This is a genomic window from Acidobacteriota bacterium (assembly GCA_038040445.1).
Taxonomy (GTDB): Bacteria; Acidobacteriota; Blastocatellia; order UBA7656; family UBA7656; genus Onstottus_A; species Onstottus_A frigus.
In genome coordinates this window covers 1-56,368 of record JBBPIG010000017.1, presented here as the reverse complement: position 1 = coordinate 56,368, position 56,368 = coordinate 1, and the positions used below count along the sequence as shown (strand labels likewise).

The following is a 56,368-nucleotide window of genomic DNA, read 5'->3' as shown; positions in this document are numbered from 1 at the left end:
TTCTTTTCGTACAGCCGCGCGAGTTGGAGATGAACGGCTGTTAGCTTCTTGCCGCTCAACTCGAGGGCTTTTGCGAGGTCCTTTTCCGCCAGCTCGAATGCAGTTTTTCGCTCCGCGGCCGCCTCCTTTGACGTTGTAGGGTTGATGGCAGCCGCGTGTTCAATAAGCGCAGTAGCGCGCATCAGCGGAATTCCAGGATCGGTGGGATTCAATCGCGCTGCCTCGCCGAGAACCTGAGACGCCAGCGCGTACTTTTTCTGCATCATCAGCACCTGCCCAAAGCCGCGATAGACGCGATCGTCTTTGGGGTTGATTCTGCGCGACTGCTCAAACTCAGCAATCGCATCATTGAAACGCTCCATCTTCAGATATTCGCCCCCTAAGAGCATGTGCGCTTCGAAGTAGTCTGGATAAGCTTTGATGGCTTCGTTCAAGGCCGCGACCACTTCGGATGATTTGTTCTCTTTCGCGAGCTTCATAGCGCGATCGAGCGCTTCGCGTGCCCCTTTGGGCAAGGTCTGGTAGGACACTACTCTATTCGATGGAATGGCGACGCTCGCGCCTTTTGGGACCAGCGTGATTTGCACCGCACGTCGCTCTCCGGGGTCTTCCGCACCGACCGTCCTTACAAAATCCACGTGCTCGCTGACCGGTTCATAGTCTATCTGTCGGATAACAATGATGTAGCTTGTTGACGTCAAGCCGGAGAAGTAGAAATCTCCTTCGTTGTTTGTGATGGTAGTGTTGGCCGGTTGGCCGTTGCCGGTCTCAAGCTCTACCATTATCTGGGATAAGTTCTTACCGGCCGAATTACTAACCTTGCCGGTTATGGAGTTACCCTGTCGCCGCGTGCTCGCCGATACTGCGAGGCACAGGACCAAAGTTAACGTTGAGAGCTCTAAGATCCGATTTGCCTTCACAGAAATTCCTTTCGAGATATTGATCTAGTCTGTTCTGAGTTTCTTAATTGCTTCGCGAATCGCCGGGCCGTTATCGACGCCAGGCTTCTGGCGCAAGTAAGACTCAAGCTCATCAGCAGCCCGTGCGCGGTCTCCGCGCTTCTCGAACACGCGGGCCAGGTGCAGATGCACGATCGCAAGCTTGTGCGAGCTGATCTGATCCGCGCGCGCGATTTCGTCTTCAGCCTCCTTGAGCCGCCCGGTCTCGATGAGCGCCGCGCCATGCATCAAGCGCGCTTCTGCGTTGGCTGGGTTTAGTTTCACCGCCGCTTCAAATACCGTGGCGGCCAGCCCGTATTTCTTCTGTTCATACAGCACGAGGCCAAACGTGTGATACAGCCGGCCGTCTTTAGGATTGATCGCTCGCGCCCGCTCCAGCTCCTCCGTAGCCTCAGTCGGTCGGCGAAGGCGGACAAACTCGAGCGCGAGGGCGAAGTGAGCGTCGAAGTATTTCGGCAGGATCTTAATCGCTTCTCGTAGCGCCGCCGTGCCTTCATCGCTCTTGCGTTCGGCCAGCAGTCTCAAGCCGTGGCGGTAGGCTTTCAGCGCAGCCTCGGGAACTTCCTGCTGAAACACCGTGCCGGCGCGCGGCGTCATCTCTTTGTCCTTTGGCTTAAGCACGAGATCAACCCGCACCCTTTCACCGGGGCGCGTCGTCGCCGTGCGAGTCAGTTCCACCCTCTCAGAAAACGCCTCGTGACCTGGCTCGTTGACTATAAGAATGAAAGATGCCCCCGCCAATCCTGAGAATGCGTAGTCGCCTTCATTTGTGGTGACGGTTTGAGCGAACAACACACCATTTCCCGTCTGAAGCTCGACGAAGACGTTCGACAGGGGCCGGCCCGATTCTGTGCGCACTTTGCCTATCAGTATGTTTCCATCAGAGGTTTGCGGGCGTACCTCGGGCGCCAAAAACAGAAAGCAAAGCGTCGCGGCCAGCAAAACGTTTTTGGATCGCACCGTCATGGCATAGACCCTCCAGCGTGTTTGAAGCGGTCCACAAACCAGCACAAAGAAAAAGTGGTGGAGCCGGACCAGGGCTCCACCACATTCAAAGAAAGCAGCTTTATCCGAGCCCGCTTAGAAGGTGAACTTCAATGCGAACTGGAAGGATCGAGAGCCGCCCGTGCCGAAGATGTTCGTCGTGCGCTGGGTCGGTTTGTACGTGACGAAGTCCCCAGGGCCCGATATGTCATCTTTAGCCGGAATGGTGGTGGATGCTATGTTGGTCAAGTTTGCAACATTGAAAAGATTGAAGACCTCGCCAATGAGGTCCAAATGTTTGGACTCGGACATTCGGAATGTCTTGGTCAAACGAACATCCTGCGAGAGGACCGAGTCGCCGCCCATCCGCGTTCCCTCGGGAAGCAGCGCAAGCTCGCGTAGCTCGGTGCCCTGAGGATCAACCGGCACACCGCCTTCAATGCGAGCCGCAAACGAATTCCTGTTCGCATTGTAGTTGCTGATGATCTCATTTAGCTTGCTCAGAGAATTGATATCGCGCCCTATGTCTCCAGGTTTGGTCCCGGGCAGGTAGGAGAAGAACGAGCCGCTCCCGAACAGATCTACTCCGTCTGGTAGGAACGCGCTGAATGGCAGCCCGCTCATGGCCGTCGAGATGACCGATGCAGTCCATCCCCCCAGAACCTGCTTCTTGAACGCTGAGGAACTGTCCTTGAAGTAGGGCATCTCCCACACGGCGCTGACTACCAGGCGATGCGTTCGATCGAGTCCGCCCGGGCCATACTCTGCGGCGAAATCATTTCGGTTGGAAATAGTCTGGCCAAGACCCAGGGCATCACCCCCAAAGTTCCTAAGACGCGACATCGTGTAGCTGGCGGTCATTTGGAAGCCCTGGTCGAACCGGCGGTCCAGCCGGACCAACAGCGCTTTGTAGACTGAGAAAGCTGACGAGTCCGCATAAGGCACAGCGAAATCAATGCTTGAGACGGTCGGCGACGGATTACCAGCCTTGTTTACCGCGGAGAAGAAGTTGGCGTCGTACACAAGTACCTCGTGCACGCCCTTCCGATAGTTGAAGTCTGCCTGCAACACCATCTTGCCGGGCAACTGTTTCTGAATGCCGATAGCGTACTGCAATGAGTACGGTATCTGGAATTCGGTCGAGAAGAGCGGCCCTGATACGGCGTGGAAGCATTCGATCGACGTCGGGAGCGTGCAGTTAAACGCGCGTGACTCGACGTCTTTGCGAATCGCGGCGAGTTTCGGCAACAAGTTGCCCAGCGTTATGTAGCTGGTCGAGGTCGGGCTGAGGGCAAAACGACCGTCGCCACCCGGCAGCAGGTTGCTGGTGATCGCAGCGCCGACGAGGAACAGTTCCGCCCCTGCAGGGCCGAGGTCTGCGCGCTCAAACAACCGAAGGTTGTCAATCGCAGTGTCGTAGTATATCCCGACGCCGCCACGTATGACTGTGTGGCCATTGCCGCCGATGTCCCACGCAAAACCCGAGCGCGGAGCGATGTTGTTCTTATCGGGCGGGCTTGCGCTGGTTCCCTTGCCAAACAGCGGGGCCACTATCGCAGGATGACCCTGATCGTGATTCCACAGGTTTGTGTCATAGCGATATGCCAGACCGAAGTTGAATGTGACGTTGCGAGAGATCTTCCAAGCGTCGGTTCCGTAGAACTGGAAGCGGTTGTTGGCGGTCACACCCGCAGACGTGTTGAAGGGCAACAGGTCGTCGCCGACGCCGAGGGTGATGTCGTACGCAGGAGAATTGAGGAAGTCTGCCTCTGTCGCGAGCACCGGTATCGGGCTGCCAAAGCCAGGCCCATAGATTCGGACGCGAGACGGTTTGGCAAATGCAAACTGACCATCGATTGTTGTGCGCTCCCAGTCGATGCCGAAACGAATTGAGTGCTTGCCCTTCGACCAGGTCAAGTCATCCCGAATCTGGTTGCGGCGCTGATCGGTCACCTGGGGCGTGATGTAGTTCGCGCCCGACTTCCAGTTCTGATCGGGGTTGATTACCCGCAGCTCGGGGACGCCCGGCGACGCCGGATCAATCCGGTTGTGGAAGTCGTTGATGGAGTAACGGAAGTCATTGATCATAGTCGCCGAGAGGCTTCGCGTCATGCCAAAAACGCCGCCATCCGAGCGATTGAGATCAATTTGATCGTTTGTTTGGAAGATCCCGCTGGCACTATCCCTCGGCAGGATGCCGGTGCCAGGCGCGAAAGGCGCCTGTTGATCATTGTTGTCATGCGAGTAGCGGAAGAACAGTGACGTCTTGTCGTTCCATTTGTAATCGACCCGGCCTGTTGCCAGTAGCCCGTTGAACGGTTTGCCGGTGAAGCCGTTAAAGCCGACCAGGCCAGGGGTCTGATTGTGTATGGAGATGTCGTCCTGGTTGTTGTATTCGACGTTGGCAAAGAAGAAGGCTTTGTCTTTCTTGAGCGGGCCGCCGAAGGTCCCGCCGAACTGCTCGCGGTCAAACGGTATTCGAGCCCTCTGCAAGTCAGGCGGTAAGCCGTGTGCCGCGTCCAGGCGATCGAGCGCCGGGAACGATGCAAATCTCGCATCTCTCCAGTAAAAGTAGCCATTGCCATGATACTGGTTCGTGCCGCCCTTGGTGACGATGTTAACCGAGCCAGCCGCCGATGCTCCGGTTGAAAGATCAACGTTCGATAGGCCGACCTGAAACTCCTGCACGATCTCCTGCGAGAAGTTCTGAACGGTCGTGCCGACGACGTTGTCAACTACCGAGCCGCCGTCTACCGTGATCTGGGTCGACCGGCCGGCCTGGCCTCCGATTGAAACACCGGTGTAGTTTGCCTTGGTCGGATCGAAGCTTCCCCCGTCAACGGTTTCGGCCCCAGGCTGCAGTCGCGCAAGGTCCAGGAAGTTGCGGCCGTTGAGCGGCAGGTTCTGGATCTGCACAGTGCCGACGACGCCGGATACGGTGTTATCGGTTCGGTCGATCTGCGCTTCGCCGCCGCCAGTGACGGTGATCGTTTCGGAACTGCCACCGATTTCAAGCTTCACATCGAGAGGCGTGGTTCTGCCGACTTCAACGGTCACCCCGGTGGCCACTTGCGATTTGAAACCCTGCCCGGTCACTTTTACTTCATAGACGCCGGGGGGCAGGGACGAAGCCTTATAATGACCGTCATCACCGGCGGTGGCGGTGCGGGTAGCATTCGTGCCGGTATTGCGGATACTAATCGTCGCGTTCGGAATAACCGCGCCCTGCGGGTCGGTCACGGTTCCTTCGATACCTCCGGTAGGCTCTTGGGCCGCTAACGTAAGCGGCGCAAGACTCATCACTATCAATGCCAGCGAGACCATACTCACCAGCAGTCGCTTGTACTGATTTCTCATTTGAACCTCCTGATTCGGATTGGATCATCTAGACATCGTTGTTTACACCGAAGCCCGCACGATCGAGAGCTTGGCCAAGTATGCGCTAGAGAGTGCTTCACGCGCCTAAGTGCTCCTTATGTGCATGGGTTTGCCGCGCTACCTCTCTTGAAAAGACTGGTTGAGGACGTAATACAGGGGCAAGTCATATACCAGCACGAAGCCTACCGCCCAAGACCGGCGAAAGCTCTTATATTCCCCACTTAGGTTCAGAGTTGAAGCCGCATTATAACCCATTCGGCACCGGGAGATATGAAAATTTGGATTTTATTTCATATTTTTGAATCCCCTGAGTGGGGAAAACGCTGGGGTCGACCGGCGCCTGTGCCATTCCCGGCGCGATCGCGGGGTCATTGCGGGCCTACTTTGTCAGCGTGAAGCGCGCTTCCTTGGCTTCTTTTTGCTTCGTAGCTTCGTCCACCAACTCGACTCTTACCGTGTACTCGCCGGGTTCGAGGTGGGCCAGCTTGAATGGCGTGGCTAATGGAAAACCCGCGCCGGGTGAGATAGGCGATTGAGTGATACGAACGGTGGGAGTCCGTTGCGCGAGCTTGCCGTCCTTGTAGAACCCCGCTGCGACAATCAACACACGTGAGCTGCTGTGGCCACCGGCGCGTAGACTCGAAAGAAAAGCAAAAGAGTCTGCCCGGAGGTGAATCGATTGTCGATACCTGACCAAAGAGGCGGGCCGCCTTGGCCCGCCTCTCGGTTTGATTGAGACAACCGCCTGTGTTGTCTCGGGTTGGTTACCACCTGAATCGCATGGACACCTGAACCGTCCGCGATATGTCGGTCGCAGCCGGATCCCCGAGACCCTGGAGGGATGGGCCGAAGTTTGGGGTCAGCAAATCGCGACTTACACGACCGTTCTGCAAGTCCTGAATCTTCAGCTCACGGCCATCGCGGCCGATGTACCGGCCGGTGTGCGCGTTGAGGCACACGCGGCAGTTCGGATCAGCGGAAGGCGCCATCAGGCTAAGCACGTCGTTAGTGTTGAACAGGAGGAAGAGCGGATGGTTGAAGATGTTGAAGACGTCGGCCTTCACCTCCAGACGCATCCTCTCCCGGATCGGAAACGCCTTGATAAACGACATATCGAAGCGAATGTAGGGACTGCCCTTGCCGGCGTTCCTGACCAGGTTGCCGTTGACGAATTGGAAGTCAACGAGGTCGCCGCTGAACGTGTCGACGGAGCCACGCGGGTCTGCATCCGCCGGAGCCAGGAATGTTGTCTGCGGGCAGTTGCATATGGCGCGGCCCGCCTCGCTCACATTCAAGTTAGTCTGGAAAGCTGAGGCAATGTTGGTCGAAATAAGAGTCCCGTCCGGCAGCACGTTCGGGCGCTGCTGACTCTCGTTGCCGGCGCCGAAGAAGGCCGATGTAGCGAACGGCACGTCTCCTGTCGATACTGGGTAAGGCCGTCCTGACTGGAGTTGCCCGATGGCGCCAATCGTCCAGTTATTGACTATGTGTTTGACGACCGATCTGCCGGAGAGCCGCTCGGTATCAAACACAAAGCCAAAGTTCCCCTGATGCCGTGTGTCGCTCTGCGCCAACGCGCGCTCTGCGCGAATATTGGCCACATCGCCAGGCTCAGAAAGACCGAAGAAGTCCTCGGATGAGGAAAGCTGCTTCGAGAGCACGTAGCCTCCCTGAAATTGGAAGTGATGGGACAGCCGCTTCGTGGCGCTCACCACCAGTCCGTGATAGGCAGAGGTGCGCGAGTTCTCGTTTGTGCGCACCGCGTCGAGCCGCTCATCCGGTCTCTGGCCGAAATAGAAGAAGCCCGGATGTCGCGGGTCGGCCTTGATAATCGGGAAGTTTGTGTCGCGCTCGCCGAACAGCCCGAATCCGAGCACGCCAATGTAGCCAACATCCAACACGAGGCGCCGGCCGATCTGCCGAGTGATCGACGCATTGAAATGGCGGACTTCCGGATTGCGCAGATCATTTGAAATCGGACGCAGCCGGCCAAAGAAGCCGGGTGCCCTTAGCGTCGAGAGAAGGCTGTCCGGTGGCCGGTTCGGGAAGAAGGCAAGAACCGACGGCTGGGTGAACGTAGTCGTGAACAGATTCACACCGTCGAAGTTCAACGAATCGAGAGACACGTTGAGATAGGCAAGCTGAGTGACTTCGGCGAATGAACCTCGTATTACGGTTTGCTCCGGGTTGCCGAACAGCGTGTGCATGAAACCGTTCTCATAATGTGGGCTCCACGCCAGGCCTACCCGCGGCTGGAAGTTATTGTGATCCGACGAGCAAGCTGGAACGATCCCGTTTCCTTGCAGACAACCGCCTTTCACATCGGCCTTTATTGTGCCGCCCTTGAACGCACCGTCTTCGAGGTCGTACCGCACGCCATAGTTGAGCGTCAGGTTCGACTTCAGCTTCCAGGTATCCTGTACGTAGAAGCCGTAGATGTTATCGCTCGCGTTGACTCGCGCCGGGCCAATTCCGACCTGGAACTGAGTCGGCAGTCCGGGATTAGGTGCAGGCCGCGGGAAGCCTCTGTACAGGCCAAAGGCGAACTGTGTGAACAGTGAGGCATACGGGAAGTGGCTTATGTTGACGCCGGTTTTCACCGTATGCGCACCACGCGTCCACGACAGGTTATCTATGAACTGATAGCGATCCTGATCCGCGCCCTGCGGGCAGCAGAACGCCGCTCCAACATAAAAGTTCGCGCCCAACTGGCCGGGCTGTTCGCTCTTTGTTGGGGTCGCGCTCAAGAGGTGGTGCCAGAAGAATCGCGCTTCGTTGACTATGTGTGTCGTCGGCGTGGAGGTCAACGAGACGTTGAGCGTGTGATCGTGGATTACCGCGGAAACCAGCGACTCTGGCGCGGCAAAGTTGGCAATCTGCACCAGTATGTTGTCGGTCAAGTCTCGCTGCAAATTGAAGCGCGCCGAGATGCTATTGTTGGTCGAAAGCTTATGGTCAACTTTCGCGGACCACAACAATTCCTTTGTCGGCACTGTGAGATTGATGGAGCCGCCCGGCGGGGTCAACTGAAGCGGCGTTGCCTGGCGGGTCTGCTCATAGCTGGTGAACCAGAAGGTCCGGTCCTTGATGAATGGCCCGCCCGCGGTGAATCCGCCTTCGTACTTGTGGAACGGCGCGCGGCGGAAATTAGCGGCGTCGCTTGTGTTGTAGAAGAAGTTGGAAGCCGTCAAGTTCCGGCCGCGGGTGTAGTAATGCCCGTCGCCGTGAAAGCCGTTCGTTCCCGACTTGGTAATCACGTTGAGCACGACGCCGCCCGACTGGCCATATTCGGCGTTGTAGCTGTTGGTCAGCACCTGGAACTCTTTCACTTCTTCAACCGACGCCCCAAGCGAGTCGCGCCCTGAGACAACCTGGTCGGATATGGTTCCGCCGTCAACGTTTACCTGGATACCGCGGTTGTTCACGGCTCCCGGACCTATCAGGTCGCTTGAGATGGTGGTCAAGTCGTACTTGACCCCCGGTGCGATCGCTGCGAGGCCGGCGTAGTCGTTGGCGACGCCGCCAATGCCGTTGAAGCTTGTGGTAGTGGGAAGGGTCGCAACCTGTTTGCTGTCAATGACACTTGAAACATCGGTCTTCCCTGTCTCTACCAGAGCGTCGCTCGCGGTTATGTCCACAGTCGCTGTTGCGCCGGAGACAAGCAGGGCGAAATTCACATCTCGCTGTTCCCCCACCTGAAGTTTGACCGCTTTGACTTCTGCTTTGGAAAAGCCCTGCGCATCAACTCGCACGTCATAAACACCAGGCGGCAAGTTGCCGAACCTGTACAATCCTTCGGAGGTCGATTTGGTTGTTCGTTCGATCCCCGTGTCAACGTTCCTTGCTACAACGGTGGCATTGGCTACTACGCCACCCTGTGGATCGAGAACCGTGCCTACGATCGTAGCAGTGGCCGTTTGGGCGTGGCTGACGGCGAGTGACGATGTCAACAACGCAGCCAGCATCAGTAGACTTGTGATACGTCTTGTCATACTGGTCTCTCCTTTTCCTAACCCTTCGGTTTCAGTGATTGTTTACGGACTGGCACACTCCTCAACGTCTGACCCTACGCTAGCAAGCGGGGTTCCTTCGTTAAGCGCAGATTTCGTACAACTCCTAAACTTTTCTCGTCCGGTTACTTAAACCCGGCACGAGCAATTAGGCAGGATTTTCCTCAAAATATTGGAGATGAAATTCTGGATTTCTTCCGAAAACTCGGAACTACTGAATCGTGTCCGAAGCGTTGTCGGGAACGACGATGGGGATCGGGGACGCATGATGGTGGACCATCAGCCAGCGACCCTCGCTTCGAATAAAAAGGTTGGTTGCCGCAGCCAGCGCGGAGTCAAAGCTTGATTCATTGAAGACCGTGATGTTTTCAGTGCAGGTCACCCAGGCGAAGTCCCCATCGGTGTGGACCCATACGTCTGACGGCGTCGCCCGCAGTTTCTGTCCACTCTCAAATATCATTTCCCAGCTTTCTCGCACGCGATTCCAGCCAGTCAACAAGTCCCATCCGGGGTGCACGCACCTCACCCAGTCTTCGTGAGCCCACACGTCGTCCATCCGCCCAAGCACTCCGGATTCGAGCGCGCGATAGAAGGCCGTGTTAGCCTCTTCGACAGAGATTTTGCTTTCAGTACTCATAAGCCGGGCAAGACTATACCGCAGTCCTCTACGAATTCAAGTCAGTTGAGAGGGCGCTGTCCATGTCGCGCATATGGACTGCGGCGGCACCCGGCGACACTTCGCTTGGGCGACAACTACGCCGCCGCTTTCGCTTCGCAGTCGAGACGGTCCACTTTCAAAGGGCGATCCAGCCTCCGCCAAAGCCAAAGGGGCGCTGCTGCCAGTGCCGTCCATTTCTCACTCAAAGGCGGCGCAGTCCATATGTACTGCGCCATCGACAAACTGAAGTTTGTCGGACATTTGCGCCGAGACTCATCCTCTACCCCCAGATTGACAATACTTTCGGCGCTATGCTAAAAGCATCTCTCGATAATAAGCTTTGGTTTGACCGGCAGCACTTCTTTTTCAAAGCAGTCATAGCCGTCCTGTTACCAGTTAAACGCACGGAAACGTCTGTGCGCTGTTGTTGGGTAAAACATGGGAGACGAGACTAAGGACACATCCAATCAAAGCGCTGACAAAGGGTCTTCCACGGATAAGTCAGACGCGGGCCAACCAGACATCTCGGGAAGCAAGGAGCAGGCGACCGGAGCCGGTGAAGGCGCTGAATCACAGCGCACTTCCCAGCCTGACGCCGCCAGCGGACAAGAGAAAGAACCCACCTCCGAGGAGGCTGGAACCGCGAAACCGTCTCCTCCGCCTGCTGCTGCCGCGAAGCCCGCTCCCCCGAAAGCCGCTCCTGCAGCGGGTCACAAGCCGGCTCCTCCACCGAAGAAGGGTCCGGTAGTCACAGTCGACATCGCCAGTGATCCGTTAATCGACCGGATCCGCGAGCGGTTCGCCGGCGCGGTCACCGAGGCCGTGGCAACGCTCGGCCAGCAGATTATTCGCGTCAAAAAGGAAACGCTCGTCGAGCTTTGCCGCTTCCTGCACGATGACCAGGAGGCGCTCTTCGATATGTGCACCGATCTGACCGCCATTCACTGGCCGGAGCGCGCGGGCCAGGAGTTCGATGTCGTTATACTCCTATATTCGGTGCCAAAGAATCGCCGGCTTCGAGTGAAGGTCTCGCTGGCCGACGGCGAAATTTGCCCGAGCTTGACCCCGATATGGGCGGGCGCGAACTGGATGGAGCGCGAGGTCTTCGATATGTTCGGCATAATCTTCGAAGGCCATCCGGATCTCAGGCGCATACTGCTTCCATCGGACTGGCCGGGCCATCCGCTTCGCAAAGAGTACCCGATTGAATATCGAGACAACGCATGGACCGATGAGCATCTTGACTATCGCGAGATCGACTACGATACGAGCCTGATTGATGTGAAGTACGCTGAAAGAAGATAGAAGATGGAAGATGGAGGATAGTAAGGTCGCGGGTGAGTTTCCCCAACCGCTCTTCCAGACGATATGCAGGAACAGCAAGTACCAAAAGGACAAGAAACGCTCTTCGACGCCGAAGAGATGGTGCTCAACATGGGCCCGCAGCACCCGTCTACTCACGGAGTGCTGCGAGTGATCTTGAAGCTCGACGGCGAGACAGTAGTTGGTCTCGACTGTGATATCGGCTTCCTCCATCGAGGCGTCGAGAAGATCGGCGAGCACGACACCTACGCTATGATCACGCCTTACTGGGACCGGCTCGATTACGTAGCCGCGGTATCCAACGATCTTTGCTACGTCGAAGGCGTCGAGAAAATGCTCCAGGTGGAAGTGCCCAAGCGAGCCGAATACCTGCGGGTCATCCTCACCGAGCTTCAGCGCATCGCGTCGCACCTTCTTTGGTTGGGAACGCACGCGATGGACATCGGCGCGGTCACCGTGCTGCTTTACTGCTTTCGCGAGCGCGAAGAGATACTCAAGATATTCGAAGACTTCATCGGCGCGCGGCTCACCGCGCATGCGTTCCGCATAGGCGGCTTGTGGTGGGACGCGTACCCGGAGTTCGAAGCGCGAGTGCGTGCGTTTCTCAAAATACTGCCCGGACGCATAGACGAGTATGAGACGCTGTTGAACGCAAATCGAATCTGGCTGCAGCGAACCGTCGGCATCGGCATTCTTCCGGCCGAAGAAGCCATCAACCTCAGCTTGACCGGCCCGGCGTTGCGCGGATCGGGAGTCAAGTATGATGTGCGAAAAGCGCAGCCCTACTCAGCGTACGCCGATTTCAATTTTGAAATACCCATCGGCGAGAACGGCGATACATACGATCGCTACCTTGTTCGCATGGAAGAGCTGAAGCAGTCGGCGCTGATCATCGAGCAGGCGCTCGACGGATTGCCCGATGGTCCGGTGATGGCCAAGGTGCCAAAGATAATAAAGCCGCCGGTCGGCGAGATATATCACTCGATCGAAGGGCCCAAGGGCGAGCTCGGCGTGTACATGGTGAGCGATGGAACGGGCAAGCCTTACCGGATGCGCATTCGTCCGCCGTCTTACATCAATCTGCAATCGCTAAAGCGAATGTCCATCGGCCACCTGGTAGCCGATGTCGTAGCCCTCATCGGGACGCTCGATATAGTGCTTGGGGAAGTGGATAGGTGACGCGTGAAGAGTGAAGCGTGATGCGTGAAGAGTGATGCGTGACGAGTGATGGGTGACGCTCCGAGGAAGCTATCACGAATCACGCATCACGGATCACGGATCACGCATCACGGATCACGGATCACGCATCACTTGGGGTTCAATATGCAAGCCATCCTAGCAACTCTGCTTTTCGTCGCGCCCGATTGGGTCGTGAGCTTGACCGGCGAGCGGCGGCCAAATGCGTTCTTGGCCGAGTACATAGTGTGGCCAGCCATTCAGATCGTAGTCGTACTGTTCATCGTCCTGACTCTGGTTGCATACCTTGTCTATCTCGAGCGCAAGGTGTCGGCGTTCATGCAGGCGCGGCTCGGGCCGATGCGCGTGGGGCCGTGGGGATTGCTTCAGCCGCTTGCGGACGGAATCAAGCTTCTGCTCAAAGAGGACATCATCCCGATCAAAGCGGACCGCGCCGTATTCATCATCGCCCCGATCGTTTCGGTTGTCGCGGCGCTGGTGGTGCTGGCGGTTATCCCGTGGGGCGCCGCCTGGGCTACAATCGCCAACGTCAACATCGGACTCCTGTTCATACTCGCGGTGTCATCGGTCGGCGTGTTAGGTCTGGTGCTCGCGGGTTGGGGGTCGAACTCGAAGTACTCGTTGCTTGGCGCGCTTCGCTCATCGGCTCAGATGGTAAGCTACGAAATCGGGATGGGCCTTTCGCTCATCGGAGCATTGATGTTTGCAAGGACGCTTTCGATGTCGGGCATCATCGACGCTCAGAAGGCTGACGGCGTCTGGTACATCCTCTTTCAGCCGCTCGGTTTTCTTGTTTATGCCATCAGCGCGCTGGGCGAAACCAACCGGGCGCCGTTTGATTTACCGGAAGCCGAATCGGAACTGGTCGCCGGTTATCACACCGAGTATTCGGGTTTCCGGTGGGCGCTCTTTTTCATGGCCGAATACTCGGCGATGATCGTCACGTCAGCGGTCGCGGTGACGGTCTTTCTCGGCGGATGGCAGTTTCCAGGGCTAAGCCTGATAACGAACCCGACTCTGTTTGTGTTCCTGAGCATCCTGGTATTCGCGGCGAAGATATTCGCTTTGATCTATGTGTATATGTGGTTCCGCTGGACGTGGCCGCGCTACCGCTATGACCAGTTGATGGAGCTCGGGTGGAAGTGGATGATACCCGCCGGCCTCGCTAACATAGTATTGACCGGAATCTGGTTCGTGCTCGCGATGCCGAAGTCGCAAGGCGGCCTGCTCGGGTTGATGCACGAGGAAAAAGGCCGGTTGATCCCGACCAGGTATGCGGGCATTATTTATTTCATCGTCACCGGCTTCGTCATTACCGTTCCAATTGTTTGGGGACTGCTGGCGACGATCAACCGCCGGTCGCGTGACTTCAACTTGCACGACCAGCGCCAGCTTCAGATGCAGCTTCGGCGCGAGCGGCTGGAGAAGATGCTGCAACAAGGCGGCGAGGCCCAACCGGCAGAAACCGGCGGCCAATAGCACTATTTCTTAGCAGGTAATTTTATGCAAGCAGTAAAGACACAAGCAGCGAAGCGCACCCTCGGCCAGTTGATCAGAAGGCTATTGTTGCTCGATCTGTTCAAGGGCTTGATGGTCACGTTCAAGTACAACGCCAGAGCGCTGTATGAGCCGCGCGACGGCGGCAACCCTAACCAGGCGATCTACACCGAGCAGTATCCGCTCGAGCCTGCGCGGGTGTCCGAGAGATTTCGCGGCGCGCCTCGGTTGAATCTCGATCCTGAAAACGGCACGACTCTGTGCATCGCGTGCGATCTTTGCGCGCTCGTATGCCCGGTCGATTGCATCGAGGTCGGTTCGTTGCGCCGCGAGGTTCGCGACGGCGAGAAAGTGAACAAGAAGAAGGTGCTGACCACCTTTATCTTCGACACGTCGCGATGCATGTTTTGCAACCTGTGCGTCGAAGCCTGTCCGACGGATTGCCTCGAGCTTACGCAGAGCTTTGAGCTTGCGGTCTATCATCGCGCAGGCTTCCGGTGGGACCGCGAGATGCTCGAGAAGGGCATCAACTATGTGCGCTATGCGAAATAGTCATTGGTTATTGGCCATATTGGTCCTATAGGTCCTATATGCAATTACACGGTTGGGAAGCGGCGCTATTCTACGTGCTAGCCATCATGACTTTGTTCATGGCCGTCTTCGTGGTGACGGCTCGCGTAGCCGTGCACTCGGCCCTGTTTCTTATCTCGACCCTGGTCAACGTAGCGCTGCTGTTCATACTTCTGCGCGCGGAGTTCGTAGCCGGTGTGCAGATACTGGTATACGTAGGCGGCGTGATGGTGTTGTTCCTGTTTGTGATCATGCTCGTGCAGACACGCGCTGAAGAAGAGTCCCGAGTCAGGCTCTACACCGGGCAGACCTGGCCGGCGGTGATGATCGCTTTGCTGCTTGCGGTATCGTTCTACTTCGCGATGAACCCGGCTCAGGCGGCTTTCAGACCGCCCGATGCCGCAACCACCGCGGCTCTAGTTGACAGCAGCGAGCGAACGTCCGCGGGCGCCGGCTCAACCATGTCCAAGGATACCCAGGAAGTAGGCGAACAGCTCTACCGGCAAGCGGCTTTACCGTTCGAGATAGCATCGCTGCTGTTGCTGGTTGCGATGGTAGGCGCGGTGCTCCTCGCGCGCGGAACAAAACAAGAGAAGTACTATGAATAATAGATTACCGATTGCCGATTGCCGATTGCCGATTGAAAGAGAATCGTACTTCTCAGAAATCGGCGATCGGCAATCGGCAATCGGCAATTCAATGGGGGGGACGCTGTGATCAGTATCATCATAGGCGCAATTGCCTATGTTGCCCCGGTGCTCTTACAGGCCCAGCAACCATTTCTCAAGCGGTTCGAACCCACGCTCATCAATTTCCTGATGCTCAGCTTTCTGCTGTTCGTCGTTGGGGTCGCCGGGGTGCTGTCGCGCCGCAACATTATCATCATCTTCATGTCTATCGAGCTGATTCTGAACGCGGTCAACCTCAACCTTATTGCGTTCTCGCGCTATCTCGAGTTGAACAAGGAAGTGCTCATGGCGAAGGGTCTGGCGGTGAATCCGCTTTCCGGCCCGGTGTTCACCATATTCATCATCGTCGTGGCGGCGGCAGAAGCGGCGGTGGGGCTGGGCATAGTCATCGCGATGTTCCGCAACCGCGAGACGGTCGCGATCGACGAGATCGATCTTTTGAAGTGGTGAGAAAACCCGGTTCCGGGTTCGTGGTTCGTGGTTCCGGGTTTGAAACCCTGAACCCTGAACCCTGAACCCTGAACCCCGAACGTTCTTATGCTGAAACTTGTCTGGCTCATTCCAGTTCTTCCGCTCGTGGGATTTTTGATCAACTTCCTCTTGGGCCGTAAGCTCCGGCTCAGCGAGAAGACCGTCTCGGTTATCGCGTGCGGCGTGATCCTCGCTTCGTTGTTGCTCACGCTTGGAGCCTTCTACGAATACCACTGGAGCTACAATCCGGCGAACGAAGACAAGCCCTACATCACCAGCAAAGAAGACGGCGGCTTCCCGCATTCGTTCACGTGGCTGCCGGGCGGCCTGGCGCGCAACTCCCAGGGCCAGCAGGCCGGCTCGCTTTCCAACTTCGACATCGAGTGGAGCTACCAAATAGATCAGCTCTCGCTGGTGATGATGTTCATCGTTACCTTTGTCGGCTTCTGGATTCACGTATTCGCCACCGGTTACATGCGCGGCGACAAAGGCTACTATCGGTTCTTTTCCTACCTGAACCTGTTCATGTTCATGATGCTGCTGCTGGTGATGGGCTCGAACTTCATGATCATGTTCATAGGGTGGGAAGGCGTCGGGCTTTGCTCATACCTCTTGATCGGGTACTACTTCGACAGACAGGAAGCCGCGGAGGCATCGAAGAAAGCATTTGTCGTCAACCGCATCGGCGACTTCGGAATGGTGTTAGCCATTGCCGGCGTGTTTGCGACGTTCGGCACGCTTCAGTTTCACGACGTCGCCAATCTTTCGGCCGCTTATCCACAAGAACATCTCTGGCAATTCGGATTGATGTCGTGGCTTGCGCTTGGTCTGTTCATCGGCGCGACCGGCAAGAGCGCGCAGATACCGCTCTACATCTGGCTCCCGGATGCGATGGCCGGACCTACGCCGGTCTCGGCGCTGATACACGCCGCGACGATGGTGACCGCCGGCGTGTTCATGGTGACCCGCACAAACTTCATCTTTCAGCGATCGGTCACGATGATGATGATAGTAGCGCTGGTGGGCTGCCTGACCGCTTTCATCGCCGCGACGATTGGCATAACCCAAACCGACATCAAGAAAGTTCTGGCTTATTCGACTGTCTCGCAGCTCGGCTACATGTTTTTGGGCGCTGGAGTAGGCGCGTTCATCGGGGCGATTTTTCACGTGTTCACCCACGCGTTCTTCAAAGCGCTGCTCTTCCTCGGATCGGGCTCGGTGATTCACGCAATGCACCACGAACAAGAGATGCCGCGAATGGGAGGTTTGAAGAAGTATCTCCCGGTTACCTACAAGACTATGCTGATGGGATGGCTGGCGATATGCGGCATCATTCCGTTCGCCGGGTTCTTCTCCAAAGACGAAATTCTTTGGAAGACTTTTTCCACAAGCGTCTTCGGGGGCGGCTGGATCCTATGGCTGGTTGGATTCATCACCGCCGGAATGACCGCGTTTTACATGACTCGCTTGATGGGGCTGACGTTCTGGGGCGAAGAGCGATTCCGCAAGGTTCACGGCGAGGGCCACGACTCTCACGGTGACCATCACGGCCCTGTTGAGCCGCGCGAATCGCCTCGCAGCATGACGCTCCCGCTTATCGTTTTGGCGGTGGGCTCGCTGGTCGTAGGATGGGTCGGCATCCCGCACGCGCTGACTGGCGGAGCGAACCTCAACCTGTTCGAGCGCTGGCTTGAACCGGTCATCGTGAAAGTACACGCAGCACCGGCCACCGCGTCTCACGGCACAACAGCGGCTCCTGGAACGAACCCTGCGGCCGCGTCTGCCGCTGAATCGAGTGCCGCTCACGCCGAATCAGCTCACGAACCCGTTGACTCGAAAGAATACTTGCTGATGTTGCTATCGCTTGCGATTGCTGCTGGCGGCATCTACCTGGGCCGCGTTTTCTACGTTAAGCGGCCGGACCTTCCAGGGATTTGGGCCGCCAAACTCCGTCCGCTTTACACGCTCAGTTTCAACAAATGGTATTGGGACTACCTGCTCGACGTGAAGGGAGTCGAAGCGGTCAAGACGATCGACGACGCGCTCTGGGCAGTTGACGCGAAGGTAGTCGATGGCGGCGTGAACGGCGCGGGCTGGATGACCAGGTTTTGGGCGAAGGTCACCGGCTTGTGGGACAAGTGGGTGATCGACCTGGCGGTGAATGCAACGGGCTGGATCGCGAGGGCCGGCTCGTACGTGCTGCGCGCGGCGCAGACCGGCCTTTGGCAGAACTACGCTTTGCTGTTCGCTGCGGGGTTGTTTGTCATCTTGCTCTACTACGTTTACCCGGCGATAACGACGACGATAAGGGGCTTTACTGGGAAATAGGTCCTTTAGGTCTTATAGGTCCCATAAATAGGTGACGAGGAGACTCTGGCTATGCCTGGTCGCATGCAAATTTTCGGCATCGGCATCCTCTCGTGGGTGACGTGGCTCCCGGCGGTTGGCGCTATCTTGCTTCTGTTTTTCAACCGCGCCAAGAACAACAGCATCCGCGGGTTCGCGAACATGTGGATCGGGCTGTGCTTCTTGATTTCGATTCCGCTTGTTACCGGCTTTTTCGGGTGGGGCAACGGATACGACCGCGCCTACGGCGGATTGCAATTCATCGAGGACCACGACTGGATCCCGCTGATCGGCGCGCGTTATCAACTCGGCGTCGATGGGCTAGCGCTCGTGCTGGTAATGCTGACGACTCTGCTCGGAGTAGTCTCGGTCATCTGTTCGTGGGCTTACATCCGCGAAAAAGGCCGCGAAAAAGAGTACTACATAATGATGCTGCTTCTTCAAAGCGGCATGCTCGGAGCGTTCGTCTCAGCCGACCTGTTTTTGTTCTTCATCTTTTGGGAAGTGATGCTCGTGCCGATGTACTTCCTGATCGGCATTTGGGGCGGCAAGAACCGGCTATACTCGGCAATCAAGTTCTTCCTGTATACGCTAGCCGGTTCGGTGGTGATGCTGTTGGCGGTGCTGAAGCTTTTCTTCATCTTCCCCGATGTAGTCAAAGCCCAGCGCCCCGCTGTTGAAGCGACCGCGCGCCAGCTTGCCGCGTGCAGCGTCGCCGATCCCGAACGCCGGGGGCAGGTGAACGAGGCAATGCTCAACATGGCGCTCGATGCGATGAAGCGCGCTGACGGCATCGATCCGCAAACGAATCGGCCGCTTGCGTCCGGATACGTTCACAGCTCATTCAACATCACCGCGATGACCGCGATCGGGCCGCACATCAAGGCGGTGTTCGGACTCGGCCTTGTGATCTGGCTGTTCATAGGCTTCGGGCTTTCATTTGCGATCAAGGTGCCGATGTTCCCGTTCCACACGTGGTTGCCGGATGCGCACTATGACGCGCCCACCGCGGGTTCGGTGATACTGGCGGGCGTCTTGCTGAAGATGGGCACGTATGGCTTCATGCGATTCTCGCTGCCGATCTTCCCCGACGCCGCCAAAGATCCGACCGTGCGCCAAGTGATGGTTGTGCTCTCGATCATCGGGATAATCTACGGGGCGCTGGTGGCGATGGCGCAGAAGGACGTCAAGAAACTGGTCGCCTACTCATCGGTCTCGCATCTCGGTTTCGTGATGTTGGGACTCTTCGCGTTCAATCCACACGGCATCAACGGCGCGGTGCTGCAGATGATCAACCACGGGATCTCGACCGGCGCGCTGTTCATGCTGGCGGGCATTCTGTACGAACGGCGGCACACGTATGAGATCGCCCAATTCGGCGGGCTGGCTCACGTGATGCCGACTTTCTCGACGATATTCCTGGTCGTCACCCTTTCGTCGTTAGGTTTGCCGCTGATGAACAACTTCATTGGCGAGTTCCTGACTATTCGAGGCGCATTCGAAGCAAAGCCCGCGTGGGCAGTGTTCGCGGCCGTTGGAATTATCCTCGGCGCGGCCTATATGCTCTGGCTCTACCAACGAGTGTTCTTCGGTCAGGTAAGCAAAGCCAACGAGGGCTTGAAGGACCTGGACGCGCGCGAGGCGTGGCAGTTCGCGCCGCTGATCCTTTTGATTTTCTGGATTGGCATCTATCCGAAGCCGCTGCTCTCGTACATCGAGCCGCAAACCAACGTGGTCGTGGCTCAGGTTGAACCGGATTATTTCAAGAATGCTGCACAGCGGCCACAGATCGCCGAAGAACAACAAAAGTAAGGTTCCGGGTTCCGGGTTTAGGGTTCCGGGTTGAGCCTGCGAATCCTTGACCCGAAACCCTGAACTCGGAACCCGGAACTCGGAACCATTCTTATGCAGGCTACTGACTTTCAAACCATCGCGCTGCAGGCTGCGCAGTTCATCATGCCTGAAGGCATCCTCACGCTGTTCGCCTGCGCCGCGCTCGTGCTCGACGTGATGCTCCCGCGCAACCGTAAGCGAGTGGTGGCGTGGGTCTCGCTGGCGGGAGTAGGCTTCGCGTTTGTCTCACTCTGGATCCTGTACACCGAAATAGTAACCAAGGGCGCGCCGCGCACTGCGTTCTACGACATGATCGTGCTCGACAACTACGCAGTCGTGTTCAAGTCGATGTTTCTGATCGGCGCGGCGCTGTCGATACTGCTCTCGATAAAGTATCTCGATTTGGAAGGCGAACAGCGAGGCGAGTACTATTCGCTGATACTTTTCTCTGTTATCGGGATGATGTTCATGGCCTCGGGCGTGGACTTGCTGACGTTGTTCATCGCCCTCGAGTTGATGGCCGTATCGGTCTACATACTGGTCGGCTACTTCCGCCGCGATCAGAAGTCGAACGAAGCCTCGATGAAGTACTTCCTGCTGGGAGCTTTTTCGTCCGGCGTGTTGTTGTACGGCATCTCGATGTTGTACGGGCTGACCGGCTCGACAAATCTCGCCAAGATCGCCACCGCGATTCCGATCGTTGCTTCTCCAGCCTTCAATCCATTCGGCGCGCAGGCAGCACCCGACATGCGCTACCTGTTAATGCTGGCGGTGGTGTTGATGGCCGCCGGAATGTTCTTCAAAGTCGCCGCCGTTCCGTTTCACATGTGGGCGCCCGACGCGTACGAGGGCGCGCCTACATCGATCACTGCTTTCATGTCTGTCGGCGTGAAAGCCGCAAGCTTCGCGATGTTCGGCCGATTGTTTCTTTATGGTCTTCCCGATCTGCGCGGCTCACTCGCGGGCGATGCGGCCAACAACATTCCCGGGCTTCCCGGTTGGGCCGTGTTGTTGGGAGTGGTGGCCGCTATCACGATCGTGTGGGGCAACCTCGCGGCGCTGACCCAGAACAACACCAAACGGCTGCTGGCTTATTCATCGGTCTCGCACGCGGGCTACACGCTGTTGGGAATCGTCGCCGGCAATGAAACCGGCTATACCGGCTTCATCATCTATCTTTTCATTTACACGATCATGAACCTGGGTGTTTTCGGTTGTATCATCGCGCTTCGGCGTCGGGGCATCGTCGGCGATCGAATCGACGACCTGAAGGGCTTGATGAAGAAAGCCCCGTGGCTGACTGTGATGATGACGATCTTCTTGCTGTCGCTTGGAGGCATACCTCCGACGGCGGGATTCATCGGCAAGTTCTATTTGTTCGCCGGTCTGATCGAGACGGGCAACCCGTGGCTCGTGCGGTTGGCAATACTGGCGGTGTTGATGAGCGTGGTGTCGTTGTATTATTACATCCGTTTCATCAAAGCAATGTACATCGAGGATGAGACCGATCCCCAACCGGTCAAGCTGGCGCCTTCGCTTCGCCTGGCCCTCGGTGTGGCCGCTGTGTTGGTGCTGTACATCGGCGTATTCCCTCAGCGGCTCATCAGCCTGACGCAAAGCGCGGGCATCAGCCCGGGACTGAAGACCTACTCTTACCAGCAAGGCGCCGGCAAATCTGGAAGCGATCAACGGCGCGGCCTTCCGAACGCGCCGGACAACGAGCCGGGCAACGAGCCGGGCAACGAGCCGATTAGGCCGCCTCGTTGAGGACCGCAAAGACAAAGAGGCAGAGACGCAAACCGAGCAGCCCAAAGACTCAGACGATAGCCAAACGCAAAGCGGCGGCATAAGCTGGCGTCAAGCGGTCGGAACCGTCGGGTTGGCGCTGGCGATCCCGTGGATGATAGGTATCCCCGCACTGATCGGCTGGTGGATCGATAAGCAGTTTGTGACTTCGCCTCTGTGGTTCATCGTTGGGCTGGTGCTGGGATTGGTGGGCACGGCGCTCGACATCTACCAGCTTCTAAAACGATTCGGCCAATTCAAATAAAGTCTTTTATCTTTGCGCGACTCCTCTATTCCAGTCCTCAATTCCAAAGACCAATCGCTTTCAGGAAACCATCGAGCTTGGCTTTCTTGAGTATCTCTGTGACTGCTGCCCGGTCGATGCGGGGCGCAATGGGCTCGGGTCTTTCCGCGATCGCGTACGCGGTGACTGCTATGACCGCCGCGCCGGCCGCCAGGCTGTGAGCGTCTACCTTGTCGATCGTGTCGCTGCTCTTATGATGAATCTCTCCGTAGTGCGACATATCAACCCACAGGTCGAGCGCCGGAATGCCTTCGAGCATGAAGTGCCCGTGATCTGTGTCAAACGTCGTCTCCTGCGACCTTCCACTTGCGCCGAGACCTTCGAGCAGAGAATTGCTGATCGTCGTCATTGCCTCTGCCAGATCCTTTCGGCCTTCGAGCTTCCAACCCTTGGGATGCCCGGCGCCGTTGTCGGTGTTGAGGGCCGCTACGCACAGGCCAAGCTCGGCCTTGTGAGCTTTCACATAAGCGGCCGAGCCCAGCAACCCTTCTTCTTCGCCGCCCCACAACGCAAATCTGATGGATCGTCGCGGAGGACTCATCGCCGCAAGCGCGCGAGCAGCTTCCAACACCATCGCGCACCCGGACCCGTTGTCCTGCGCGCCTGTGCCGTAGTCCCACGAATCCAGATGCGCGCCGATGATGATCCATTCATCGGGTTTCTCGCGGCCCGGAATCTCGGCGATGACGTTGTTGACCTGCATCGGCCCGCTGGTCTTGTTCTCGTAAGCGAACTCGATCGTCACCGGACCTTTTGCCAGCAGCCGCTCGATCAGCTTCCCGTCTTCCATTCCAACTTGGGCGATCGGCAACGGGCTCATCTGACCTCCCCACGTGAACCCGAACGCGTTCAGGACGTTGTTGCGCTCGCCATCAGACACGATGATCGCCGCGGTACCGATTTCTTTAAAGAGCGGAAGCGCGTCGATGAGTTTCGCGAAAGCACTGAAGCCATCCGCAAAGATAGTTGCGAGATCGAGCATGACCGCGCGGCCTTTGAGCTTGTCGGCCTGTGCTTTGATCTTTTTGGGATCGAGGTCGCTGAAGATGATCACTTCGGCGGTTACGCCACCGGGCGGCGTCGAAGGCGCCCAGCCAAGCGATTGGATATGGAGGGGCCGATCCAGCGGTTTAGTCATGCGCCCGCGCGCCCAGCCTCGCTCCCATCCGCTAGGCATGGCCCACGGCTCAAGCTTGACGTTTTTGATGCCCGCCGCTCGAAACTGTTCGGCCGCCCATTCGGCCGCGCGCTGATAAGCCGCCGATCCGGTGAGTCGTCCCCCGAACTGATCGGTCAGGCCCCGGAGATAGTCCATCGAGTAACCATTCACAAGTATCGAACCCACCAGTCGAGCAGATGCCTGCTCGATCGGATCAGTGGCAAGCGCGGGCTGACGCGCTACGGCTCCGTTGACGAAAAGCGCGCACAATAGGAATGCAGTAAGAGCGAAGCGTTTGTGGCTGTGCATCTTTGTCCTCCTGAGTGATCGAACAAGTCAAAGGCAACCGCAGGCGCGCTTTTTGAGCGCGCGCCGATCTCCGTTTTGGCCGAGTCTATCGGTGTGTGATCCTGGCGAGCCATTGACTAGCCAACAATTTTGGGACTGAAACGAGATTCCTGGGATTGGCGGCGCGCCGGGACATCTCCGATCGAGCAGTCTCCGCTATCCTGGTATCCGCCTTACTCATGTGCCCTGAATCGAACGGGGGACGCGGGTCGTATTCGATCAACAGTTGGATAATCCGCGCACGTTCCTCTCCGCAAACCTGTGCGACCAGATGAAGCGCCATATCGATGCCGGCCGACACCCCCGCGGCGGTGATGATCTTTCCAGACTGAACGACTCGTTCGTTCGGCATTGGTTCCGCCCCGAACTTGCGAAGCGCGGACATTGCTGCCCAATGGGTTGTCGCAGGCAAGCCTTTCAAGAGCCCAGCCGCCGCTAGAATGAGCGCTCCCGAACACACGGATGTCGTGAAGCGAGTCGTCAAATGAATTTCTTTGAGCCACATCAGAACCTGCGAATCAGCCATCATCGTCACTGTGTCAGCAGACGAGCCGGGCACAACCACAATGTCGGCCCGCTTAATTTCATCAAAAGTATGCGTGGCGCCGATGGCTAATACTCCACTATCGGTCATGACGGGTCCGATTGTTTTCCACACGAACTGAAGCTCGACATCCGGAATCCCATTTAGCACTTCGTAGGGACCTATTGCATCGAGTGCCGTCATACCAGGATAAACGAGGATCGCAATATTCATTAACGGAGTCTCCCGAACCGCATTGCGGCCGCCTGGCGACCGCGGGTCAGCGCGTGCTAGTCGCCGTGTTGTTGCTCTGCCGTTGCCGGGCTCATCGCCGGCTGCTGCGGCAGGCGGAAGTAGCCGAAGACTGTAATCAACAAGAGCATAGCCGCGCTGAGGTAAAACAGATTCCTGATGCCAAGCGTCTGCGCCAGCGAACCAGAGAAGACCAAGCCTATCAGTTGCGCAATCGATAACACCGCCATGAAACTGCCGCTGACGCGTCCGATCAACTCTATCGGCGTATGTCCCTGCATCAGCGTTTGCGCCGAGACGAACACGAACACCACGCCGACGCCAACCCCGAACATACTGATTGAAGCAGCGGCGATGCTTTTGAAGGCCGCCAACACGACCACAAACGCTCCCATCGTCAACAGACCCCACAGCGCCAGATGAGTCTTCGAAACCTTTTGAGCGAAACGGCTCATCAGCAACGTCCCGGCGATCATTCCCACGCCGATCAGCGCGTTGATGATGCCGAAGGCTAACGAACCCGCATGCAATTCATCGCGGACATAGACTGCGATAAGCGGCCCAAAGCATGAGATTGCAAACATGCCGGCGGCCATCGCCATGATCACGAACGAAATTGTCGCGTCCGTGAAGATGAACGTCACTCCCGCCATCAAATCGTTCAGCACCGATTTGAGCGGGTGGCTGTCTTTCGTTGGCGCCACCGGCGCGCGCGCGATCACCAACGTCGCGATCAGGGATGCCGAAACGATAAAGCTGAGGCTATCGATGTAGTAACACGAACTTGCCCCAAACCACCCGACCATAGCTCCCGCGAGGGCTGGACTCACTATGCGCATGATTTGGAAAGCCTGCTGAGTTAGCGAGTTTGCCGCCAACAAACCTTCAGGCGGGACAACCGTCCGCAAGGTGACCGTCTGCGCCGGGAAGAAGAATGCCGAAACCACGCTCAGAAGGAAAAGAATTGCGTAAACCTGGCCAAGGGTCGCGGTGAAGACCAACCCGACTGCGAGCGCGGCGCGAATCAGATCGCTCGCGATCATCGTGCGTTTGACGTTCCATCGATCGACGAAGACGCCGGCCACTGGTCCGATCACAGCGAAGGGGATCATGAATGCCACACTGATCCCGGTGACTTCGGCCGCCGTAGCGTGCAGGTTGAATGAGACGTAGCTGAGCACTGCGAATATCGCCAGAAAATCGCCGAACACGCTGACCATCTGCGCCAACCAGAGCCGCCGAACAGGCTTCAGTTGCAGAACTTCGCGAATAGTCATTTGCCGCGCGGCTGCTGTCATATAGTGATGCTCCGATGCGGTTTTCAGAACAGCCCCTTTCGGTTGATCTATCCTCCGTCGAAGTTCGGCCGGTTGTTCTTCAATCAGTATGGTGTCTGCTTACTATACGGAGTGAGCAGCAGAGGTCAAGCGACTCTGCCTGGAATTGCCAGGGCTCGTGGTGGGTTCAAGGGATTCTTCGACCCTGCAGGACGGGGTTTATCAGCGGGGTAGGTGGAACTTCGTGCTCGAAGAATTCAATCAGCAACTTTGCGGTCTTTGCGACTTGGCGTCTTTGCGCGAAACAAGCTAGGGATGCTCAATGATCGAGCAGACGGCTAACTAATCCCCAAGACTCATTTGGGTAGCGAGGGTTTGAAGATAGCTTCTAACTGGCGTTCAATACGGTCTAAGCGTTGGTCCATAGAGTCCAGGCGCTGGTCAAAACGTTTTTCCAATGAATCTATTCGCTGATCAAGACGCTGACCTAAATGCTCAACGAGCTTTTCGGTATTCCGTTGATTGAGCCACGAGGCGCCAAAAATGGAGAGCACCAGCGCAAACACTGTGACTGCGGCCGAAAGAATTGCAATGCTCGGACTCATAGCTTACGCAATATAGCACGCTCGGCGGCTCAAAGTCATCGGTTTGTAGTCGGTTCATACTCGACAATATCGCCACCCTGCCATAGCTCGCGTTCGCGGCGAGCCGATTCTTCCTCGTAGTGTTCGACCATTTGCTCGGCTTGCTGTGCGAGGATTCGACGCCGCTCTTCGATTGGGAGTTTCATGAATTCGCGAATCTCAATTAGGGATGTCGGTGTTTCGGTTTCAATGGTGTCTTCCTGTGCGATCATGGTTTGGGCTCCTTTGTCGTGAGTGTACGTCAAGAGACCGTTCGAGCCAAGCGTTTAAGAATCAAGAGGGACAAGGGTCGGTAAGTGTTGAGCGAAGGAGTTTTGGACGATCATGGAGGGCACGCGAGCCGAAACGCTTCCCCCAGTATGCGAAAATTAAGAATAAGGGGAGGTAAGAAGCTATGTCAAAGATGGCTGACGTTTACGCTCAGGAGATCATGGATGAGGTGATGGAAGCCCAACCAGCAAACAAGCAGGAACGCGACGAAGTCAAACATCACGTGAGAGGTAAGATCGTAGAATCATGGCAACAGGTAAGGCGAGCCGAAAGGCGGCGCACTTGTGAGACGATCAAGCAAGCCCTAAATGCGTTGCGGCGCACCGATCAAAATGGTACTGAAATGATCGAGCTCAACGAGGCGCTACGTTTAGTCGAGGACTTACTTGCTAAGGGAGGTCAGATGTCATGAGTTCGTTGTCAGACAAATCGATCAATTGACTGGAACTTTCTCAGCCGACCGGCTGTTTTGTGATCGCCTCTTCGCCTCCGCCAACGCCCACAAGGGGGCAGAGATTCTGGTTTACTATCATTGGGCGAATGAGTACTTGCCGCATTGTCAGCAGGCGCTCTTTGAGCAGATTCCAATCAGGTTTGGCCGGGCGCGCCAGGAAATGGCTGAGTTATGGACGGGTATTTTGATGGTCGCACTTTGGAAAGATATCAACTTGATTCCTTACCTAGCATTGCGCGGCGTGCTTTCTGAAGCCGGGACAGTACTGCGACGGGGCCTGGAAAGCACCGGAGTACTTGCGCATATCTGGCGCGATCCAGCAAAGGTGGAGGCGCTAGCCAAGGGGCCGAAGAGCAAAGAGTACAGGAGGGCCTTCGGATTTGGGAACAGATTCGAGGCGTTCGAAACAAATAAGGCTGCCTCGCTGCTATATGACATCTTGAGCAGTTTTGATGTGCACGGTGGCACTGGGTCGCAGCTTACTAGCAGCTCGCTCACCCCAACTGAGTTCTCATGCTTGTTCATTAATCGGCGTGATCCCGAAGCACAGGAGGTGAGCGGCCAGCTTGAGGTCCTTAGCAAAGGATACGAGATGATCTGCCTCGAGGTGGCTCTCATCTCTAAGGATTTTGGAACACATTCACCAGAAATGACTAACGCGGCTCAGGACTTGAAGTTGCTCTTAGAAGATTCCGTCGAGGTACAGTCTGAAATGGAGGAACGCGTGAGGACGCTGCTCGCTGAGCTTGGGTGCAATCGCTCCGAGTGAACGAGGCTGTTTTGCGTCTGCACGCGAGTTGGTCCCAGCGAGATTGGAAAAGGGATGAGAGGCACGCTAGAGAACGGGCTGGTTATGCGAGGGGCTAGGAAAGAAAGCAATGACCTCGCAAATGCGCACAACTGGAAACTTCTCGCTCGGTGGAATGGCGAGGGTTACTACGAACTGCGCACTGAGGACACTCGCGATGTGCCGGTGAGAATGTTTCTTACGCCGCGACTTCTGGCAGACGCCGAAGACATTCTCTATCGCCAGATCATCAACGCGACTCGGTTCCCTGGCGTGAAGCTCGTGGTCATCACGCCCGACGTTCACTACGGTTACGGCGTGCCCGTGGGCTGTGTGATCTTGACGGACTCGCGGGACGGGGCGATCGCGATGGGGCCCGTAGGCTACGACATCGGCTGCGGGATGGTCAGCGCAAAGAGTGACGTTCCGGTCGATGCCGCCACGCCTGAGCGAAGACTCGAGTTCAATCGCGAGGTGATGAAGCGTGTTGACCTCGGCGCCGGCGGAAAGAGCTTCAAGCTTGGCACTGTTGATCGACATGAGTTCGATAATCTTGTTCACGGAGGCGCCGAGTGCTACGTCGAAAAGTACGGCGCAACGTTCGATCGCTCACGTGCTGAACGTCACCGTCTGCCGGTTGATGATGACTGGCAGCCGCCGATTGGTGCCCGAGGCAGGCCCGAGCGTGGGTTCTCGCAGCTTGGCTCGCTCGGTGGTGGCAACCACTTCATCGAGCTGCAGCGTTGCGAAGAGACGGGCACGCTGTTCGTGCAAGCGCACACCGGCTCGCGAGGCTGGGGACACGGACTGGCGACTAACTACTTCGACTTGGCGCGCGCGGAGAAGCCTGAGGTCATCACGGATCTTGATCTTGGCTACTTCACACCGGAGTCGGAGCACTATCGCAGCTACTTGAACGCGGTGGCGGCGGGCGGCAACTTTGCGATCATCAACCGCTTGATCATCTTCGAACAGGTAGCCGAAGCGTTCGAGAAGGTGTTTGGCGGCGAGATGGAGTTGATCTATGAAATTTCTCACAATCTCGTCCAGAAGGAATGGCACCCGGAGTTCGGCGAGGTGTGGGTGCATCGCAAGGGCGCGACTCGAGCTTTTCCCGCGGGGCATCCGGCGCTTGAAGGAACGATGTGGGAGCACACGGGTCATCCGGTGTTGATTCCCGGCTCGAACAAAGACTGGAGCTACGTGCTGCGGCCCGAGGCGGGCGCGGTGCGAAGCGCTTACTCAGTGAACCACGGCGCAGGCCGGCGAATGTCGAGAGGCGAAGCTGGGAGAACTTTGAATCAGCGCAAGATTGATGATGAGTACGCGGCTGCGGGAATCCTTGTGAACGTCGATGGCCACGTGCCGATTGATGAATCAGCGCTGTGCTACAAGCCGTCGGCAGAAGTAGTCGGCGCGGTTGTCGGCGCTGGGCTCGCGAGGATTGAGTACAGCTTGTGGCCGCTTGCTTCGTTGAAGGGAACTGAGGGCGCAGGCGGAAGACGGGGCAAGCGCTCGAACCGACAGTCGAGCAAGCACCATTAAAGGAGATAAACGGAACGCCCCTACAGGTTCGTTGCGGATGGAACTTATCGCGAGGAGCAACGTAAAAGATACTTCGGAAAAAATAGTTCTTGTAAATTCCGCAAGACTCGTTTATGGTTTCATTCGTGCTGAGGAGAATTAGTTCGATGATGTTCAAGGGACAAAACACAAGATCGATGACGCGCATTGCGGCGTGGCGGTCACGTGCGTCCTTTGGGCTCGCCTGCCCGAGCGCGCCATCATTAGGCGTCAATACGCTGAGTTACGTGAATATCATAGGTATCACGAAATCGGCAGAACACAGGTTCTCCGATTGTTCACGACGGCAGCGTTGATCCAGCGGGAGCGGATTCCCGCTCCCAAAATCTCAAAGACCAGTTCGATAAAGAGACAAAAGGAGCGGGCCGTTTCTGCGCTTTGTGTGCGGAAGGACTCGCTCCTTTTGTTTTTTGACAATTGAATAGAAGCAAGATCTTCGAAACGCTGAGCTGGCAGAGTGGCATTGCACCTGACTGTAGATCAGGCGACCCGAGCGGTCATTGGAGGTTCGATTCCTTCGCTCAGCATACGTGGCGCAGACTTCAGTCTGTGGAATCTCGTTAGCGGGCGGACTGTCCACAGACTGAAGTCCTGCGCCACTACAGACTGAAGTCTGTGCTACTCGGGAGCATGGTGTAACTGGCAACACGGCGGTCCTCGAATGTACCGGCGTGGCCCAACCTGGCAGAGGCACTGGTCTTAGAAACCAGTTGATGAGGGTTCGAATCCCTCCGCCGGTACCAACATTGATGCGTGAAACGTGATGCGTGATTGTGTGCTGGCGTGACCCAATCGGTAGAGGTGACTGGCTCAAACCCAGTTTGGTGAAGGTTCGAATCCTTCCGCCAGCACCACATCAATTGCAGGTTTCGGATTCCAGATTTCAGATTTGAGATTCGGAAGCCGCTTCGTTGGTCTAGTGGAATGACGTCGCCTTGCCATGGCGAAAGCGCGGGTTCGATTCCCGCACGAAGCTCCAAACGTTGTCGCACGCGTAGCCAAGTTGGTTAAGGCGCCGGTCTGCAAAACCGGTCATCGTGAGTTCGAATCTCACCGCGTGCTCTTGATGCGGAGATGGAGCAGGAACCAGGCTCGGCTGGCTCATAACCAGCAAATCATCCGGTGAGACTCCGGACTCCGCTACCAGCGTTTAGAGTTCAACCTTCAGGTTACTGGCGCAGAAGGCAAGCTGAAGCTTGAACTCAGAACTTTCGCGGGAGTGATGCAACAGGCAGACATCGCTCGCTTAAACCGAGCGTCTTAGGAGTTCGATTCTCCTCTCCCGCATCGATGTTTGAAACGGGGATGAATGCAAAGCGGTCGAGCGACAGGTTTTTCAAGCCTGGCTTAGAGAGTTCAAGTCTCTCCATCCCTGCTTAGTGGTGGCTGAACCCAAACGGCTCGGGGGCGGTCTGTGGAACCGCTTTTAGAGAGTTCGACTCTCTCCAGTCACCCTTGGTTTCGCGGGACATAGGATGAAATAGGAACCGATAGGACGAATGATGCAAGGCTATTAGTTCCGGGATGGTGTAAGTGGCAACACGCCGGTCTCTGAAATCGGAGAGTGAAGGTTCGAGGCCTTCTCCCGGAGCCAGTTCTTTGAAGCACAGACGTAGCGCACGCCGCCGGCTTGCGTCCGGAGGGCCGCGATCAAAACCAAGAAACGCAAGCCAGGCGGCGTGCGCTACGTCCGAGAGAAGCACGCCGCCTTGGTGTAACTGGCAACACGTCCGCCCGATTAGCGGAAGAGTCCAGGTTCAACTCCTGGAGGCGGTATACACGGCGATGAATGCAAAGCGGTCGAGCGCCTGGGTTCTCAACTCAGTCCTAGCGAGTTCGAGTCTCGCCATCGCCGCCATCGGGGTCGTGGCCGAGAGGCACAGGCACTTGATTGTCGATCAAGACTACGCGAGTTCGAATCTCGTCGATCCCGCTGATTTATGAATGCTGGCGTGGCCGAGCGGAACGAAGGCGCTGCTCTTCTAAAGCAGTCAACGCGGGTTCGAATCCTGCCGCCAGCGCTGTGCGCTCGAAGCTTTGATGGCGAAGCACAGGTTTCTTAAACCTGGGAGGAGGGTTCGAGTCCCTACGGGCGCATCAGTTGTTCTAGAACAGTCCCGTAGCTCAACGGTAGAGCGGCAGCCTTATACCCTGCAAGCGGCAGATTACCGCGTGATCCGAGTTCGAATCTCGGCGGGACTACTTGGGCCGGAAGCTCATCAGGATGAGTTCTCGACTTTTAATCGAGAGGTAGTGGGTTCGACTCCCACGCGGCCCATGAGGAGATTGGTAATTGCGAATTTCGAATTGCGAATTGGTTTGGCCAATCCAGAGATTCGAAATCCGAAATTCGCAATTCGAAATCAGTTTTGCCCGCGAAGCTCAGATGGCGGAGCACTCGATCGGTAATCGAGAGGTGGCGAGTTCAATTCCCGCCGCGGGCTCTGAAGGGACGACGGGAGACCGGAGACGGGGGACCGCTACTGTCGCTGGTCATCGGTCATCGGTCGTGTTCTGCGGCTCGATAGCTCAGACGGCAGAGCGCCGATCTCATAAGTCGGTCGCCGGCGGTTCGATTCCGCCTCGAGCCATTTGAGGTGAGCGATGAAACAAGGGGCGCGATTCAGAATAGTGGACTTGCTGACTGACCGGCGGTGGGATGTCGAGGCGATCCATCCGCGACACGAACGCCGAACCGAGTTCGGGGATTCGTTGGACGAGTCGTGCGATGGAGCGATTGCCGAAAGCGAGTCGCGGATCAGCGAGGAGACGCACGGAACAGTGCGATATGTCGCCAATCCGTCGGACGTAGACGTTTGAGTTCATTCGGGCGTAGCTCAGAGGCAGAGCATCCGGCTGTTAACCGGACTTGCGGAGGTTCGAGTCCTCCCGCCCGAGCTTTTCGGGGTCAAGGCTTGATGGAAAGCCGCCTGCCTTGGGAGCAGGAGAGTCCGAGTTCGACTCTCGGGACCCCGACTTGAAAATGGGGCGCCATGTACCAAGGTGGCGACTTTGCCTTGCAAGCAAGGTGAGTAGGGTTCGATTCCCTAGCGCTCCACCAGAAGTCAGAAGTCAGAAGGCAGAAGGCAGAAGGCGGAAGGCAGAGCCGAGAAGGCAGCGCGGAACGGGGATAGAAGTCATGGAAAAGAGCACACACAAAGTTGAAGTGGTTCGAGTCATTCTCGAGCCGCACCCTAACGCGGATAGCCTCTCTGTCGTGCGGGTCTTCGGTGGCTACACCGTCTGCGTTCGCACGGAGGATTGGCGCGGCATAGAGCTGGGCGCTTACATACCGCCGGACTCGGTTGTAGACAGCGCGCGGCCTGAGTTCGCCTTTCTGGCCGGCCATGAACGCATCCGAGTCAAGCGGCTGCGTGGGGTTGTGTCGATGGGTCTGTTGATGCCGGCGCCCGACGGCACACAACTCGGCGAAGATGTCGCGGAATTGCTCGGCGTGTCGCACTACGAGCCGCCGCTGCCTTTGATGGCTCGCGGCGACGAAGAGGGCGCGCCCGCCGGATTCCATCCGAGCTACGATGTGGACTCGCTACGGCGATTCGCTCACGTGTTCGTCGAGGGCGAGCCGGTGTGGGTCACCGAGAAGATTCACGGGGCGAACGCACGGTTCTGCTACGCCGGCGGCCGCATGCGCGCCGGCAGCCGGGGCACGTGGAAGAAGTACGACGAGAACAACCTCTGGTGGAAGGCTCTCGGCCAGTGTCCGGAGATCGCCGGCTTCTGTGAACGGAATCCGGAGATGACGGTTTACGGCGAGGTCTACGGCAGCGTGCAGCGTTTGAAGTACGGCACGAGACCCGGCGAGATAAGAGTGGCCTTATTCGACATTCTCGATCGCGCCGAGTGGGTCGATGCTGAAGCGGCTTGCGATCTGGCGCCCGAGTTGCCCTGGGTGCCGCGGGTCGCGACTCACATCCCGTTCGAAGCGGAGCGGGTGTTTGCGCTTGCGGAAGGGCCGAGCTTGATTCCGGGAGCTCAACACTTTCGCGAAGGGATTGTGGTCAAACCTTTGCGCGAGAGGACCGACCTTGAGATTGGCCGTGTCTGCTTGAAGGTCGTATCAAACGGGTACCTGGAGAAGGCTCGAGGATAGAGGATCGAGGATTAGGATGGAGGATCGAGGATTGAGGATAGACGATAGAAAGATTGAAAATAGAATGATTGCCCGAGGTCGGTGCTCGATCTTCAATCCTCGATCCTCGATCCTCGATCCTCGATCCTCGATCCTCGATCCTCGATCCTTAATCCTCGATTCTCGATCACGGTTGGGAAGCTCATTAGGGGGAGGGAGACGCAGCGATGAACTTAGAAAACAGAAAGCCGCTTGGCGGTAAGAGCTACGGTCACATCGCGCATCTGCCCGGCTCGCGAATGGGCCCCGGCGATCACAAGTGCCACGAGGGTCAGAAGCGCATCGCGACTGAGAAGCCTCGTGACCGCCACGACGTGGTCATCGTTCAAGAGAAGCTGGATGGATCGAACGTCGCGGTTGCGAGGCTTGATGGAATGCTTTTTCCGCTGTCGCGGGCGGGCTACCTGGCCGGCAGTTCGCCTTACGAACAGCACTGGAGATTCGCAGAGTGGGTTTACGCGAATCAAGACCGCTTCATGCTCGTGCTGCAAGACGGCGAGCGTCTGTGCGGTGAATGGCTGATGCAAGCACATGGCACTCGCTACTCGTTGAGGCACGAGCCATTCGTCGCGTTTGACTTGATGACTGGGAGCCGCCGCGCGATCTACGACGAACTGGTGTCGCGGGTCAATTCCGCCGGGTTCATCACGCCGGCGGTGATCCACCGGGGAGGGCCGCTGAGCATCGAGAGAGCCCTGCTGCGGCTCGGTGAGTTCGGGTTTCACGGCGCGCTGGATAAGGTGGAAGGCGCTGTGTGGCGCGTCGAGCGAAATCGGTTGGCGAACGAAGGCCGCGGAAGCGAGCGTCGCAATGAGGTCGACTTCCTGGCGAAGTTCGTCCGGCGCGACAAGGTGGATGGAGTTTACTTGCCGGAGATGTCCGGCAATGAAGCAGTGTGGAACTGGCGGCCGTGATCCGCGCTGCCGTTCCATGCCGAAAACTGAGGATGGAGGATAGAGGATTGAGGATCGAGGATAGAAGATGGAGGATGGAAGATTGCCCGAGACCCATGCTCGATCGTCCATCCTCGATCTTCAATCCTCGAATCAGGGTTGGGAAGCTCATTAGGAAGAGCGCTGGTGTGAAGCTCCAGAGGAAGCCGGTTCGAATCCGGCCCCAACCACCAATATTTGCGAAGTGGTGCGAAGTGGTGTAACTGGCAACACGCTCGGCTTTGACCCGAGAGACTCCAGGTTCGACCCCTGGCTTCGCAGCTTGCGGACGTGGCCGAATGGATCAGGCGCTTGTCTTCGGAACAAGTCTATGCGGGTTCGAGTCCTGCCGTCCGCGCTTTTGAATACGGCTCCGTAGCTCAGATGGATCAAGAGCGTCGCTCTCCGAAAGCGAAGGGCGCGAGTTCGAGTCTCGCCGGAGTCACTGCGCTTCGTTGGTCTAGTTGGTTATGACTCCGGTCCTGTAAACCGGCAGCGCTGGTTCGAATCCAGCACGAAGCTCTCGAGAAGTTCAGAGTTCAGGCTGCGGGCACGGGCAAGCTGAAGCTTGAACTCTAAACCATATGCAAGTTCAGAGTTCCGCCTTCAGGCTGCACAGTGCGTGGGCAAGCTGAAGCTTGAACTATGAACCTCAAGCCTCGTTGGTCTAGCGGCTATGACCTCGGTCTTCCAAACCGATAGCGTGAGTTCGACTCTCACACGAGGCTCTCTGGGAGCGCAGGCATCCTTGTCTGCCCGTTTGGCGCGAGGAGTAACGAAACAGAAGCAGTCAAGGATGCCAGCGCTCCCAGGCTCTTTCTGGTCGGGTGGCCTAATGGTATGGCGCCGGTCCTACAAACCGGATGTTGAAGGTTCGATTCCTTCCCCGACTACTAACGACAGACGACCGAAGACCGACGACGGTCTGTTGTCTCCGGTCGTCGGTCAGATTTGCCGGCGTAGCTCAATGGGAAGAGCGACTGTCTCGTAAGCAGTAGACATCAGTTCGAATCTGGTCGCCGGCTCCACGATGTAATGGTTCAGGGTTCAGGGTTCCGAGTTCAGGGTCCCGAGTTCAGGGTTGATGATTGGTGGTGGTTCAACCCACCCTGAACTCTGAACCCTGAACTCGGAACCCTGAACCCTGAGCGGAAGTGATTATGTTGCTAACACGAAGAGTTCTGCTGCTAAACGCCTCTTACGAGGCGCTGGGCATCGTCAACACTCCTCGCGCAGTCCGCCTGGTCTGGAAAGGCTCGGCTGAGGTGGTCGAGCTGGACGGCGACCGTGTGCTTCGCTCGCAGCACTTCGTCTTTCCTGCGCCGAGCGTCATTCGACTGATCGCGTATGTGGACGTGAGAGGACGACAGGGACGCTCGAGCACCAAACGCTCGCGAATTCTCGCGCGCGACCGGTACCGCTGCCAATATTGCGGAATGAAGGGCGGTCCTTTCGACCTGACGATCGACCACATTCTGCCGCGTTCGCGCGGCGGACGAACCGTGGCTGACAATCTGTGCGCCGCTTGCTTCGCTTGCAACCAGCGCAAGGGCAACCGCACTCCCGAGGAAGCACGGATGCCACTGCTGGCAAATCCGGCTGCTTTGACCTACGGCATCGAGCGAGCTTCGATGCGCCACGCTGCCGAGTCGCGATGGGAGTGGCGCAAGTATCTGTTCATGGAAGAACCCGGCGTTTCGGTTGGGTAGCAATGGAACACGGATGACGCTCATATTGAGGGTCATCCGTGTGAGATTGGTTGGCTTCTATCGCCAGCTCACCAAATACCGGCAGTACTCTCCGCCCCTGGCTCGACAGGTTTCCTCCACAATGTCGACGTCCTTCGCGCCACACATCTTCAAAGCTTGCTTGTACCAGCCCATTACGGTCATGCAATCAGCCGCTGAGTAGGTTTCCGCTTCGTAGGTAGTCATCACGCCTGTGGCCGGCCCGGTGGGTTTGTAGTCGCGCCAGCCCTTATCGTAGTACACGTGGTAGATCAAAGGCGCCCGCAGCATGAAGCCTTGCGGATTGCCGGGGTCGAGGTAGAACTTCTGTATGCCGCTCAGGTTCTGCTGAGCCGATGCCGCACCCATGTCTTCAAACAGCCGCGCGTCGCCCCTCCCTATCACTTGCACGATGGCATCGTCCAGGTGTTGGCCGGTTTGAAAATGATACCAGCCGGCGGAGTTGAGCGGCTTTCGAAGCGTGGCCTGGTCCGAAGCGGGCAATGCGGATAAAACGTCCTCTACCGCTTTTGGACCGAACCGGTCTCTTACGAAGTGCAGACGAGATTCGAGAATGCTGCCTTTGATTTCCATGTGATCTCACTGGCAAACTGATTCGCGACGGAACAGCTTGCATTGGATTTTTAGCCGGGGCTTAACTGGCGGGGCTTTGAGAGCCTTTCGACTGCGGAAATCTTAATGAGATGAAAGTCGGAGGTCAATAATAAAAGTGGATATCGGTTCACGAGCCTATCGCGGCGAGGTCGCTCGCGCGCGCGACGACATCAGTCGCTCGATCTCATCAGGCTCCGACGGCAGCTTCGCGCTCATTTTCACCAGCCCCTTCTCGGTTACCAAGTAGTCGTCTTCAATCCTGACTCCGAAGGCTTCCTCAGGGAGATAAATCCCGGGCTCGATAGTGAAGACCGAGCCGACCGGCAACACACCGTAGCTCCCAACGTCGTGCACGTCCATGCCGATCCAGTGACCAAGGCCGTGAATGAAATACTTGTCGAGCGTGTTGCCCTGCTTGTCGCGCAGGGGGCTGGACTTCATCACGTCCCGCGCTGCGCGTTGAAGATCGGCCAGGCTCGATTTGCCCGGCACAAACGCCTTTTCGGCTGCCCGCTGCGCGTCGAGCACCAGTTGATATACCTCGCGCTGTCGCGGTGTGAACTTACCCGAAGCCGGAAACGTGCGGGTGATGTCCGCCGTGTAGTAGCTGTACTCGGCCGCCGCGTCAACAACGACCAACTCGCCGTTCTCGATGCGCTTTCGGTTCTCGTTGTAGTGAAGGATCGTGCCGTTGATGCCGGAACCGACGATCGAGGGATAGCCCGGTCGTTCAGAGCCCCGCCGCGTCCACTCGGCCTCCAGGGCCGCCTGCGCTTCGTATTCGTAAGCCCCCGGCTTGATGACGCGGAACAGCTCACGATGGCCTTCGATCGAAACATCGACAGCCTTCTGGAGCAGCTCGACTTCGGAAGGCGATTTGACCTTGCGCATCTCGGCGATGATCCTCGCCACGTCCGTAACTTCGTTCTTCGGATAAGTCTGGCGGAGCATCTCGACAAAGCGGCTCTCGCGGCTGATATCCGAACCCGGCCCGGCTGGAATCACGGTATAGACCTTGGGCGAGGGCTTGCCTTCCGAGGCGGGCACGGCGAGCAACTGATTCAGCCGCTCTTTGAATGCAGTTGAGGCCGCAACTTCTTCGAGACCGAACAGACGTTCGGCGTCCTGGCCCGGACCGAGTTGAACGCCCGTCCACTGTTCGTGTCTGATATCACGCGCTGGAATAAAGACCGTCTCGTGTTGCGGCTTGCCCGGAATCACGCCAGCGGGAACGAAGATCAAATATGCCGCGGGAGTCTGAACGCCAGTCAAGTACATAAAATCGTTGCGCTGGCGGAAGCGTCCGACCTCGCCGAGATCTTCTTCGCGTGCGCCTGTCATAACAACGATGCCATCTTTGATTTGCTCGAGCAGCTTCTGACGGCGAGCGCGATACTCAGACCTTGGTATGTTCGCGAGCTTGTCGTTGCCGGCGGCCACACCGGGGATCGCGAGCCCGGCGACGATCAGCGCAAGCGTCGCGAGTATCAACGTACGTTGAGTGGCATTGCGTTTCATAGTGCTAGAGCATAGCAGGAGGGAGAGAGACGCGGAAGCTCGCCGACTCAGGAGTCGAGGTGGGCCGCCGCAGTCCATATGGACCGCGCCGCATTCCTGATTGTGTTTCGGAGACGTATAATGTGACTCGGTGCCAAAGAAGAAAACGGACAAGATAACGATCGAAAAGGACAAGTTTCGGCCGCGTCCGCGCGCGCCTATCTTGCCGTCGAAAAAGTTTGAAGACAAGAAATCCCGCGAGGACCGCCGCGCGAAACACAAGAAGGACCCCAGGCGTCTGGTCGAGGAATAGCGCGCGGCAAACGGCTGGCTCACGGGTTTGAGCGCAAGGTGCGGATAGACTCAATTTCAGCCCTGACGTAGCATTCTAGCGAAGCCGGAATTGTGCCGCCCACAGCGGTTGCGCGACCGCTAAATTCTTTGACTTTATCGTGCCTAGGGCGGAACAGCTAAGCGCGTTTTTTCGTTTTAATCGACACAGCGGACTTCAAGAAATTCAGCCGAGGAAATTCAGCCGAGATTAAGGGCCGCCCGAATGAGATTGAGCTCAGAAGAACGACTGCCTCGAAGGGAGTAAAGAATAATGTCTACTCAAATAGACCTTCGCTCGGATTTGCTCGATTGGCGCAAGAGGCTCGAAACCGCCATCGTTGAGTTTGATGACAGCTCTCACCTTGTCCCGCTCCTTTCAGAAGTAGATTCAGCGCTGCACAGAATGGAGGCCGGGTCAGCCGGGATATGCGAAGCGTGTAATGAGGAGATCGAGGATGATGCGATCAAAGATCCCATCGCGCGCTTTTGTCTCGATTGCTTGAACGCCAAGGAACAGCGCGCGCTCCAGAACGATCTGGATAACGTCTCGCTGGTGCAGTACTCGCTGCTTCCGACTCAGGACCTGAGCGTGGACGGCTGGCGAGCCTATTACCACTACGAGGCGGCGGGTCCGGTGAGCGGCGACTACTGCGATCTGGTTACCAACGAAAGCGGAGATCTGTTCTTTCTCCTGGGCGACGTATCAGGGAAAGGCATAGCCGCGTCGATGCTGATGGCCCACCTTCACGCTATCTTTCGCAGCCTGATAACGCTCGACTTGCCGGTCGATCAATTGGTTGAACGAGCGAACCACGTTTTTGCTGATGCGACTATGCCGGCATACTACGCGACGCTGGTGTGCGGGAGGGCGCGGCGGTCGGGCGCGATCGAGCTATGCAACGCGGGTCATTGTCCACCGCTGTTGATTCGTAAGGGTGAAGTCACGAGCATCGAGGCGACGGGCCTTCCCATCGGAATCTTCTGCCGTGAGCAGTACTCGGCCCGCGAGCTGCAATTGGAGCCGGGTGACAGCTTGTTGCTTTACACCGACGGGCTGACCGAGTCGAGCGATCCGTTGGACACGGAATATGGGATGGAGCGGTTGACCACAATGGTCGGCGCCAAACACTCGTTCGCGCCGCAAGCCCTGACCCTGGCATGTCTTGACGATGCGCGATCATTCCGCGCGGGCCAACCCAAGGGAGATGACTTGACGGTGATGGTGATCCAGCGGGCCGCGTGAGCCGACCTACCGGACCAACGGGGCCGCTTCGCCGAGAAGAACTTCTGGGAAGGCCGAATACTTTCATGCCGGTCTTCGCGCCGCAAAGAGAATCGCCAAGTAAAGACATGAGACTCAGGATCACGGGTCTGGAAGGGTGGCTTGCCCCCGCTCTTGGTGGTCCAACCCTGGATATCCTGATCACATCAAGAAGAGCGGGGGCAAGCCACCGTTCCCAACCTGAACTTCTGTTTTGTTGTCTGGACACCATGCTCAGCGCAACACGCTGCGCACATCTCGAGCTATCGCGACATCAATCAACGTTGGACCACCTTCACTAAGCGCCCAATCCAATGCCGGCCGAAGCTCCGCAGCCTTCGAGACACGCCGCGCCGCGAGGCCCATCGATTCCGCCAGCTTCACGAAATCAATCTCAGGTTCAGTTATATCCATTCCGACGAAGACTCCTCGCTCAGCCGACTCGCCTTTCATCGCAACGAGCCCGCCTTTCAAAATCATGTAGCTCGCGTTGTTGAACACCACGAACGTGACCGCAAGCCCATATCGGGCCGCGGTCCACAACCCTTGAATCGTGTAAAGCGCCGTTCCATCCCCGACGGCGCATATGACTTGCCGGCCGGGCATCGCCAGCTTTACGCCGACCGCTTCGGGCAAGCCCAACCCGAGCGAGCCGCCCTTCGCGTAGAAGAATGAGTTCGGCTCGTTCAATTGGAAGATCGTCCTGACGAATGCCGTTGACGTTACGGATTCGTCGACCAGTACTGCATCTTGCGCGGCAGCCTGGCGCATCTCGCGAGCCACATAAGCAGGCGACATCGGTCCGTCTCCTGAGGGCGCCGAAGCGTGCTCAACGAACTTAGCCCGAGCTTGGGCAATGTGCGCGGTTATCATCTCGCGACGGCGTGAGATCATTTCCGCGGCAGGGCTGGTCGTGAACGGAACCAGCGCTTCGATCAACTCTTCGATCGCCGATCTCGGGTCGGCCAGTATCGCAACCTCCGCCGGGTAGGTCTTGCCAAGCTCGTGATCGCCGGCATCGATCTGAATCATTCGCACGCCCTCGGGAATCATCTGAGTTCCCGTGTAGACGAGAGGCGCGAGATTGTTGACGCCTATCGCCAAAATCACGTCGACGCCTTCAAGCAAAGCTCGGGTTTGTTTCGCATTCGGGAACAGCGGCCCGGCATACAGCGGGTGGCCGGTTGGAAAGACTAGCAGCGAGTTCAACGGCTCAGCGTGAACTCGCGCGGCAATCATCTCCGCAAGCCTGGCAAGTTCCGCCAGCCCGCCTGACCGGGCACAGCCGTCGCCGGAAATGATCACGGGGTTTGTGGCGTTCGAGAGCACCGCCGCCGCTTCTTTGATCTTCGACAGGTCGCCTCGGATGCGCGAGCCGATTCGGGTGACCGGCGGCAATTCGATCTCGGCGCGCTCTTCCATAACGTTCACCGGGAGCGACAGAAACACCGGGCCGGTCGGCGGGGTCTGCGCGATCTTGAATGCTCGCGCCATCGCCCTGGGTATTTCGGCCGCGTGATGAACCTCCCAGCACCACTTGGTGTGTTGCCGCGCAAGCTCGAGCATGTCGGCATACAACAGCGGCTCATCGATCATCGATCGAGTGTCTTGTTGTCCCGCGGTTACTATGAGCGGAGTTCCCGCGCGATAGACGTTGTAGAGATTCCCCAACGCGTGAGCCAGACCCGGATTCGTGTGCAGGTTGACCACCGCGGGCTTACCCGTAGCTTCGGCGTAACCGGCGGCTATGCCGAGCGCCGAATCTTCGTGCAGCGCGAGTATGTACTTGATCTCGTCCCGCGCGGCGAAGAGGTCCATTAACGGCAGCTCAGTGGTGCCTGGATTGCCGAAGACGTAGCGGACGCCTTCGCGCACCATGAACTCAAACATCGCTTGCGCACCGGTCATTTCTGGCATGGTATCCTCCGTGGTATTCAACTGCGGTTCAACGCCGCGAGATTATATCCGAAGGAGAGACGCGGCCAGAAGTGGCCAGCCGGCAGGCTCATTCGCCAAAGGAGCGAGAACCACACGGCCCAAAGGCTTGGTTGGTCCGGCTCGACGGCCTGATCGTCACCGCTAGACGCAAACGTCTTCATCGGCGAAACGAGCAAGGCGGGGCAACCACAATTCTTGGCTCGAATGTGGCGGGCTGCAATCTCCGAGAGTAGAATCTCATCAATTGAAAGTTGGCTCGGGTGAAAGGAGGTATCAAGATGGAAGTAATGACTGCTCCGCAACTCGCTATCCCAACCGCTGAGGATGCCATAGCGGTTGTCAATCGCTGGTTGCATCGTGAAGTCGGTCTAGCCGTTCATGTGACTACTGCCACCTTTGATCCGGACACATTCTTTTGGCACTTGCCCATCGAACTGGCCTATCCCGCGACAGGCACGCTGGGAGTGCTCGGAGATGTCTACCTCCATGCCGCTACCGGCGCGGTTGCGGGCTCCCCGGACGCGGCCGAGTTCCGCCGTCGTGCCGACGCGCTGGCCGCCGCGTGCGAGATTGAGTGATGATCGCCTGGCACGCCGGTCTTCATCAATGAAACGTTCATCCTCTGCCAGAGGCAGGCGCTCGGCCGGCACGAGCGGCCCTGAATTAGAAACGACAATGAAGAAACTTGGATTGGCGGCGCTAGGCTGTTACTCGATCCACGCTGGCTTTCACATTCTTAACGGGTGCCCGGAGGAAGTGCTCTGGATGTGTCACCTCGAGGTCGAAGCAGGGTTCTTCCCTTGCCTGTATGTCGATTCGATTCATCGCACCTGCGCTCCTTTGCACATAGTCGAACTCGCGGGGGTTGATCCAATAGGATCCGTGAAGGTGGAGTACCGATGTACTGGAACGATCGTGCAGTCCTCGGTTGGGATGACCGGGCGCGCGAGCAGCACTCAAGAGCAGCACTCAAAGTAATGTTAAGAGACTCGCTTCGCGCGCTCCGGTCGATCCCGTTGTTAGGACCCGCCTCCAGGTGAAAAAGTCTGCATTTGGTTTAAAGCCCATTTCTGAAAAGGAATTTTGCATCACCATCATTATCAGAGTAAAAGCCTATAGCCTCGTGGAAATTGAGTCGAACCTCTTGCTGTGTAGAGGTGTCATTTCTTACTTTAATTTCATAATGCCCCTCATGGAATGGTATCCGCCTACCTGCCATTTCTATGAATACGGCGTTGGTCCACAAACCGTCTTTTGCATAGGGCATAAGTGGTATCCATGATTCATCAGTGGCTTCAAGCGGCACGCCCCAAATCGGAGACGTAAATCCATTTTTGGTATTGCTGATAATCTTGCCACTCAAGTATCTAATTGTTCCTGTTTCCCCCGGCTGAAGATAACCAAGTTTTACTCCTGTTGGTTCTCGTCCAGTTAACACAACTTCAATATTAGATGGAGGTGGCGCAGTTGTACTATGTGACGTGGTCTGATTCTCAGGCTGCGGTGGAGTCTGCGACGTATTCTGGAGAGTTTGTCCCGCTTTCTCTTTCTGGGTGTCTAAGCCGATCATCAGCCGGAACTCTGGCGCAACAAACAGAGCAGCCATGACCCCTATGATTGCAACAATCAAAGCATAGAATGTAAGTTTCTCTGCTCGTGACCAACCATTCATTTGTGTAGGACTCCTTTCTCAGCGCCTCGTGGGGGTCATCCTTCGCTCTTGTCAGCGCCATCCCGGTTATGCCTGCCGAGCAAAATCTAACCGGTAGGTCGCTTCGAGGTTGGACCAATACTCGGCACTGGTGCCAAGCACTCCTGAAAACACGACGGCGAAGGTGGGTGTTATGGTCTTCTTCCCCTCGATGATCTCATTGATTTCCTCATTGGATCGCCCCGTGATGTCCGCGAAGTGACCGGCGCTCCATTCTCTAACGTCGAGTTCTTCCTGGAGAATCTCGCCTGGCTTGATCGGTCTGAATGGGCGAAGCGCGGTCTTCATGCTGGTCTTCGGCGCCTCCAATCGAGACTTCACTTGTGGTTTGCGATGTGACGTTCGAGCGTAATGATCAGGGCGTTGAGACTCTGCTCGGTGACTCTCTGCGCCTCGGACAATGCGCTGAGGTTTTGCTCGGTGACTCTCTGCGCCTGGAACAGCGCCTCGTGGCTCTGCGCCAACTCTACATGTTGTTCTGTCAACGTCGCGAGTATCGCATTCTCATTTTGCTGGGCAGTGGCGACATCGAGTAACACGCTTTCTATCTGCGCCATGCGCTCCTCGAACTGAGCTTGACGAGTGTCGAACCTCGCCTGCTGTTCAAGCAAGAATTGAATCGTCTTCTCGACATCCATCGTGCGGACCTCCTTGGGAATGTCTTGGGCGGTAGCTTAGCATGACAGAGCCAATCCGGCGCAAGAGCCCGCTGGCTCGCTTCACTCATCACACCACAATCATCGCTAACGTAGCTGCGGCCATTACTGCAGCGGTCACCCAGCCCGCCCATTTCAACAGCCAGGGATTGACTCGCTCGCCCATGACCTTCTTATCGCTCGTGAGCATTGTGACCAAAACGATCAATGGAGGCGCTAGCACCCCGTTTATCACCGCCGCATAGAACAACATCTTCACCGCGTTGAGCTTCAAGAGGTTTAACGCAAGTCCCAGCGCCACTGCCGCCGCCAGCACGCCATAGAACTTTCTTGCTACGCGAGGCCTATCGTTAAGCGAGCCGCGCCAGTGCATCGCTTCGGCAACCGCGTAAGCCGCCGATCCGGCGAGCGCCGGAATCCCCAGCATGCCCGTTCCGACCAGCCCAATCGTGAACAGCAAGTATGCAGCATTGCCTGCAAGTGGACGCAAAGCTTCAGCGGCCTCGCGGGCGGTCTCGATGTCGCGGTGGCCTTGTTCATACAGAGTCGCGCCCGTCGTCAGAATGATGAAATACATCGCCACTCCGGCGAACACCATGCCCGTTAACACATCCGTGCGCGCCGCTCGCAACTCTTCGTCGGTCGCGCCGCGTCGAGCGTGCACAGTCTTGCGGCCTCTTGCGCGTTCTTCTTCGACTTCCTGCGCCGCCTGCCAGAAGAAAAGATATGGCGATATGGTTGTGCCCAGTATCGCGACGAAAGTCGCTATGTAGCTCGCGGTCCATTCGACGTGCGGCACGAAGGTCGCGCGCAGGACTTCGCTCCATTTCGGGTGCGCCATGAACGCCGCGGCCACGTATGCGAACAGCACCAGCGTGAGCCACTTAAACACGCGGGCCATGTGCCGGTAGCTGGACCATATCAGCAGCACCACTATCAACCCGGCGAACACCGGCAGCCATATCAGAGATGGAAGCCCGGTCATCATCTCCATCGCTTCAGCCATGCCGCCAAGGTCAGCGCCGATGTTCACCGTGTTGGCGACCACGAGCAACGTGCACGCGCCAAGCAGCACCCACTTCGGATAACGTCGCCGGATCACGCCCGCAAGTCCCTGCCCCGACACTAGCCCGAGGCGCGCGCACATGATCTGGACGGCGATCATCAGCGGGAACGCGAAGAACACCGTCCACAATTGCGCGAATCCGAATGCCGCACCGGTGACCGAATAGGTGGAAATGCCTGAGGGATCGTCGTCGGCCGCGCCGGTGATCAGGCCGGGACCGAGCTCGGCGAAGAATCGCCGGATGTGAGAAGGCGGGCGCTTCGGTTGAGAACTTAGCGGGGCTACTTCATCGATTTTCATCAGTAGTAACGAATCTGTCTATCGGGCAGCGTGGCTAGCGCCGGTGTTTACAGCCTTGATGAACTAACTGGGATCGGGGGTCCAATCGCAACGCGAATTCGAAACTAGCGCCGGCGTTTGAGTAAAACCTTCGCCGTGTAGCTCACAACGACCTCGTCACGGTGATTGATGACTTCGTTGAGCATGGTGACGATGCCGCTGTGTTCATCTCGCTCGCTCTTTCCTTCGACCTTCTGCTTGACGCGAATCGTGTCGCCGATGAACGTGGGCTTTACGAAGCGCAAGCGGTCGAGTCCGTAAAACGCGATCACCGTGTCGGCCGTCTGCCCCATCCGCACCGACAGCCCGGTTGCGATGGAGAAGACCAGCGCGCCGTGAGCGATGCGCTGTTTGAAAGGTCCGCGCTCGGCGAGCTCCTTGTTGGTGTGTATCTCGTTCCAGTCTCCGGTTATGCCTGCGAAGTTCACGATGTCGGTTTCGGTCACCGTGCGCCCTGCGGTTGTCGATTCTTCACCGACTTCGAAGTCCTCAAAGTATTTTCCCATCGCGATCACTCCTCGTTGAGGTTTAAGGTTGAGCCATCGTCTTTCTTTTCGATCGTGAGTTGGAACAGCGGATCGGCTGCTTCGCTAAAGACAAAGCACGAGTTGCGAAGCCCGGGCATCCACCCGAGCACCATCTCGCGGCGAAGCCGCGCGTCGTCGCGGGCGTCACGCATCGCGGCTGCGGCTTCGGGCTTCTCCTTCGCCGCGACGTAGTTCATCTGAAATGCGGAGGCTGCCATGTTGGTCACCAGGGTATGAAGATGACTACAGCTTGATGATCCGCCAACGACCTCACCAGCGCGCTTTCGAAACCCGCGTCCAATTCGTTCGCCGACCAGGCCACCGAGCGCCGCGAGCGATCCCTGGCAGAAGCCTGGATAAGGCATCGCGGTGATATCGCCGGTCGCTTCGCGAATGAGAAAGTCCGGAAAGCCGACGACGAATCGCGCCGCAAGCGAATGGACGTTATCGTTGAGAGTGCCGCGAATCTCGAAGCTCGAAGGATCGAGCCAGTCCATCTCAACACTCACTGCTCTAGAAAACGCGGGCATGAAGTCTCCTGAGGTCAGAAGTCAGAAGGCAGAAGGCAGAAGGCAGAAGGCTGCCTTCTGCTTTCTGCCTTCTGCCTTCTGATCTCTGACTTTAGTCCGTTGCGGCGCCGCTCGTTTGCGAACGACTAACGATCTCGGCCGCGCGAGACTCAATCGTCTTGAGCAGCTTTTCGAACGGCTCGACGAACAACCTGACGCCGTCGGCCAGCACGTGCGCGGTCACCTGATCGAGGCTGATCCCGACTTTCTCGAGCCGAGCCAGCAGCGCGCGTTCCTCGTCGAGATTGTCTTCTATCGTCACTTGCGCGCGGCCGTGGTCGCGGAACGCGACGATGGTCGCCGGCGGAAGGGTGTCAACCGTCTCGGGGCCGATGAGCGCTTCGACGTAGTAGACATCTGGGTAGACGGGGTTCTTGGTCGAGGTCGAAGCCCAGAGCGGCCGCTGCACCTGCGCGCCTTGCTGTTTCAGTGCGGCGAATCGCTCGCCGTGAAACACTTTCTTGTATCGCTGATAAGCGATCTTGGCATTGGCGATTGCGATTCGGCCGAGCAGAGATTGGAGCTTGGTGTTTTCTTCTTCGTCAGTGCTCTGGCTTATGCGCCGCTCGAGTTCCTTATCTACCGCCGAATCGATTCGGCTTACGAAGAAGCTTGCGACTGACGAGATCTTATCGACCGGTTTGTTCTCGGCGGCGCGTCTTTCGAGGCCGCGAATGTAAGCTTCCATCGTCTGGTCGTAGGCGTGGAGAGAGAACAGCAGAGTGATGTTGATATTGATGCCCTCGTAGGTGCATTGCTCGATGGCTGGGATTCCGGCTTCGGTGCCCGGAATCTTGATCATCACGTTTCTGCGATCGACCAGTCGCCAGAGCCGGCGGGCCTCTTCAACAGTCCCGTCGGTGTCGTTTGCCAGCAGCGGCGAGCACTCGAGGCTTACGAATCCGTCGGCGCCGCCAGTCTGGTCGTATACGCCGGCGAGGACGTCGGCGGCCATCTGTATGTCGCGGATGGCAAGCGCTTCGTAAATCTCCTGGGCGCTCTTGCCCTCGGATGCCAGATCGCGTAACTGATCGGCGTACAGCTCAGACCCGGCGATGGCCTTCTCGAATATCGCCGGGTTCGAAGTCACTCCGCTCAGTCCATCTTCGTCGATCAGTCGTTTCAGTTCTCCCGACGTGATGAGCTTTCGCTCGATGTTGTCGTTCCAGACCGACTGGCCAAGCCTGGTCAGTTCAATCAATGGATTAGTGCTCATGGTTTATCCCTCCTCGAGAAGTATGCAGCTAACGGCGTTGAGCGCGCAAAGTGAGTATCGAGCGTCCTGGTGGGGATTCGTCTGCCGTCACGCGGCTATTATCTGCACGCGACCGGCTGAGCGCAACCACCCACTCCTGCGATAGGGGTAGGGAGTGACGATTTCCGATTGCCGATTTGCGATTGCCGATTTGCGATTGCCGATTTCAGAGGTGCGCTGCTAGGTCGGCAATCGGCAATCGTCGCTCCCTGCTGGTCACTCCGCACTCATCGGCTCCGGTGTCTCCGAGTCCCCGATCAACTCCGCCATACGTTGCCGATAGCGTTGATACAGGAACGACACCGCCAGCAGAATCGCGCCCAGCACGATAAACGAAATTATCCGGTACAGTTTCACGAGCGACGACAGATCAAACAGAAACACCTTGAAGATCGTCAGCCCCAGCAGCAACAGCGCCATCACTCGAAGCAGCTTGCTACGACGCGCGATTCCGACAGTCAGCATCGCGCCGCCGTAGATCGCCCACACCATCGAAAGCGAGAGCTGTTGCGGCAGCCGCAAGTCACTCAGCGCCACTGACGTCACCCCGCCCGCGCTCATCTGCGCCGCGTAGTAACCCAGCGCTTCGGCAGAGAGCGCGACCAGTGCCAGCAGGTTCGCGCTTGCGACCAGCACCGGCACTAGAATGGAGCGCTCGTCGTCGTCAGCAACCTCCGAATGAGCGTAGAACCTGGCACTCGAGGCGAGTGCGTACACGAGCACCGCGAACGTCGCGAACGTCTGATTGAACAGCAACGTGTGCCACGGCGCATCGTAGTAAGACAAATCGACGACCAGTACTTTCGCGACTGTGAAGGCAAGCAACAGCAACGAGCCTATTCTCAGCGCTCGCGCTCCTCGCTTGATCCCAATCAACAGCGCCGCCGCCGCGTAGACCGTCCACAGAGCCGAGAGAACGAACTGCTTGGTGTTCTCGATGCGATCGGCTTCCTGACCGCCAAGTTCCGCTCTCATCCTGGTGAAATGACCCATGACTTCAGCGCTCAACGCAACGATCGCAAGCCCGTTCGCTGCGCCTATCAGGAGAGGAAGCACCACGTCTCGCTCTTCGACATCGGCGTACTGAGGGCGCGCGTAGAACGAAGCGGCAAGAGCGAGCGCGAAGACTATTATTGCGAAAGCGGCGAACGTCTGATTCACGATCAGCGTGTGCCACGACGCGTCGTAGTACCTCAGATCAACTGCCAGAACTTTGATGGTTGCGCCCGCTAGCAAAACAAGTGCAAGGAACCGCAGCGGCTTCAGCTTGCGCGTTATTCCGACAAACAGAGTCGCCAGGCCATAGATCGCCCACAGCGCGGTCAACGTCAGCGCCTTGGTATTGGCGAGCGAGCTAACAGCCTCGCGGCCAGATTCGAGCGCCTTCCGTTGCTCGAAGAAATCGTTCGCGTCGATCGTCAACAACGCGATGGCCAGTCCGTTCGCGGCCAGGATCAAGAGTCCCGCGAAGCTCGTCCGCTCCTCGGCCTTGTCGCCGTATCGTTTGTAGAACAGCGCCGCAGCCGCGAGCGCACCAACAAGAACAGCACACGACAGCGCGCGGCGATTCAACAGCGGTACGAAATCGAGCTGCTCAGCGTACGCAAAGTCGTGTACGTCTACCAGGACCCAGTGCGATAAGGCGATAACGAATACTACGAGCCCGGCGTAGCGCGACGTCCGGTCGTTTGCCCGCAGCCCGATCCAGGTCATCACCGCGCCTTCGACTGCCCAGCCCATCGTCACCCAGTGCTGATCGAATTGAATCGGCACTGCGAGGATCGAGAACAGAAGGCCCAGACCGAGGAAGGTGAATACCAGCAGCCGGTCTTCGCGGTCGCGGCGATAGGTGAAGTAGCCCAGCCCCAGGTAAAACGCGGCCACCAACAAAGCAAACAGACCGAGCGCGTCGTGGTACCTATCGTTGTGGTGTTTATCATCGAGCAGCAAGTAGCTCGTTCCAAAGTAGAGCAACGCGTTTGAGAACACCATCGCCAGATCGAGCCACCCGGTCGCGCGGCGGTTCACTACGTTGTACAGCACAGCCAGCAACGCAAAGATAATGAAGAACAGCGTCAGAAAGAGAATTGTTGTCCACAGCTTCTCGGGCCGGTACCACTCGTCGATCCATGCGGCGAACATTAGAACCGTGGCGATGAATGACAGGTAGTTCAAGCTGCGCCATTGTTTCGAATAGGCAAGCGCCAGCACTCCGAGGTCCAACAGTGCGATGTAGCTGAAAAAGGCGGCTTGGTTATCGACGCCGGTCGAAAGCAAGATCGGCGTCAGGAATCCCCCGATCAGTCCAAGCACCGCGATTGGCAAAGCGTTGTATCTCGCGGCTAGCAGCGATGCCGTTGCGGTCACCGCGGCCATCAACGCGAAGGCGACAGGCGGAGCGAGCAGGCCGTAAACCTTGAACGACGCGAACCATATCGACGCGTACAACACGGCGATGCCCCCGCCGGTCAGACCGTAGGCGTAGCTCGCATATCGTTTGCGCAGTCGTTCCCCAGCTATCAAAAACGCGATGCCGATCGCCCCGCCAATCAGCACTCTTCCTGCCGGCCCAATCCATTGATTGTCGACGGCGTATTTCAAGAAGAAGGCGACGCCCAGGAAGATAGCGAGGACGCCTATGCGGTTGAACCAGTTCCCGCCTATGCGAGCTTCAAGGTCTTCGCCCTGCCGCGGTCTGCTGACTGAGATCGTAGACATCGTCGCGCGAGGCTGCCGCTCAACGGGCGTTCGCGGAATGACAGGCGGCGGGCCCTGCGGCACGGGCACGCCGATTACGCGCCGGTCGGAAGGCCGAGACGGCGGCGCATCCGCGCGCGGACGAGGACTCTCTGTCGGGTCCTTGGTCGAAGTTGGCGGCGCAAGCGTCGAAGCCTCACCCTTTGTCTGATCATTGACGCGCGTGGCAGGCGGCCTGGGTGTTGCGTTCGGTTTGAGCGCCTCTTCGGCGGCGCGCAGGCGAGAAAGCTGAGCTTCGCGATCGACCTCGGTCGTTGCCTCGAACTCGCGCGGCACTGCGCGAAAGACGAGGCCAAGCTTCTTCTCGATTTCGTACAGGCGAGCGGCAGTGTCACGCGCCACCAACTCAAGGTAATTCAGGCGATCATCGAGGTGCTTGATCTTGTCGGGCGAGGAATTATCTTCAGCCATAAGAGGCCTCCATTTCGGGCCGCGATGGGCGAGCCGCGACGGACGTAGAGTCGACTATGCACAGCTAGCGGCTATAGATGACGGCGCGATTGCTGTGGTTGCGGGGTCACGCTCCATTGGTAATGATGTATTGGCGAATTGTATTCATGGCCTTGATCACCCCTCGCTTCTCCGATGCGGTCAGCGCGTTCATCATTTTGTCGACCTCTTTGAAGTACGACTTCTCGACTTTGGCTTCCAGCTTCTGACCCCTGGGGGTTAGCACGATCTGATTGAAGCGCCTGTCGGAACGGTGCGAGGCGCGCTTGACGTAGTCGGCGCGTTCGAGCCTGTCTATCAAGCCTACGACGTTTGATTTGGTGACTATCAGGTGTTCGCTGAGCTGCTGCTGGCTCAACCCTTCGCCGGAGTGCTCCTTGAGGATCATAAGTATGTTGAACTGAACATCGGTCAGGCCAAATTGAGAGAAGAACCGATCGGATAGCTTTTGCATCAGCGAGGAAGTGCGCACGAGGCTCAGCAGCGCTTCGTGATTAACGCTCGCCAGCGGTTGTTTTAACTTGAGTTCCTGTTGCAGTCTCATAGTTGTTCTCACCGCGACAGTTTATATATGAACTATCTCTATGTCAACTATTATTCCTGGAGGCGCAGGCATCCCTGCCTGCCCGTCTCGCTTAAGGAATGATGAGTGCAAGGAAGGGACGGCGGGCCGGCTAAGGGTTTGCGGCCGCCTTGATCTTGCGGGCGATGCTGACAAGCTCTTTGTTCAAGTCAGCGCCCTTCAAGCTATCGAGCGGGCGAGTCGGATCGTTGGCTGCCTGATACTTGGCGATGTCGGTTTCGTCGTAAAGGCTCGCGCTGACGGCCACCCAGATAATGGTCGCGCCTTGCTGCTCGGCAGCAGCGAGAAGCGGCGGCAGCTCCTGCTCGACGATGAAATCCGAGGCGAGAAAATTCTGGCTGACTAGAAGCACGGCTACCTTCGCCGACGCCAGCGCCTTTTCGATCTCATCCTTCCACTTTGCGCCAGTTTGGATATTCGTGTCAGCCCAGACGCTGACCGCTCCGTGCCGCACGAGTGGCTTCAGCGTGGTGTGGAGCTTCTGCAGCCAAGTCTTGTCTTTGTGACTGTAGCTGATGAAGACCTGATCGCGGGCCTGTTCAGGCATGGTGGTTACCTCTACGCGCGCGCATTGTACCGTCCAACGTTAGTCTCGCGCAAGTAGTGCTCATGCCAATCGGCGCGAACAAAGTGGGACGGAGCACAATTGACAAAGCGGGCGATGCCGATTAGAGTTCGCCGCATCTGACGGGCATCTAACCGGTATCTGACAGGCCCCGGCGCAAGAGAGAAACGCGGTTCAGGCTTCATAACTGGGGTTGCAATGATGTTTGATCCTCTACAAGGAGTCGTAAGGCTTGGGAGTTTCTTGTGAAACGATGAAATTGCGGCGGCGATCTATGACGAACTTTAGTTCGTCGAGCAACCACGTAGGGGTTGAATGTTTGTAGTAGTGGCGGCGACAGGTCCTCACCCCCGGAGGGGTGAAATGTCCGCTGGTGTCGTCGTCGTCTGATCGCACACACAACTCCTAACGGAGTTGGCCCGTGTGCCGACATCATTCTACAAACATCAAACTCCTACGGAGTTCCGCGATGAAGCGCTTCGCTGAACGGTCCAGACTCCAGCGAAGAACTTTAGTTCGTCGATGAGTAGTTGATGCGCCGCATTCGCAGGTCCACGACAAACTGAAGGTTGCCCGGACATTCTCGAAAGGACTGTGGCTGATCAAAGTGACGCCGCCACACACTGGTGAACGTTATGACCGACGAGCAGTTCGATGAGTACTTAAAAGAGCGCTACCGCGACCAGATCAACTACTACGGTGGTAAGGCCGGATGGAACAAGAGAATTTACAACTGGTTTCAGTGGAGCGTCATTGTTGTTTCGGCGGTGATGCCAGTGCTAATTGTTTCTAGATTCGAGACAGAGTACATCAAGTGGGCAACGGCGGGACTCTCGTTATTGCTGGCCATAGGCACCTCGGCGCTGAAGGCTTTCAAGTTTCAGGAGAACTGGTTGAACTACCGCCAACTGGCGGAGACGCTCAAGCAGGAAAAGTATTTCTACGAAGCAGAGCTTGGCAGTTACGCAACCGCGGCTGACAAGCGCGCGATGTTTGTCGACCACGTTGAGTCGTTGATCTCGCGCGAGAACGCGATTTGGACCAACGTGCATCAGCAAAAGGAAGAACCCGCGAACAACTCGCAAAAGCGCTAGGTTCCCAGGTTGAACTGGAAGTCCAGGTTCTTCGTGGCTCGCGCACTGAAAAGCCGTCTCAGCTAGGGCTCACATCTCTTTCGCCACGTGCCGGCGGCAAGGGGCGATGTTGCGCGGTATTCGGAGGTTGTTGATCGGGGTTAACGCCTCAATCGATAGCCTGGATCGACACCTTGAGTCATCAGCAGTTGCTGGATTTCATACGGGTGAGTACCCCGACCCGTCAGCTTGTCCCTCGATACGAGAAAAACCTGCGCCAAGCCTCCGCCGCTATCGATACTGAGGTCCGCAAGCCAGGTTTTCTCGTTCGTAAAGAAAGTCAACTGCAGCTTCGCGTATTGGTCTTGAGTCTTAAAACTGCCCGCGTCCGTGAAGTAGCCAGGAGACGGCTTAAACAGACTCTGCGAAACTTGAATGAACTCAGTGATCTGACTGCTCTTGACTAAGCCGCGAAGATCCTGGTCAACCACTGCGAAGATTCGATCTCCGCGAATTTCCCTTAGCTCCCGAAGGTATGAAAGAACAGATTTCGGGCCTTCAAGACTGATGGCCTTACACTTTGCGATGAGGTTTAACAGTCCTGCTCGCCGAACGTCGTCCAGCGATTCATAGAGGCCCTCTCCCATTTTGCCTTCGTTGCCATCAACATTCTTGCTCACCTTCAGTAGGGTTTGAGCTTCGGCTGGCAAGTCCTCGTATTTGGGGAATTCAACCTTACCAACCTTGGTAGGGTCAAGGGCAAGAGTGATCGTGGTTTCCGAGATTCCGTTTGGCTTCACACTCACGAATCGAGTCACCGGCAGATACGAGGGAGAGGCTATGTTGATCTGGTAGATTCCCTTTGGAGCAGCGGCCACAAGATCACTGATCAGGATGGCTTTGGATGCGTCCAGGTTTCGAAAAGCACTTACGCCCGAGCCCGACTGGTTTCGCAAGGATATCTCAACTTGCTCATTCAGGAATTCGCCGTAGGCATTTTTCAATCGCAGTCTCAGCTTCCCAGTGCTGGTTGCGGGAGCCGATGATGCGTCTTCGATCGACGTCAGCAGCGTCTTCTGTTCCGCGGCTATGGAGGCGGACTTTTGCTGCTCATTCTTAAGATCGGCCAATGCCTGCTCAGCGGTGTCCCTGGCTCTATCAGCAGCGAGCCTGGCTTGTTCGGCGGCGACCTTCTCCTTTTCCAGAGCCACTACTAAGTCGCTTTTCTGTTTTAGGGCGGCTTCGGTCTTTAGCTTTTGTTCTGTTAGTTGCTTCAAAGCCGCTAGGGTATTTGACTCGGACTGCTGTGCGTTGCCCATCAAGCTCATGGCCTCTTTTGCGAATTGCATGGCAATGCCCTTTTGTTTTATTGCTTCCCGTCGCTGATCATCGGCAATGAGTTGCAGACGTCTGGCCTCCTGACCCTGCCTTCGGGCGACCATCTGCTCCTGCTCCGCTTGTTCCCTAGCGAGGCGTGCCTGTGCTTCCTTTACCGCATTGTTCTTAGCCTCCTCGGCGTTCAGCGTTACTAACTCCAGAAGGTCATTCGCTCTTACAGTCTGTTGCTTGGCAGTTGCGCTCTGTTGAATGGCGAAGATGAGAGCAACCAACGACACAAGGAATAGAAAGGCAAACACGCTCGCGGTAATACGCGTTCGTTTGATTCCTCTCTTACGTTCCTTTTCCTTGTCGCGGATCTCGGCATCACGCGCAGCCACACTTTGATCAAGGAAACTCATCGCCGACCCAAAATCACGATGGTAACGCTGCGCCCAAACCTGATTCGGTTTGCTTTGCTCGCGCCACGTCAACGCGATCTGCAAGTCGGGGTCGCGCCACAGACCCGCTCGACCCTCGCTATGCAGCACGGCCGTCTCCGCCAATCGACCGTAGATCCTTGCGGATCGTGATTCCTGCTCGACCCACTCCTTCAATCGTTTCCAGTTTCTGATCAGGCTCTCGTGCGAAATATCGATCAGCGATGCTCCAGTAAGACCAACTCCGGCAGGCATTAGAAACGACCGGCCCTCTTTCCGAAATACCTCGATTACCGCGATCACTTCCGCCTCGCTAGCATCCCCGAGCGCGCAAAGTTCCTTTAACTCGATTGGACGGCGAACCTCTCGATTGTCCGAACCCTTTTCGGTAAGTCCCTTGAAAGTCTTTTCGGCAATCTCTTTGCTTCTTTCGTCCGTCAGCTCGGCGTAGGCCTCATCAGCGTGATCGGATAGCGCATTCGACATTGTGCCGATCGCTTCGTAGCCGGCTAGATCGAGCGGCTCGTCTTCTTGATGGTCTTCCTTCCACTGGTCCCACGTCCTCATGAGGGCATGCTGAAGAATGGGTAGTTGGTCCTGGTCGTCACCGACATCGTTCAGCAGGCGATTGACCAGACGCGGTGCGATTGTGGCGCCGCCCACCGCTACCGGCCCGGTGATCGCTTCGCGGAGTTGATCGCGGGTGAGACGAGGGATCAGATACTGGCTTTCGTTGATCGCTTCGGGCAAGTCCCAGAACTGGGAGCAATCGCCCAGGTAGTCGGAGCGCATCGTCAGCACGACAAAGATGGGAACCTCGCGTTGTTGCGACGCTTCGAGAATCAGCTTGACGAAGGCTGCGGCTTCGTTGTGATATGCCTCGCCCTGAGTTACTCTGGCAAACCGGAAGATTTCCTCGAACTGATCTACCAGCACAAGCAAGTTTTCATTCTTAGGCATCGCGGCCTGACGAACGGCATCGACAAGTCCGAGGCTGCCGCGCCTTAGAGTTGCTTCGCCGATCGCGGTCTGAATCGCTGCGTTCTCTTCGATCTCCGATCCGAACACATCAGAAGCGTTCAGGGCTTGCGCCAGATTGCCGACAGGGTCGTTGCCTGGCCGCATGATCGCGACACGCCAGTCCGAACCGGCGCTGGTCATGAAGCCGCCCAGAAGTGCGGGCCGCAGTCCCGCCCGCACAAGTGAGGACTTGCCGCTGCCCGAGGTGCCGACGACAGCCAGGAAGCGGGTGCGACCAAGCTTTCCAATCAACTGTTCGCTCTGTCCGTCGCGCCCGAAGAATAG

General features: G+C 57.2%; 48 protein-coding genes and 28 tRNA genes (1 of these 76 cut by a window edge). 50 read left to right on the top strand and 26 right to left on the bottom strand.

Annotation, left to right across the window (positions count from 1 at the left end):
- From AABO57_18215 to AABO57_18190, 6 genes are all read right to left on the bottom strand, one after another.
- On the bottom strand, positions 1 to 920 hold the 5' portion of the coding sequence (locus AABO57_18215; GenBank protein MEK6287656.1) for a tetratricopeptide repeat protein. It extends 145 nt beyond the left edge of the window; only the first 920 of its 1,065 coding nucleotides appear in the window; the start codon lies at positions 918 to 920; its stop codon lies off the left edge, out of view.
- Positions 921 to 944: 24 nt separating this feature from the next.
- Positions 945 to 1,925, bottom strand: a complete 981-nt coding sequence (locus AABO57_18210; protein MEK6287655.1) for a tetratricopeptide repeat protein — start codon at positions 1,923 to 1,925, stop codon at positions 945 to 947.
- Between the two features lie 114 nt (positions 1,926 to 2,039).
- The gene (locus AABO57_18205) at positions 2,040 to 5,300 is read right to left on the bottom strand and encodes a carboxypeptidase regulatory-like domain-containing protein (protein ID MEK6287654.1); all 3,261 of its coding nucleotides are present in this window, start codon (positions 5,298 to 5,300) and stop codon (positions 2,040 to 2,042) included.
- Positions 5,301 to 5,700: 400 nt separating this feature from the next.
- Positions 5,701 to 5,928, bottom strand: coding sequence for a hypothetical protein (locus AABO57_18200; GenBank protein MEK6287653.1), 228 nt, complete (start codon positions 5,926 to 5,928; stop codon positions 5,701 to 5,703).
- Between the two features lie 157 nt (positions 5,929 to 6,085).
- Entirely contained in the window at positions 6,086 to 9,313 is a 3,228-nt protein-coding gene (locus AABO57_18195) for a TonB-dependent receptor (GenBank protein ID MEK6287652.1), read from the bottom strand.
- Between the two features lie 229 nt (positions 9,314 to 9,542).
- On the bottom strand, positions 9,543 to 9,968 hold the full coding sequence (locus AABO57_18190) for a nuclear transport factor 2 family protein (protein ID MEK6287651.1): 426 nt from the start codon (positions 9,966 to 9,968) through the stop codon (positions 9,543 to 9,545).
- A 459-nt stretch (positions 9,969 to 10,427) separates the two neighbouring features.
- On the opposite strand from AABO57_18190, the gene AABO57_18185 reads away from it, so the two are divergent.
- The 10 genes from AABO57_18185 (at position 10,428) to AABO57_18140 (ending at position 21,965) form a co-directional block, all read left to right on the top strand.
- Positions 10,428 to 11,294: an NADH-quinone oxidoreductase subunit C gene (locus AABO57_18185; GenBank protein ID MEK6287650.1), complete on the top strand. Its 867-nt coding sequence runs from the start codon at positions 10,428 to 10,430 to the stop codon at positions 11,292 to 11,294.
- 63 nt (positions 11,295 to 11,357) lie between these two features.
- Positions 11,358 to 12,491: an NADH-quinone oxidoreductase subunit D gene (locus AABO57_18180; protein MEK6287649.1), complete on the top strand. Its 1,134-nt coding sequence runs from the start codon at positions 11,358 to 11,360 to the stop codon at positions 12,489 to 12,491.
- A 144-nt stretch (positions 12,492 to 12,635) separates the two neighbouring features.
- Positions 12,636 to 13,988: an NADH-quinone oxidoreductase subunit NuoH gene (gene nuoH, locus AABO57_18175; GenBank protein MEK6287648.1), complete on the top strand. Its 1,353-nt coding sequence runs from the start codon at positions 12,636 to 12,638 to the stop codon at positions 13,986 to 13,988.
- Positions 13,989 to 14,012: 24 nt separating this feature from the next.
- Positions 14,013 to 14,558, top strand: a complete 546-nt coding sequence (locus AABO57_18170) for an NADH-quinone oxidoreductase subunit I (GenBank protein MEK6287647.1) — start codon at positions 14,013 to 14,015, stop codon at positions 14,556 to 14,558.
- 38 nt (positions 14,559 to 14,596) lie between these two features.
- Positions 14,597 to 15,184, top strand: a complete 588-nt coding sequence (locus AABO57_18165; GenBank protein ID MEK6287646.1) for an NADH-quinone oxidoreductase subunit J — start codon at positions 14,597 to 14,599, stop codon at positions 15,182 to 15,184.
- 210 nt (positions 15,185 to 15,394) lie between these two features.
- On the top strand, positions 15,395 to 15,715 hold the full coding sequence (gene nuoK / locus AABO57_18160; protein ID MEK6287645.1) for an NADH-quinone oxidoreductase subunit NuoK: 321 nt from the start codon (positions 15,395 to 15,397) through the stop codon (positions 15,713 to 15,715).
- 87 nt (positions 15,716 to 15,802) lie between these two features.
- Positions 15,803 to 18,064, top strand: a complete 2,262-nt coding sequence (gene nuoL, locus AABO57_18155; protein MEK6287644.1) for an NADH-quinone oxidoreductase subunit L — start codon at positions 15,803 to 15,805, stop codon at positions 18,062 to 18,064.
- Between the two features lie 51 nt (positions 18,065 to 18,115).
- Complete coding sequence (locus AABO57_18150) at positions 18,116 to 19,894, top strand: NADH-quinone oxidoreductase subunit M (protein ID MEK6287643.1); 1,779 nt, start codon at positions 18,116 to 18,118, stop codon at positions 19,892 to 19,894.
- Between the two features lie 93 nt (positions 19,895 to 19,987).
- Positions 19,988 to 21,682: an NADH-quinone oxidoreductase subunit N gene (locus AABO57_18145; protein MEK6287642.1), complete on the top strand. Its 1,695-nt coding sequence runs from the start codon at positions 19,988 to 19,990 to the stop codon at positions 21,680 to 21,682.
- Between the two features lie 112 nt (positions 21,683 to 21,794).
- Complete coding sequence (locus AABO57_18140; protein MEK6287641.1) at positions 21,795 to 21,965, top strand: AtpZ/AtpI family protein; 171 nt, start codon at positions 21,795 to 21,797, stop codon at positions 21,963 to 21,965.
- A gap of 37 nt (positions 21,966 to 22,002) precedes the next feature.
- On the opposite strand, the gene AABO57_18135 is transcribed toward AABO57_18140, so the two are convergent.
- The 5 genes from AABO57_18135 to AABO57_18115 form a co-directional block, all read right to left on the bottom strand.
- Positions 22,003 to 23,472 carry a M20/M25/M40 family metallo-hydrolase gene (locus AABO57_18135; protein ID MEK6287640.1) on the bottom strand — a complete coding sequence of 490 codons (1,470 nt, stop codon included), beginning with the start codon at positions 23,470 to 23,472 and terminating at the stop codon, positions 22,003 to 22,005.
- A gap of 85 nt (positions 23,473 to 23,557) precedes the next feature.
- Positions 23,558 to 24,268, bottom strand: a complete 711-nt coding sequence (locus AABO57_18130) for a DJ-1/PfpI family protein (GenBank protein MEK6287639.1) — start codon at positions 24,266 to 24,268, stop codon at positions 23,558 to 23,560.
- 56 nt (positions 24,269 to 24,324) lie between these two features.
- The gene (locus tag AABO57_18125) at positions 24,325 to 25,584 is read right to left on the bottom strand and encodes an MFS transporter (GenBank protein ID MEK6287638.1); all 1,260 of its coding nucleotides are present in this window, start codon (positions 25,582 to 25,584) and stop codon (positions 24,325 to 24,327) included.
- 335 nt (positions 25,585 to 25,919) lie between these two features.
- Positions 25,920 to 26,168 (bottom strand): hypothetical protein, encoded by a 249-nt coding sequence (locus tag AABO57_18120; protein MEK6287637.1) that lies wholly within the window; start codon positions 26,166 to 26,168, stop codon positions 25,920 to 25,922.
- Between the two features lie 35 nt (positions 26,169 to 26,203).
- Positions 26,204 to 26,419, bottom strand: coding sequence for a hypothetical protein (locus AABO57_18115; GenBank protein MEK6287636.1), 216 nt, complete (start codon positions 26,417 to 26,419; stop codon positions 26,204 to 26,206).
- Positions 26,420 to 26,601: 182 nt separating this feature from the next.
- On the opposite strand from AABO57_18115, the gene AABO57_18110 reads away from it, so the two are divergent.
- The 35 genes from AABO57_18110 (at position 26,602) to AABO57_17940 (ending at position 36,093) form a co-directional block, all read left to right on the top strand.
- Positions 26,602 to 26,889: a hypothetical protein gene (locus AABO57_18110; protein MEK6287635.1), complete on the top strand. Its 288-nt coding sequence runs from the start codon at positions 26,602 to 26,604 to the stop codon at positions 26,887 to 26,889.
- Between the two features lie 25 nt (positions 26,890 to 26,914).
- Positions 26,915 to 27,700 carry a hypothetical protein gene (locus AABO57_18105; protein ID MEK6287634.1) on the top strand — a complete coding sequence of 262 codons (786 nt, stop codon included), beginning with the start codon at positions 26,915 to 26,917 and terminating at the stop codon, positions 27,698 to 27,700.
- A 54-nt stretch (positions 27,701 to 27,754) separates the two neighbouring features.
- The gene (locus AABO57_18100; protein MEK6287633.1) at positions 27,755 to 29,263 is read left to right on the top strand and encodes an RtcB family protein; all 1,509 of its coding nucleotides are present in this window, start codon (positions 27,755 to 27,757) and stop codon (positions 29,261 to 29,263) included.
- Positions 29,264 to 29,745: 482 nt separating this feature from the next.
- Positions 29,746 to 29,829, top strand: a tRNA-Tyr gene (locus AABO57_18095).
- A gap of 138 nt (positions 29,830 to 29,967) precedes the next feature.
- A tRNA-Leu gene (locus AABO57_18090) sits at positions 29,968 to 30,045 on the top strand.
- A gap of 34 nt (positions 30,046 to 30,079) precedes the next feature.
- Positions 30,080 to 30,156, top strand: a tRNA-Leu gene (locus AABO57_18085).
- Between the two features lie 51 nt (positions 30,157 to 30,207).
- A tRNA-Gly gene (locus tag AABO57_18080) sits at positions 30,208 to 30,281 on the top strand.
- Between the two features lie 9 nt (positions 30,282 to 30,290).
- Positions 30,291 to 30,364 (top strand) — tRNA-Cys (locus tag AABO57_18075).
- A gap of 151 nt (positions 30,365 to 30,515) precedes the next feature.
- A tRNA-Leu gene (locus AABO57_18070) sits at positions 30,516 to 30,589 on the top strand.
- 14 nt (positions 30,590 to 30,603) lie between these two features.
- Positions 30,604 to 30,677 (top strand) — tRNA-Glu (locus tag AABO57_18065).
- Between the two features lie 143 nt (positions 30,678 to 30,820).
- Positions 30,821 to 30,896, top strand: a tRNA-Gln gene (locus AABO57_18060).
- A gap of 109 nt (positions 30,897 to 31,005) precedes the next feature.
- A tRNA-Ile gene (locus AABO57_18055) sits at positions 31,006 to 31,078 on the top strand.
- 5 nt (positions 31,079 to 31,083) lie between these two features.
- Positions 31,084 to 31,160, top strand: a tRNA-Glu gene (locus AABO57_18050).
- Between the two features lie 2 nt (positions 31,161 to 31,162).
- Positions 31,163 to 31,235, top strand: a tRNA-Asp gene (locus AABO57_18045).
- A 13-nt stretch (positions 31,236 to 31,248) separates the two neighbouring features.
- Positions 31,249 to 31,323, top strand: a tRNA-Arg gene (locus AABO57_18040).
- Positions 31,324 to 31,327: 4 nt separating this feature from the next.
- Positions 31,328 to 31,399: transfer RNA gene (locus tag AABO57_18035), tRNA-Lys, on the top strand.
- A gap of 16 nt (positions 31,400 to 31,415) precedes the next feature.
- Positions 31,416 to 31,504, top strand: a tRNA-Ile gene (locus tag AABO57_18030).
- A 3-nt stretch (positions 31,505 to 31,507) separates the two neighbouring features.
- A tRNA-Lys gene (locus tag AABO57_18025) sits at positions 31,508 to 31,580 on the top strand.
- Positions 31,581 to 31,673: 93 nt separating this feature from the next.
- Positions 31,674 to 31,746, top strand: a tRNA-Thr gene (locus AABO57_18020).
- A 74-nt stretch (positions 31,747 to 31,820) separates the two neighbouring features.
- Positions 31,821 to 31,893: transfer RNA gene (locus tag AABO57_18015), tRNA-Met, on the top strand.
- A gap of 13 nt (positions 31,894 to 31,906) precedes the next feature.
- Positions 31,907 to 32,122, top strand: coding sequence for a hypothetical protein (locus AABO57_18010; protein MEK6287632.1), 216 nt, complete (start codon positions 31,907 to 31,909; stop codon positions 32,120 to 32,122).
- A 6-nt stretch (positions 32,123 to 32,128) separates the two neighbouring features.
- Positions 32,129 to 32,200: transfer RNA gene (locus AABO57_18005), tRNA-Asn, on the top strand.
- Between the two features lie 5 nt (positions 32,201 to 32,205).
- A tRNA-Pro gene (locus AABO57_18000) sits at positions 32,206 to 32,278 on the top strand.
- Between the two features lie 9 nt (positions 32,279 to 32,287).
- Positions 32,288 to 32,363: transfer RNA gene (locus AABO57_17995), tRNA-OTHER, on the top strand.
- 78 nt (positions 32,364 to 32,441) lie between these two features.
- On the top strand, positions 32,442 to 33,413 hold the full coding sequence (locus AABO57_17990; GenBank protein ID MEK6287631.1) for an RNA ligase family protein: 972 nt from the start codon (positions 32,442 to 32,444) through the stop codon (positions 33,411 to 33,413).
- Between the two features lie 206 nt (positions 33,414 to 33,619).
- On the top strand, positions 33,620 to 34,366 hold the full coding sequence (locus AABO57_17985) for an RNA ligase family protein (protein ID MEK6287630.1): 747 nt from the start codon (positions 33,620 to 33,622) through the stop codon (positions 34,364 to 34,366).
- Between the two features lie 136 nt (positions 34,367 to 34,502).
- A tRNA-Phe gene (locus AABO57_17980) sits at positions 34,503 to 34,578 on the top strand.
- 15 nt (positions 34,579 to 34,593) lie between these two features.
- Positions 34,594 to 34,666, top strand: a tRNA-Gln gene (locus AABO57_17975).
- 3 nt (positions 34,667 to 34,669) lie between these two features.
- Positions 34,670 to 34,742 (top strand) — tRNA-Arg (locus AABO57_17970).
- Positions 34,743 to 34,753: 11 nt separating this feature from the next.
- A tRNA-Arg gene (locus AABO57_17965) sits at positions 34,754 to 34,829 on the top strand.
- A 4-nt stretch (positions 34,830 to 34,833) separates the two neighbouring features.
- Positions 34,834 to 34,906: transfer RNA gene (locus tag AABO57_17960), tRNA-Thr, on the top strand.
- A 134-nt stretch (positions 34,907 to 35,040) separates the two neighbouring features.
- Positions 35,041 to 35,112, top strand: a tRNA-Gly gene (locus AABO57_17955).
- A 93-nt stretch (positions 35,113 to 35,205) separates the two neighbouring features.
- Positions 35,206 to 35,277 (top strand) — tRNA-Val (locus AABO57_17950).
- A gap of 60 nt (positions 35,278 to 35,337) precedes the next feature.
- Positions 35,338 to 35,412: transfer RNA gene (locus AABO57_17945), tRNA-Thr, on the top strand.
- A 132-nt stretch (positions 35,413 to 35,544) separates the two neighbouring features.
- Positions 35,545 to 36,093 (top strand): HNH endonuclease, encoded by a 549-nt coding sequence (locus AABO57_17940; GenBank protein ID MEK6287629.1) that lies wholly within the window; start codon positions 35,545 to 35,547, stop codon positions 36,091 to 36,093.
- Between the two features lie 57 nt (positions 36,094 to 36,150).
- Here the strand turns inward: AABO57_17940 and AABO57_17935 are convergent, their stop codons facing one another.
- Positions 36,151 to 36,705 (bottom strand): TIGR02265 family protein, encoded by a 555-nt coding sequence (locus AABO57_17935; protein MEK6287628.1) that lies wholly within the window; start codon positions 36,703 to 36,705, stop codon positions 36,151 to 36,153.
- 156 nt (positions 36,706 to 36,861) lie between these two features.
- Complete coding sequence (locus AABO57_17930) at positions 36,862 to 38,244, bottom strand: Xaa-Pro peptidase family protein (GenBank protein MEK6287627.1); 1,383 nt, start codon at positions 38,242 to 38,244, stop codon at positions 36,862 to 36,864.
- Positions 38,245 to 38,374: 130 nt separating this feature from the next.
- On the opposite strand from AABO57_17930, the gene AABO57_17925 reads away from it, so the two are divergent.
- Positions 38,375 to 38,536 (top strand): hypothetical protein, encoded by a 162-nt coding sequence (locus AABO57_17925; protein MEK6287626.1) that lies wholly within the window; start codon positions 38,375 to 38,377, stop codon positions 38,534 to 38,536.
- A gap of 291 nt (positions 38,537 to 38,827) precedes the next feature.
- Entirely contained in the window at positions 38,828 to 39,799 is a 972-nt protein-coding gene (locus AABO57_17920; protein ID MEK6287625.1) for a SpoIIE family protein phosphatase, read from the top strand.
- Positions 39,800 to 40,051: 252 nt separating this feature from the next.
- On the opposite strand, the gene AABO57_17915 is transcribed toward AABO57_17920, so the two are convergent.
- Positions 40,052 to 41,734 (bottom strand): thiamine pyrophosphate-binding protein, encoded by a 1,683-nt coding sequence (locus tag AABO57_17915; protein MEK6287624.1) that lies wholly within the window; start codon positions 41,732 to 41,734, stop codon positions 40,052 to 40,054.
- 299 nt (positions 41,735 to 42,033) lie between these two features.
- Between AABO57_17915 and AABO57_17910 the strand changes: the two genes are divergently transcribed.
- Positions 42,034 to 42,333: a hypothetical protein gene (locus tag AABO57_17910; protein MEK6287623.1), complete on the top strand. Its 300-nt coding sequence runs from the start codon at positions 42,034 to 42,036 to the stop codon at positions 42,331 to 42,333.
- Between the two features lie 97 nt (positions 42,334 to 42,430).
- On the top strand, positions 42,431 to 42,733 hold the full coding sequence (locus AABO57_17905) for a hypothetical protein (protein MEK6287622.1): 303 nt from the start codon (positions 42,431 to 42,433) through the stop codon (positions 42,731 to 42,733).
- Positions 42,734 to 42,812: 79 nt separating this feature from the next.
- Here AABO57_17905 and AABO57_17900 read toward each other — a convergent pair whose 3' ends face one another.
- The 11 genes from AABO57_17900 to AABO57_17850 form a co-directional block, all read right to left on the bottom strand.
- Complete coding sequence (locus AABO57_17900) at positions 42,813 to 43,427, bottom strand: hypothetical protein (protein ID MEK6287621.1); 615 nt, start codon at positions 43,425 to 43,427, stop codon at positions 42,813 to 42,815.
- Positions 43,428 to 43,493: 66 nt separating this feature from the next.
- Positions 43,494 to 43,754: a transcriptional regulator gene (locus AABO57_17895; protein MEK6287620.1), complete on the bottom strand. Its 261-nt coding sequence runs from the start codon at positions 43,752 to 43,754 to the stop codon at positions 43,494 to 43,496.
- Positions 43,755 to 43,783: 29 nt separating this feature from the next.
- Positions 43,784 to 44,104 (bottom strand): hypothetical protein, encoded by a 321-nt coding sequence (locus AABO57_17890; protein MEK6287619.1) that lies wholly within the window; start codon positions 44,102 to 44,104, stop codon positions 43,784 to 43,786.
- 88 nt (positions 44,105 to 44,192) lie between these two features.
- Complete coding sequence (locus tag AABO57_17885; protein ID MEK6287618.1) at positions 44,193 to 45,488, bottom strand: divalent metal cation transporter; 1,296 nt, start codon at positions 45,486 to 45,488, stop codon at positions 44,193 to 44,195.
- 104 nt (positions 45,489 to 45,592) lie between these two features.
- On the bottom strand, positions 45,593 to 46,033 hold the full coding sequence (locus AABO57_17880) for a MaoC/PaaZ C-terminal domain-containing protein (protein MEK6287617.1): 441 nt from the start codon (positions 46,031 to 46,033) through the stop codon (positions 45,593 to 45,595).
- Positions 46,034 to 46,038: 5 nt separating this feature from the next.
- Entirely contained in the window at positions 46,039 to 46,584 is a 546-nt protein-coding gene (locus tag AABO57_17875; GenBank protein ID MEK6287616.1) for a DUF2889 domain-containing protein, read from the bottom strand.
- Positions 46,585 to 46,675: 91 nt separating this feature from the next.
- Positions 46,676 to 47,839: a transaldolase gene (gene tal / locus AABO57_17870; GenBank protein ID MEK6287615.1), complete on the bottom strand. Its 1,164-nt coding sequence runs from the start codon at positions 47,837 to 47,839 to the stop codon at positions 46,676 to 46,678.
- A gap of 255 nt (positions 47,840 to 48,094) precedes the next feature.
- Positions 48,095 to 51,046, bottom strand: coding sequence for a DUF2339 domain-containing protein (locus tag AABO57_17865; protein ID MEK6287614.1), 2,952 nt, complete (start codon positions 51,044 to 51,046; stop codon positions 48,095 to 48,097).
- 106 nt (positions 51,047 to 51,152) lie between these two features.
- Positions 51,153 to 51,629 (bottom strand): MarR family transcriptional regulator, encoded by a 477-nt coding sequence (locus tag AABO57_17860; GenBank protein MEK6287613.1) that lies wholly within the window; start codon positions 51,627 to 51,629, stop codon positions 51,153 to 51,155.
- A gap of 130 nt (positions 51,630 to 51,759) precedes the next feature.
- Positions 51,760 to 52,215, bottom strand: a complete 456-nt coding sequence (locus AABO57_17855) for a toll/interleukin-1 receptor domain-containing protein (protein MEK6287612.1) — start codon at positions 52,213 to 52,215, stop codon at positions 51,760 to 51,762.
- Positions 52,216 to 52,446: 231 nt separating this feature from the next.
- Positions 52,447 to 52,629, bottom strand: a complete 183-nt coding sequence (locus tag AABO57_17850; GenBank protein ID MEK6287611.1) for a hypothetical protein — start codon at positions 52,627 to 52,629, stop codon at positions 52,447 to 52,449.
- Between the two features lie 239 nt (positions 52,630 to 52,868).
- Here AABO57_17850 and AABO57_17845 point away from each other — a divergent pair, with 239 nt between their 5' ends.
- Positions 52,869 to 53,327 (top strand): DUF4231 domain-containing protein, encoded by a 459-nt coding sequence (locus tag AABO57_17845; GenBank protein ID MEK6287610.1) that lies wholly within the window; start codon positions 52,869 to 52,871, stop codon positions 53,325 to 53,327.
- A gap of 140 nt (positions 53,328 to 53,467) precedes the next feature.
- On the opposite strand, the gene AABO57_17840 is transcribed toward AABO57_17845, so the two are convergent.
- The coding region (locus AABO57_17840; protein MEK6287609.1) for a hypothetical protein at positions 53,468 to 56,368 on the bottom strand (2,901 nt) is incomplete at its 5' end.

What these genes read in the sequence shown, in the direction of transcription:
- AABO57_18210 (MEK6287655.1), bottom strand. Translation starts at nt 1,925, where the DNA reads ATGACGGTGCGATCCAAAAACGTTTTGCTGGCCGCGACGCTTTGCTTT.
- AABO57_18205 (MEK6287654.1), bottom strand. Translation starts at nt 5,300, where the DNA reads ATGAGAAATCAGTACAAGCGACTGCTGGTGAGTATGGTCTCGCTGGCA.
- AABO57_18195 (MEK6287652.1), bottom strand. Translation starts at nt 9,313, where the DNA reads ATGACAAGACGTATCACAAGTCTACTGATGCTGGCTGCGTTGTTGACA.
- AABO57_18190 (MEK6287651.1), bottom strand. Translation starts at nt 9,968, where the DNA reads ATGAGTACTGAAAGCAAAATCTCTGTCGAAGAGGCTAACACGGCCTTC.
- AABO57_18185 (MEK6287650.1), top strand. Translation starts at nt 10,428, where the DNA reads ATGGGAGACGAGACTAAGGACACATCCAATCAAAGCGCTGACAAAGGG.
- AABO57_18180 (MEK6287649.1), top strand. Translation starts at nt 11,358, where the DNA reads ATGCAGGAACAGCAAGTACCAAAAGGACAAGAAACGCTCTTCGACGCC.
- nuoH (MEK6287648.1), top strand. Translation starts at nt 12,636, where the DNA reads ATGCAAGCCATCCTAGCAACTCTGCTTTTCGTCGCGCCCGATTGGGTC.
- AABO57_18170 (MEK6287647.1), top strand. Translation starts at nt 14,013, where the DNA reads ATGCAAGCAGTAAAGACACAAGCAGCGAAGCGCACCCTCGGCCAGTTG.
- AABO57_18165 (MEK6287646.1), top strand. Translation starts at nt 14,597, where the DNA reads ATGCAATTACACGGTTGGGAAGCGGCGCTATTCTACGTGCTAGCCATC.
- nuoK (MEK6287645.1), top strand. Translation starts at nt 15,395, where the DNA reads ATGCTCAGCTTTCTGCTGTTCGTCGTTGGGGTCGCCGGGGTGCTGTCG.
- nuoL (MEK6287644.1), top strand. Translation starts at nt 15,803, where the DNA reads ATGCTGAAACTTGTCTGGCTCATTCCAGTTCTTCCGCTCGTGGGATTT.
- AABO57_18150 (MEK6287643.1), top strand. Translation starts at nt 18,116, where the DNA reads ATGCCTGGTCGCATGCAAATTTTCGGCATCGGCATCCTCTCGTGGGTG.
- AABO57_18145 (MEK6287642.1), top strand. Translation starts at nt 19,988, where the DNA reads ATGCAGGCTACTGACTTTCAAACCATCGCGCTGCAGGCTGCGCAGTTC.
- AABO57_18135 (MEK6287640.1), bottom strand. Translation starts at nt 23,472, where the DNA reads ATGCACAGCCACAAACGCTTCGCTCTTACTGCATTCCTATTGTGCGCG.
- AABO57_18130 (MEK6287639.1), bottom strand. Translation starts at nt 24,268, where the DNA reads ATGAATATTGCGATCCTCGTTTATCCTGGTATGACGGCACTCGATGCA.
- AABO57_18125 (MEK6287638.1), bottom strand. Translation starts at nt 25,584, where the DNA reads ATGACAGCAGCCGCGCGGCAAATGACTATTCGCGAAGTTCTGCAACTG.
- AABO57_18120 (MEK6287637.1), bottom strand. Translation starts at nt 26,168, where the DNA reads ATGAGTCCGAGCATTGCAATTCTTTCGGCCGCAGTCACAGTGTTTGCG.
- AABO57_18115 (MEK6287636.1), bottom strand. Translation starts at nt 26,419, where the DNA reads ATGATCGCACAGGAAGACACCATTGAAACCGAAACACCGACATCCCTA.
- AABO57_18110 (MEK6287635.1), top strand. Translation starts at nt 26,602, where the DNA reads ATGTCAAAGATGGCTGACGTTTACGCTCAGGAGATCATGGATGAGGTG.
- AABO57_18100 (MEK6287633.1), top strand. Translation starts at nt 27,755, where the DNA reads ATGAGAGGCACGCTAGAGAACGGGCTGGTTATGCGAGGGGCTAGGAAA.
- AABO57_18010 (MEK6287632.1), top strand. Translation starts at nt 31,907, where the DNA reads ATGAAACAAGGGGCGCGATTCAGAATAGTGGACTTGCTGACTGACCGG.
- AABO57_17990 (MEK6287631.1), top strand. Translation starts at nt 32,442, where the DNA reads ATGGAAAAGAGCACACACAAAGTTGAAGTGGTTCGAGTCATTCTCGAG.
- AABO57_17985 (MEK6287630.1), top strand. Translation starts at nt 33,620, where the DNA reads ATGAACTTAGAAAACAGAAAGCCGCTTGGCGGTAAGAGCTACGGTCAC.
- AABO57_17940 (MEK6287629.1), top strand. Translation starts at nt 35,545, where the DNA reads ATGTTGCTAACACGAAGAGTTCTGCTGCTAAACGCCTCTTACGAGGCG.
- AABO57_17935 (MEK6287628.1), bottom strand. Translation starts at nt 36,705, where the DNA reads ATGGAAATCAAAGGCAGCATTCTCGAATCTCGTCTGCACTTCGTAAGA.
- AABO57_17930 (MEK6287627.1), bottom strand. Translation starts at nt 38,244, where the DNA reads ATGAAACGCAATGCCACTCAACGTACGTTGATACTCGCGACGCTTGCG.
- AABO57_17920 (MEK6287625.1), top strand. Translation starts at nt 38,828, where the DNA reads ATGTCTACTCAAATAGACCTTCGCTCGGATTTGCTCGATTGGCGCAAG.
- AABO57_17915 (MEK6287624.1), bottom strand. Translation starts at nt 41,734, where the DNA reads ATGCCAGAAATGACCGGTGCGCAAGCGATGTTTGAGTTCATGGTGCGC.
- AABO57_17910 (MEK6287623.1), top strand. Translation starts at nt 42,034, where the DNA reads ATGGAAGTAATGACTGCTCCGCAACTCGCTATCCCAACCGCTGAGGAT.
- AABO57_17905 (MEK6287622.1), top strand. Translation starts at nt 42,431, where the DNA reads ATGAAGAAACTTGGATTGGCGGCGCTAGGCTGTTACTCGATCCACGCT.
- AABO57_17900 (MEK6287621.1), bottom strand. Translation starts at nt 43,427, where the DNA reads ATGAATGGTTGGTCACGAGCAGAGAAACTTACATTCTATGCTTTGATT.
- AABO57_17895 (MEK6287620.1), bottom strand. Translation starts at nt 43,754, where the DNA reads ATGAAGACCGCGCTTCGCCCATTCAGACCGATCAAGCCAGGCGAGATT.
- AABO57_17890 (MEK6287619.1), bottom strand. Translation starts at nt 44,104, where the DNA reads ATGGATGTCGAGAAGACGATTCAATTCTTGCTTGAACAGCAGGCGAGG.
- AABO57_17885 (MEK6287618.1), bottom strand. Translation starts at nt 45,488, where the DNA reads ATGAAAATCGATGAAGTAGCCCCGCTAAGTTCTCAACCGAAGCGCCCG.
- AABO57_17880 (MEK6287617.1), bottom strand. Translation starts at nt 46,033, where the DNA reads ATGGGAAAATACTTTGAGGACTTCGAAGTCGGTGAAGAATCGACAACC.
- AABO57_17875 (MEK6287616.1), bottom strand. Translation starts at nt 46,584, where the DNA reads ATGCCCGCGTTTTCTAGAGCAGTGAGTGTTGAGATGGACTGGCTCGAT.
- tal (MEK6287615.1), bottom strand. Translation starts at nt 47,839, where the DNA reads ATGAGCACTAATCCATTGATTGAACTGACCAGGCTTGGCCAGTCGGTC.
- AABO57_17865 (MEK6287614.1), bottom strand. Translation starts at nt 51,046, where the DNA reads ATGGCTGAAGATAATTCCTCGCCCGACAAGATCAAGCACCTCGATGAT.
- AABO57_17860 (MEK6287613.1), bottom strand. Translation starts at nt 51,629, where the DNA reads ATGAGACTGCAACAGGAACTCAAGTTAAAACAACCGCTGGCGAGCGTT.
- AABO57_17855 (MEK6287612.1), bottom strand. Translation starts at nt 52,215, where the DNA reads ATGCCTGAACAGGCCCGCGATCAGGTCTTCATCAGCTACAGTCACAAA.
- AABO57_17845 (MEK6287610.1), top strand. Translation starts at nt 52,869, where the DNA reads ATGACCGACGAGCAGTTCGATGAGTACTTAAAAGAGCGCTACCGCGAC.